Consider the following 54,093-nt stretch of genomic DNA (forward strand, 5'->3'; position numbering starts at 1 on the left):
GCGAGCCGCCGATCCCGGGGGCTGAGGGCTGCACGTTGGAGAACCGGCTCTTCCGGGAGGCCTGGCCCGAATTCCGCCGGGCGGGCGTGGAGGTGTGCGGGGTCAGTACTCAACTCCCGCACGAACAAGCGGAGTTCGCCCGCGTCGAGGAGATCCCGTTCCCTCTCCTGTCCGACGCCCATCATCAACTCGCCGCCGCCCTGCGCCTGCCGACGTTCCGCGCGGCGGGCCGGCTGCGGCACAAGCGCCTGATCCTGATCATCGACGCCGAACGGACCGTACGGCACACGCTGTTCCCGATCGACGACATCCCGCACGCCGTCAAGGAGAGCCTGCGGCTGGCAGCGGACTGCGCCAGGTGACGTCCGCTACGCGAACCCCCCATTGCTCAGCAGGAGTTGGCCGTTGATCCACTGGCCCTCCGGTGAGCAGAGGAAGTCGACGAGGTGGGCGGTGTCCTGTGGAGTGCCGAGACGGTTGAGCGGTGTCTGGCGCAGGATCTGCGCCCGCCCCTCCTCGTTCATCCAACCGGTGTCCACCGGGCCCGGGTTGATGATATTGGCGGTGATCCCGAGGTGGGCGAACTCGTGGGCGGCGGCCAGGGTGATGCGGTCCAGGGCGCCCTTGCTCGCGCCGTAGGGGAGGTTGTTCACGGTGTGGTCGCTGGTGAGCGCGATGATCCGGCCGCTGCCCGGAGCGGCGGCGAACCGTCGGCCGTACTCGCGGATCAGCAGCCAGGTGGCGCGCGCGTTGACCGCGAAGTGCCGGTCGAAGCTCTCTACGGTGGTGTCGAGCAGACCGGAGTCGACGGACTCGCAGTGGCACATCACCAAGGCGGTGACGCCGCCCGGCCCGCGTCCGACCTCGTCGAAGACACGGGCCGGAGCGTCCGGGTCGGACAGGTCCGCTTCGACAGCGGTGGTCGCGGCGCCGTGTTCCTTCAGCGCCTCGGTGATGGCCCAAGTCGCGCCGGACTCGACACCCCAGGACATGCGCTCGTCGTAGGGAGTCCAGTAGGTGAAGGCGATGTCCCACCCCGAGGCCGCCAGGCGGCGGGCGATGCCCGCACCGATGCCGACGGTGCGCCCCACTCCGGTGACGAGCGCGAGGGGGCGGGCGGACGGGTGATCGGTGCTCGTCGTCATGATCCGAGATCGTTCATGACGGACCCGGCATCGGCAACTGCCTTTACGCGGAGGCCTGTTGGCGGAGTGGGAGTGGCTGTGACGACGGCCGCCAGGTCCGCGCCCGCCTGGAGGAGTCCCACGGTCCGTACGGCGATCCGGTCGAGGCGTTCGCGCAGGATGCGCCGGGCCTCTCCCCGGCCGTCGAGCCGGTGCAGGGAGCCCATGATCTCCCGTACCGCGGGGACGCTGTGGCCGGTGGCGCGCAGGGCCGTGACGATGCGGGCCGCCCTGATGGCCGACAGGTCATAGCGACGGGCTTGCCGTGAGGTCACGCGTTCGGGGGTGACGAGCCCTTCCTGCTCCCAGAACCGCAGAGTCGAGGGACGCACGCCAAGGGCTCTGGAGAGTTCGGTGATCGTCATCGCGTCACCGTCCCGCTCCAAGTCCGATCCGTTCGCCTCGTCCTGGATCGCGCGCAACGCCTGCTGGGCGCGCAGGGTCTCCTCGCGCTCCCGCGCCAGCCCCACATGGACCTCGTTGATCACGGAGGCCGCCTCCACGAGCGTCTGCGTCCGCAGCTCCGCGAGCATCCGCCGGGCGGAGACCGGGCCCACGGCGCCCGCGAGCCCTCGATAGGCGCGCAGAGCCCGCACATGCGAAGGCGTGTAGGAGCGGTAACCGTTGTCCGACCGGGTGGCCGGCGGAATGACTCCCAACCGCTCCAGATCGCGCACCTGTTGCAGCGAGTACCCCGACTCGCGTGCCACCTCGGCGGTCCTGAGCGTTCCCCGCCGCGCACCACTCACCGGCCCGCCCATCTCCCAACCCCACATAAGCACTTGAAGATGATGCTTGAACCATGAGTATGGAACAGATCATCGCAGCCGTACGAGAATTCCCCGGCGCCCTCGTGCTCGCACCGGAGCCGGGCGGCGCCTTCCCCGAACTCGCCTGGGGAGACGCGTTCTTCTACTACGCCCCCGACGGCCGACTGCCGCAGACCACCCAGCCGTACGGCACCGTCGTCACCAAGAACCTCCCGGGCGACACCGCGTCCGACCTCGACCCTCCGGGCCGGTGGCGCGTCAACATCCATGTCGGCCGTACGGCGCTCAACGGACTCACCGGCGAGGAGCCACATGACCACGCCGTCGCCGACACGGTGCTGCCGCACCCGGTGTACGGAGCCCAGGGCTGGGTCTGCGTCGTCAACCCCGGTCGGAGAACGACGGACACGGTCCTACGGCTGCTGCATGGCGCCCATGACAACGCCTGCTCCCGGTTTGCGCGTCGTCATGACCAGGGCGGCGAGGGCTGAACGGCCAATCGCCAGCGTTTAGTAAAATGAACGATGCGTTCAACATTCTTCCCAAGTTCGGTATAGTGAACGCATGGTTCATTCAACCGTGGCTCCTCGGGATTGCGCGCAGATCAGCGCCTACCTCGACGACACGTACTTGGAGCAGGTCGATACGACGGTCATAGCGGTCGGCGAGAGGGGCGGGGCGCCCTGGGGCGCCGTAGAGGACTGTCTGTTTCATCCGCAGGGTGGGGGACAGCCCGCCGACCGGGGATGGCTGGAGGATCGGGAGATCGTCCCGGTCCGGGACCACGACTCGGGGCTGGTCGTGGCGACGGCGGCCGTGGGCGGCGGGCTTCCTTCCCTTGCGGTGGGGGAGCGGGTGCGGGCCCGGATCGATCTTGAGGCTCGGATGCTGCACGCCGCGCTGCACACCGCCGGACACCTCGTCGAGGCGGTCGGGCGGGCGCAGGGATGGGAGATGGCCGGCAGCATCCACTTTCCCGGGCAGGCCCGGATCGAGTTCCGGGCGCCGGATGGGGACGCGCGGCTGGGCGATCCGGACGGGCGGGAGGAGGTGACCGCCCTGCTTCGGGACAGGGTGGCGGCTGCTGTCGCCGACGACCTGCCGGTGTCCGCGCGGTATCTGCCCGACGGGCGGCGCGTGGTGCACCTCGACGCGCTGCACTCCGCGCCGTGCGGGGGCACGCATGTGCGCAGCCTCGGGGACCTCGCCGAGCTGGTGCTGCCGACGCTGAAGGTCAAGAAGGGCCGTATCCGCGTGTCCTACTCCGCGACCCACCGGAGCCCGCGATGACGCCGCCGCCGGCCGGCCGGCGGCCGGTGAGCAGTACCGCCGCCGCGGTCGGCGCGAAGATCCGGCTGCGCCGCCAGCAGCGTGGGATGAGCGCCGCGGAGATGGCCCGGCGGGCCGGTCTGAGCAAGGCCACGCTGTCGCAGCTGGAGGCCGGCAACGGCAATCCGACGATCGACACCCTGGACGCGATCGCGATCGCCCTGCGTATCCCGATCGCCGACCTCCTGGCGCGGGACGCCGACACCGGGCCGGTGTTCCGGCCGGCCACGGACGTCGAACCGGGCGAGGTCTCAAGGGAGTTGCTGCGCCGGATCAGTAGCGGCAACAGCCTGGAGATCTGGCGGCTGCGCATTCCGCCGGAGACGGAGCTGGCCGGGGTGCCGCACGCCACCGGGACGATCGAGCACCTGCTCATCGCCACTGGGTACGTCACCGCCGGTCCCGTCGACGCCCCGCAGGACCTGGGCCCCGGCGACATGCTTGCGTTCGCCGGAGACGCCCCGCACTTCTACCGCACCGGCGCGGACGAGGTCGACATCACCGTCGTCTTCGCCTCCCCCATCAGCACCTGAGACCGAGGAAACCCCCGCTCATGAGCGCCATCGCCACCACGCCCTCCAGCCGTGCCTTCATCAGCGACAACATGGCCGGAGCCTCGCCGGAGATAGCCACGGCCGTCGCCGACGCGGCGGCCGGACAGGTGCTGCCGTACGGCAACGACCCCTTCACCGAGCGGGCCTGCCGCAGGCTCGGCGAGATCTTCGAGCGGGACGTCGACGTCTTCCCGGTCTCCACCGGCTCCGCCGCCAACGGTCTGAGCCTCGCCGCCCTCACCCCGCCGTGGGGCAGCGTGCTCTCGCACCCGGAGAGTCACATCAACACCGACGAGTGCGGGGCGCCGGAGTTCTTCACCGACGGCGCCAAACTCGTCGGTGTCCCCGGCCCCGACAGCAAGATCGACCCCGACGCGCTGGCGACGGCGGTGCGGCGCCGGGCCGGTGACGTCCACAGCGTGCAGCCGTCCGTGGTGAGCATCAGCCAGGCCACCGAGAGCGGGAGCGTCTACACGCTGGAGGAGATCCGCCGGCTGTCCGGCATCGCCAAGGACGCCGGACTGCGCGTCCACATGGACGGCGCGCGCTTCGCCAACGCGCTGGACCAACTCGGCGCCACCGCGGCCGAGATGACCTGGAAGGCCGGTGTCGACGTGCTGTCCTTCGGCGCCACGAAGAACGGCGCGATGACCGCCGACGCCATCGTCTCCTTCGACCCCGCGCTCGCCGCCGAGCTCGCCTTCCGCGCCAAGCGCGCGGGCCAACTCACCTCCAAGATGCGGTTCCAGACGGCCCAGCTCGACGCATACCTCACCGACGGGCTGTGGCTGCGCAACGCCCGCCGGGCCAACGAGATGGCCGCCCGCCTCGGCGACGGCCTCAAGTCCATCGCCGGCGCGGGCCTGTTGGCCACCCCGCAGGCCAACATCCTCTTCTGCCGCCTGCCCCAGCACGTCACCGAAGGACTCCTCGCCGAGGGCTACGCCTTCTACCACGACCGCTGGGAGCCAGGCATCGTCCGGTTCGTCACCGCCTTCTCGCACAGCGCCGACGACATCGACCAGCTCCTCGAGGCGGTCCGCCGCCACACCCGCTGATCCACGGCGGCGGGACCGATGAACTCCGCTGCCTTCAGGGCGACTTGTCAGGCGGTGACGAGTGGCTGGAGCGGCGGTGCGAGTGCCGGCAGGACGGTGTGCAGGTTCCGGGTGACCTCGGTCAGGTCGGCGATGAACATGCCGGCGAGTTCGGCGGTGAACCCGGTGCGCACCACCAGCCGTAGAACGGAGACGTCCTGGCACGGGGCGGGGAAGCTGTACGCGGGCAGGTGCCAGCCGCGGGCCCGCATGCCGTGGGAGACGTCGAACACCGTGAAGCGCTCCGTGCCGGGGGCCAACCGGAAGGCGAACGCCGGGAGTTCGGAGCCGTCCGTGATCAACTCGTAGGGGGCGATGGAGCGGATGCGGGCGGCGAGGGCGCGGGCGGTGGTCCGGCTCTGGGACGCCAGGTCCCGCAGTCCTTCGAAGCCGTAGCGGAGGAAGCTGTAGTACTGCGCGACGACATGCGCCCCCGGCCGGGAGAAGTTGAGCGTGAAGCTGGGGGAGCTGCCGCCGAGGTAGTCGACCTCGAACACCAGGTCGTCCGGGAGGGCTTCGGCGTCGCGCCACAACGCCCAGCCCAGGCCGGGGAAGACGTGCCCGTACTTGTGTCCCGAGGTGTTGATGGAGGCGACCCGTTCGAGCTGGAAGTCCCACATGAGGTCCGGGTCGAGGAACGGGGCGACCATGGCGCCGGACGCGCCGTCGACATGCACGGGGATGTCGGTGCCGGTGGCGGCCTGGTATCCGTCCAGGGCCATGCAGATGTCCGCGACGGGCTCGTAGGAACCGTCGAACGTGGAGCCGAGGATCGCCACGACACCGATGGTGTTGTCGTCGCAGTACGCGGTGAGCGCGTCGGCGGTGAGGTGATAGCGGTCCGGCTCCATCGGGACGTAACGCGGCTCCACCTCGAAGTAGTTGGCGAACTTCTTCCAGCACACCTGCACGTTCGCGCCCATGACCAGGTTCGGGCGCGCGGTGTCCTTGCCCTGGGCGCGCCTGCGCTCCTGCCAGCGGCGCTTGAGTGCGAGTCCGCCGAGCATCGCGGCCTCGCTGGAACCGGTGGTCGAGCAGCCTCGGACCTGCTCCGGGCGCGGTGCGTGCCAGAGCCGGGCGAGCATCCGTACGCAGCGCTCCTCCATGGCGGTGATCTGCGGGTACTCGGCGCGGTCCGCGAGGTTCTTCTCGGCGGTCTCCGCCATCAACTCCCTTGCCTGCGGCTCCATCCACGTCGTCACGAAGGTGGCGAGATTGAGGCGTGCGTTGCCGTCGAGCATCAGCTCGTCGCGTACGCGGCGGCAGATCAGGTCGGGCGAGGACGACGTCTCGGGCAGTTCGTCGACCGGCAGCAGAAGGTCGGCGACGGCCGCTTGTCCGGCGCGGCGGGAGACGGTCCGGGTGTCGAACCCGGCTTCGGGCATGACGGCGGTATGCGGGATGGGCATGAGTGTGGGAATGCCTTTCTGGTGGTCCGTGCGGCCCCGTGCATTCCGACGCTAGATCGCCGAGCGGTGCGACGTATGTGCCGATTACACCGATCCAGTGATCGATTTGCGCACTGATGAACTGGATTTTCCCTTGTACATACTGGATGCCTCATTTTCCTGACCGCGGGCCCGGTGCCTGCGTACCGCGTCGCGGTTGGCGCAGAGTTGGGAGCAGTAGCGCTGCCGCCCCGTGCGGGAGGTGTCGGCGAAGACCTTGTCGCACTCGGTCACGGCACAGCGCCGGAGGCGGTGCATTCCGCGTCCCGCGAGATGCAGTGCCGTACCCACCGCGATCAGGGAGAACAGCACATCGCCGAGCGGCTTCCGCTCGTCCCGGTAGTGGAGGTGCCAGCCGCTGCCCGCGTGGTCGGTCATCCGTGGATAGGCGGCGGCCTCCTCCAGCATCCGGTTGACCAGCGCCGCGCGCTCGTGCTCGTCGGCCGCGTCGACGACCTTCTCCCACGACTCCAGCGCGTACCGGGCGCGGTCGAGGTCCTGGGCGGTGGTCGGCCGCTCCAGCACCAGACCGGCACTGCGGCAGCGGTCCGCGAGTTCCCCGGCGTCGGCAGGGGGCCGGTTGACCAGATCCGCGGCCAGGTCCACGGCATCCTCGCCGTAAGGGTTGAGGTGCATAAGACCATTACAGCAGTCTGATCGCCATGCGACAACGCGACGAAAGAGACCCGTCCCGGGTGCGGCAGGCCGTGGAGTACGACCTCGTGGAGCTCGTACGGCTACGGGCGCTGCTCTTCGAGGACTTGGGCGGCGACTTCTTCAACCCCGCGTCGGCGGACGGCGATTGGCTGGACGCGCTGGCCGTCGTGCTCAAGGAACAGCTGACGGCGGACACCGTGCGCATCCTCGTCGTGGACGGCGACGACGGCACCCTCGCCGCCTGCGGCATCGGCACCGTCGAGCAGCGGCTGCCCGGACCGCATCTGCGCAACGGCCGGATCGGGCAGGTACTCGGCGTGGTCACCGACCCCGCCCACCGGCGACGCGGGCACAGCCGCTCCATCATGCGAGGCCTGCTCGACTGGTTCCGGGACAGCGGCGTCTCCCGGGTCGACCTGCACGCCTCCGCCGAGGGCGAACCGCTGTACCGCGACCTCGGTTTCACCGAACATCCCGATCCCTCCTTGTACTGGCGTCCGTGAGCGGCCGGGACAACACCACTCGCTACCGGGCAGACGCCACGCGCTACCGGTGGACCGTCCTCGCCGTCGCCACCTTCACCCAGGCCGCGTCGGGCTTCTTCGTGCAGGGCATCGGGGCCATGGGCATCGTCCTGCGCCAGGAACTGGGCCTGACCGCAGCGCAGTTGGGCCTGCTGATCTCGGCGGCCCAACTCGCCCCGCTGCTAGGACTCACGGTCGCCGGGGAGTTGCTGGACCGCTATGACGAGCGCTGGGTCGTAGGAGCGGGCGCGTGCGTGGTCGGCCTGGCGCTCGGCACGGGAAGCCTGGCGCCCGGATACGCCTCGCTGCTGTGCGTGTTGCTGGTCGTCGGCGCGGGATACAGCACGGTGCAGCCCGGCGGGAGCAAGTCGGTGGCGTCCTGGTTCGACGCGTCGCAGCGGGGCTTCGCGATGGGCGTCCGCCAGGCGGGCCTGCCACTGGGCGCGGCGCTCGCCTCGGCCGCACTCCCCGTACTCGCCGACGCCTACGGCTGGCGGACGGCGCTCCTGGCCGGCGGACTGGTGGCACTGCTGGGAGCCGCCGCCTTCGTAGGCTTCTACCGTCGGCCGCCCGGCCAAATAGCCCTCCAGGTAAGGGAGTTGAACGCCACCTCCTCACCGACGACACCCGCTGCCCGTCTACGTCTGCTCCGGGAACCGTCCATGGCGAGGATCATGCTCTCCGGGGCGAGCCTGATCTCGGTGCAGTGCGGCGTCGGCATCCTGACCGTGCTCTACCTGCACGACGTGGCGTTCGTCGGGGCGGGTTCGGCGGCCCTGGCCCTGGTCGTGGTCCAGATCGCGGGCGTCGCGGGACGTGTCGTCCTCGCCGCCCGGAGCGACCGCGGCACAGCCGGGCGCTACGCCACCGTCCGCCTCTGCATGGTCGCCGTCGTCGCGGCGATGGCCGTACTGCTGACCCCGCCGGGCCGGTCAACTGCCGTGGCCTGCTGTGCACTTGTCTGGCTCGGGTTCTTCGGATTCGGCTGGTACGGCCCATGGGTCGCCGATGTGACCGAGTCGGCGCCGCCGGGCCGGACGGGGTTCGCCCTGGGCCTGGCGATGTCCGTCAACCAGGTCGCCATCGTCGTCGTACCGCCCGCGCTCGGTCTCCTGACGGACCTCACCGGCGGCTTCACGGCGGCCTGGGGCCTGCTGATCGTGATGGTCCTCGCGGCCCTGGCGGTCTCGGCGCGCTCGGAGCGTGGCCGTCGGCCGAATCGCCTCGCGTCGGACCACGACGCCAACTGCCCAGACACTGGAGCCACTTCATGGCCAAGCTGATCCCCGACGGCAGACCGCAGCGAGTGCTCGTCGCCTCGAACCTCATCTACACGATGGGCAGCGGCCTCTATCTGACGGCCGGAGTCCTGTACTTCACCCAGGCGGTACGGCTGCCGGCGGAGCAGGTGGGGCTCGGCCTCGGCATCGCCGGGCTCGTCGCACCGGCCGTGGGAATCGCGGTCGGTCATCTCGCCGACGTGCGAGGCGCCCGCGGTGTCTATGTGACCACGCTGCTGGTGCAGGCGCTGGCCACCGCCGGGTTCGTACTGGCCGACGGCTTCTGGTCGTTCGTCCTCGTGATCGGCCTGGCCGCCGCGGCGAAGGCGGCCGGACTCGCCGCACGGACCCCGCTCATCAAGCACTACGGAGGAGACAGGCCGCAGGAGTTCCGCGCCCTGCTGCGTGCCGTCACCAACGTCGGGATCTCCGTCGGCGCGGTGGCCGCCGGCTGGATCGTCCAGGTGGGCACGCTGAACGCCTATCGCTGCATGGTCGTCGGCAACGCGATCGCGTTCGCCTGCTCGGCGGTGACCCTGCTCCTGCTGCCGTCCGTCGCGCCCGGACCCGTGACGGACGGCCCCCGATGGCGCGCCCTGCGGGACCGTCCCTACCTCTTGCTGACCGTTCTCGACGGCGTGATGGCCATCCAGTTCAAGGTGCTCACCGTGGCCCTTCCGCTCTGGCTGATCGGCGCCACCACCGCGCCGCACTGGCTCATCGCGGGCACGATGCTCACCGGCACGGTCATCGTCGTCGCCTTTCAGGTACGGGCGGGCCGCGGTGTCGACTCTCCCGTGGCCGGTGGACGTGCCTACCGTCGGGCGGGCGTGGCCTTCCTCGTCGCCTGCGCGCTGATCTCGCTCGCGGCGGGGACTCCGGCATGGGCCGCCACGGCGCTGCTCATCACGGCCGTGGTCGTCCACACGGTCGGCGAACTGTGGCACGCGGCAGCCGGCTTCGAGGTGTCCTTCGCGCTCGCCCCGCGCCACGCCACCGGCCAGTACCTCGGGGTGTTCGGCCTGGGGGCGGGCCTGGCGGAGGCGTTCGGCCCGGGGCTGCTCATCGCGCTGTGCATCACCTGGGGCCGCCCCGGCTGGTACGTCGTGGGCGCACTGTTCCTGCTCACCGGCCTGGCGGCACCTCCCGCAGTCCGCCTGGCACTACGACACCAGCACGCCCAACAAGCTCATACCGAGCGCTTGTTGCTCCGACGCCGCGCGGCGATCGTGTCGGCGACCGGGACCACGATCCAGCAGAGATAGGCCCAGTGGGTGAGGAACGAGACCGGGATCGACACCAGGAAGCCCACCGCCACCATGCCGATCCCGCGGATCGTCCGGGAGAACAGGTCGGGCGGGGTGCCGTCGCGGTAGAGCTCGTCGCGACGGACTTCGTTGACCATCAGTATGAAGAGGAGACAGGCCGCGAACTGCACGACGGCGTAGAAGACGAACCGGGCCTGGAACGCTCCGTGCCCGCCGATCACGTCGGTCGCGAACGGGGTGATCACCAGCATGAGCAGCCAGTACATGGTGAAGGACGTCAACTTGCCGTTCGACGCCGTGACATACCGGAACACCCGGTGGTGGGAGCGCCAGTGCGCGGCGATCACCACGAAGCTGATCATGAACGCGAGATAGCTCTCCCGGTGGTCCGAAGCCGAGTGCCACAGCTCGGAGTTGGTCGAGCCCTCCGGCACCGGCAGCTCCAGGGCCAGCAAGGTGAGCGCGATGGCGACCACCGCGTCCCCGAAGAACGTGAGGCGCTCCGCGGAGACCGCCCGGATCTCCATGTCCTCGCCCTCCGAGGGCAGTTCTTGATCAGTCGAGACGTTCATGGCAGCAGAGGATGCCACAAGACGATGACCGTCTCGGACGCGCGTGATACCCCGGGGTGGACCCGGGGGAGTGGTACTGCTGGTCCTACCCGGACGGCTGGTGGTCGGCGTGCCGGAAAGAGGATCATCGAACCGACCGAGTCATCCCCGTGATCGCGCGGCACAGGACGCAGAACGGACACCGTCATGACCCTGGCCTACCTCGCACAGCCCGAGCAGCAGCAGAGACTGGAATGGCTCGACGGCGGTGAGTTCGCCGTACTCCTGGACGCGGCGGCCACCGGCGGGCAGTTGACCGTGGGGCGGTTCTCCGTCGCCAAGGGCGAGGCGCCGCCGTACCACATGCACACTCGTGAGGACGAGGTCTTCATGCTGATCAAGGGCAGTGCGCTGCTGTGGTGCGACGACGAGGAGATGGAGCTGTCGGAGGGCGGAATCGTCTTCCTTCCGCGCAACGTCCCGCACGGCTACCGGATCACCTCCGACACGGCGGATCTCCTCATGATCTGCACACCCGGCGGCATCGAGGGCATGTTCCGTCACGCGGGACGCGACCTGAAGACCCCGCGCCCCGAGGGCTTCGAGATCTCCCGGGACGTCATGGCGGAGGCCGCCGACAAGTACGGCCAGATCATCGTCGGCCCGCCGCGCTGACCTGCGGGTCCCCTCACAGCTCTTCCACCCGAACCACGAAAGGCACAGCCATGTCCCGGGAACAGCGCCAGGCCCTCGACGAACTGCTGCGGCACGGTCCACTCGACCTCGGCGGCGACGTCGCCGAACAGCGCGCCGTCTTCAGCGAGTTGATGGCGTCCATCCCGCTGCCGCCCGACGTCTCGACCACGGTGGGCGAACTGGGCGGCGTACCGGTCGTCACCGTCGAGACCCCCGCGAGCGACCCGGCGACCGTGGTCCTCTACCTGCACGGCGGCGCCTACGTCATCGGCTCGGCGGCAGACGCCGTAGGTCTGGCCGCCGAGATCGTACGGCGCACCGACGCGCGCGCCGTCTGCGTCGACTACCGGCTGGCCCCCGAACACCCCTTCCCCGCAGCCGTCGACGACGCGCTGGCCGTCTACCGGGCCCTCCTCGACGACGGGCTGCCCAGCTCCGCGATCGCCTTCGTCGGCGAGTCCGCGGGCGGCGGTCTCGTCGCAGCGACCCTGGTCGCCGCCAAGGACGCGGGGCTGCCCCGGCCCGCGTCGGCCGCGGTGTTCTCCCCGTGGGCCGACCTCAGCGTGTCCGGCGCGAGCGTGGTGAGCAAGGCGGCCGTCGATCCCGCGCTGACCCCGGAGGGCCTGCGCAGGCGAGCCCGCGACTACCTCCGCGACACGGACCCCACCACGCCCTACGCCAGCCCCGTCTTCGCGGACCTGACCGGTCTGCCGCCGCTGCTCGTCCAGGTCGGCTCGCACGAGATCCTGCTGGACGACGCCGTACGACTGGCCGCGCGCGCCGCCGAGTGCGACGTACGGGTCGATCTGCAGGTCTGGTCCCAAGTACCGCACGTCTTCCAGGGGTTCGCGGTGATGCTCGACGAGGGAGCCCAAGCGCTCGACGCGGCCGCCGCGTTCACGCGGGCCCACTGGACGGACGTCACCGAAGGCGCCGAGGCGCCCGAAGCCGTCGGGTAAAGAATCCGTAGTGCGGAGGCCGAAGCTTCGTGTGCCGTACAGCGTGTCGACGACGATGTCGTACATGGCTACGACGAACCACTTCGGCATCGCTCTGCGGGGGTGGCGAGAGCGCGTGTCACCTCAGGACAGCGGGCTGGAGCCGGACGGGGAGCGGCGCATCCCCGGACTGCGCCGGGAGGAACTGGCCCGGCTGGCGGGCCTGTCGGTCGACTACGTGGTCCGGCTCGAGCAGGGCCGCGCCCGCAACCCCTCGGCCCAGGTGGTCACCGCGCTGGCCAGAGCACTGCGCCTCGAACCGTCCGAACGCGACCATCTGTTCCGCTGCGCCCACCTCGCGCCGCCCGCGACCGGGAACGTGTCCAGGCACATGCCCGCGCGGGTGCACCGGCTCGTGGGGCAGTTGGCCGACAACCCCACCGCGGTGTTCGCCGCCGACTGGACCCTCATCGGCTGGAACGACATGTGGTCGGCCGCGATCGGCGATCCCCGCACCTACGGCTGGGACGAGCACAACCTGGTCGCCGGGATGTTCCGGCCGGGCGGCGGAACCGGACGGGAGCCGATCGCGGGCTGGCCCGTGCGGTCCTGGGCGGGCGACGAGGTCGAGGAGGAGGATCTCGTCGCCGATCTGCGGGTCACGGCCGCCGCCCATCCCCATGACGCACGGCTCGTCGCCTTCGTCGACCGCATGCTGCGGGACAACCCGCGCTTCGCCCGCCTGTGGTCCAACGGCACGGCCCGCACCCACGTCGGCGACCGAAAGACCGTAGAACACCCCCGAGTTGGGGACATCGACCTCGACCTCGATGTCGTGATGGCCGCCGGAACCGACCTCAGGATCGTCACGTACACGGCGGCGGCCGGGACGAACGACGCGGAGAAGCTGGGCGACCTGCGCGCGGCCCGCCCCCAGCCGGCCCGGGTCCCGTGAAGGGCGTGGTACGTCAGTCCTCGTCCGTGCGCGACAGCGCGTCGGTGATCAGACGGGTCGCGGAGTCGGGGTCCTCCGTGATGCGGTTGATGTGTTCCGCGAGCAGGAAGGCGGTGGCCTCCAGCGGAGTCATCTCCTCCTTGGTCCAGTCACCGTACTGCTCGCGCCACAGATTGGGGCTCAGCCCGAGGCCCGCCGCGACGACCAGGCCCGCCATGGTGGGGACGGCCTCGGGCGGCACGCTCCGGGGCATCATGCGCAGCGTGCCCACGAGGGTGGGCACCACGTACTCGATGACGTCCTTGCCCTGACTCTCGTGCGCCTTCCGCAGCCACGTCATGAAGATGTAGATGAGCGTGCACGTGCCGTCCACGACGTCGTCGACTCCCTCCGGACCCAGCGACGCGATGAACTGTTCCATCAGCGCCTGCTGTTCGGGATCGGATCCCGTCCTGCCGTCGTGGACGGTCTTGAGCCGGGAGTCGACGATCATGAGCGCCGCACCCACGTCACCGACGGGAGCGTGCTGGGGGTCGAGGGGCGAAGACACGGGAATCCTCCTCGGTTGGCCGCGACCGGCAGCGCGTCGTGTCCGTGCGTATCCGTAGCGTATTCGGCCGAGGCGGCGCCGGACGGCGGTTTGCCATCTTCTACGGTTGTGATGCGGGCGTTTACGGTTGTGATGCGGGCGCTCCGGGCCAGGCGCGCAGCAGGGCGTCCAGCGCGTCGAGGATCTCGGTCCAACTCGCCTGTGCGTCGGGGGCGCTGTGGTCGAAGCCGCCGGCGGTCTCCAGGCCGACGAAGCCGCTGAAGACGCTGCCCAGGAGCCGTACCGCGTGCGTCTGGTGCGGTTCGGCCAGGTCGTAGCCGCGCAGGATGGCCCGGGTCATCTGCGCGTGTCGTACGCCCGCGCTGGCGGCGGCCGTCTCCGCGTCGAGCCGGAAACGGGCCGCGACGAAACGCCCCGGATGCTTGAGGGCGTAGTCGCGGTAGGCGTTCGCGAAGGCGGTCAGGGCGTCCTTGCCGGCCCGTCCGGCGACCGCGGCGGAGACCTGGTCGGCCAGCTCCTCCAGGGCGAGCAGGGCGATCCTGGTCTTGAGGTCGTGGGCGTTCCTCACATGCGAGTACAGGCTCGCGGTCTTGACGCCGAAACGCCGGGCGAGCTCGGCGGGGGTCGCCTGCTCGAAGCCGATCTCGTCGGCCAGGTCCGCGCCCGCCCGGACCAGGCGATCCGTGGTCAGTCCCACCCGTCCGGTGCCTGTCATGGCCGTCCTCCGCGTCGATTCGCACTCTGTGGCTTCGAAGATTATGCATTTGCCTAACTCGATTAGGCAAATTAGCGTGTCTGTTATGAAGCCGCTGACCGAGCAAGAGATCCGCACCGCGTTCGTGAACTGCACCAAGGGCGAGGCCAAGCGCCTGTCCGTCCCCCGCGACCTGGCCGAACGATCCTGGGACGACCTGGACTTCCTGGGCTGGCGAGATCCCCAGGCCCCCGACCGGGCCTACGTCGTGACCGAGCTGGACGGCCGCCCGGTCGGCGTCCAGCTGCGCACGTCCGGCGCCGGCTCCTGGCAGCAGCGCCGCAGTATGTGCTCGGTCTGCCTGACCACCCACACCGGAGGCGTCTCCCTGATGGTCGCGCCGAGGTCCGGGAAGGCCGGACAGCAGGGCAACTCCGTCGGCGTCTACATGTGCAGCGACCTCGCCTGCTCCCTCTACGTACGCGGCAAGAAGGAAACGGGCGTCGGCGCACGCCTCCAGGAATCCCTCACCTTGGAGGAGAAGATCCGCCGGACCGTGACGAACCTCGCCACGTTCATCGCGAGAGTGGGCGCGTGACGAGCAGCGCCCGCTCGAACGTGGAGCGATGCGCTGTGGCGTACGCGTGCTCCCGCTCGGACCACTCGATCCGGGAAGCGATCAACTCGGCGTCATAGGCATGGAGTTCAAGGCGCTGTCGCCACCAACTCGCGTTGCGGGTCTGCCGGTCGAGCATCGCGTCGACCAACTCCCCACGGGCAGGGGCTTCGAGACCGTAGGCATCCGCGAGGATCCGCACCTGGGCCGCCTGCGCCGAGGCGGGCGGCGCGGTGGCGCGGGAGGAGACGCACCAGGTCCAGGCCGCGTATCCGACGTCTTCGAGGGGATCGCCGGGCGCTGCGGTGTCGAAGTCGATGAAGGCGTAGGGCAGACCGTCGCGGAACACGGCATTGTTCGGGCCGGGGTCGTGGTGGCAGACGACGGGGCACGCCCCGGCCATCGCACAGCCACGGGTCGCGTCGTGCAGGGACCGGAGCAGCACACCGGCGGCCGCGACCTGTACGTCGGTCCAGCACCGGAACTTGGCAGGCACCTGGCCCGGCAGATAGCTGAACGTGTCACGTCCGGCCACGTCGAGGCCGAGGTGACGTGGGGCACCGGCGAAACCGCGCCGTTCGAGATGGCGGAGAAGCCGCGCCACGAAGGGCGACGCCTCCGTGGCCGGTCGGCGCACCGTGTCGCCGACACGCACCACGCCGGGAGTCACGCGCCCGCCGCGCAGGGGTACTTCGCCGTCCTGTTCCCGCATCTACGACCGCTCCGTTCATCGTGTCGGGGGCGCGGCCGGGGTTCGGGTTCGGGCGCCTCCGACCTGCTCGTCCCCGTTTGTTAGGCTCCCCTAGCCTCCCGCGGGGGAAGTCCGGTGAGAATCCGGCGCTGACCCGCAACGGTGTGCGCGGCGACCCCGTGGTCGTCGCGTGAGCCCGATCGCCCGTGGGTGGTGCGACCCGTTGACTGCTCGCCGTGGACTGCGAGAGGGGATCCGAGCGGCCGGCACGGTCGTACGGGCTGCCTCCTCGATCGAGGCTCACCAGGCGGCCCCAGGTGAAGGACCGCCGATCGTGCGCCGACCTCCGAGCTCCGGCTCGGCCCGAACACCCCAGCCGCTGTTGATAGTTGGGCTGCTGCTTCTGCTCTGCGTCTCCCTCGTGTGCGGTGTCGCACTGGGGGCGGCCGGCATCGGAGCGGCGGACGTGTTCCGCTTCCTGTGGGCCGGAGTCAGCGGCGGGACCGTGCATGCCGACGACGCCGCCGACTACACCATCGTCTGGGAGATCAGGCTGCCGAGGGTCGTCCTCGCGGCCGTCGTCGGGGCCGGGCTCTCGGCCGTCGGCGTGGCCGTCCAGGCCATGGTCCGCAACGCGCTCGCCGACCCGTTCGTCCTCGGCATCTCCTCCGGCGCGGCGGTCGGCGCCAACGCCGTCATCCTGCTGGGCGCGTTCGCCGGCCTCGGCGTCTGGGCGCTCTCCGCGTCCGCGTTCGCCTCGGCGCTCGCGGCCATGGTCCTCGTGTACGCCGTGGCCCGCTCGCCGCACGGCCTCACCCCGCTGCGGCTGATCCTGACCGGGACCGCGCTGGCCTACGGCTTCGAAGCCGTCACCACCGTGATGGTGTTCGGCGCGGCCCGTGGCGAGGCGGCCCGCTCGGCGATGATGTGGCTGCTCGGGAGCCTGGGCGGCGCGACCTGGGCGCAGGTTCCGCTGGCCGCCGTCACCGTGGCGGCCGGTTGGGCGTGGCTGCGGTGGCGGGCGGAACCGCTCAACGCCCTCGCGATGGGGGACGAGACCTCCGCCGCGCTCGGCGTCCAACCCGCCCGACTGCGCAGGGAGTTGTTCCTCGTCACCGCGGCCGTGACCGGAACGGTGGTGGCGGTCAGCGGAGCCATCGGCTTCGTCGGACTCATGGTTCCGCACCTCGTACGGATGCTCGTCGGCGCCGACCACCGCAGGGTCCTCGCGGTCGCACCCCTCGCCGGCGCGGTGCTGCTGGTGTGGGCCGACGTGCTGTCCCGGCTGCTGCTGGCGCCCGCCGAACTGCCGGTCGGCGTCATCACCGCCGTCGTGGGAGTGCCCGCCTTCCTGCTGCTGATGCGGCGCGGCGGCTATGCGTTCGGGGGGCGTTGATGCGGCTCGACATCGAGGGGCTGTCGGTCGACGCGGGCGCGGTGCGGCTGGTCGACGACATCAAGCTCGCCGTGGACTCCGGGACCTTCGTCGGGCTCGTCGGCCCCAACGGCAGTGGAAAATCAACCCTGTTGAGGTGCGTGTACCGGGCGCTGCGGCCGGCCGGCGGCACGGTCCGGCTCGACGGGGACGACGTACACGCGATGGAACCACGGGCCGCCGCCCGGGTGGTGGCCGCGCTGCCGCAGGAATCGTCGGCCGAGTTCGACTTCACCGTCACCGAAGTGGTCGCCATGGGCCGCCTGCCGCATGGGGACCGGACCGCCGCGTCGGACCGGGAGATCTGCGCCGAGGCCATGGAACGCACCGGTGTCGCCCACCTCGCCGACCGCGGGTTCCTCGCCCTGTCGGGCGGTGAGAGGCAGCGTGTCCTGATCGCCCGCGCACTCGCCCAGCGCCCACGCGTCCTCGTCCTCGACGAACCCACCAACCACCTCGACATCGCCCACCAGTTGGACGTGCTGTCCCTGGTCCGCCACAGCGGCCTGACCGTCCTGGCGGCCCTGCACGACCTCAACCTCGCCGCCGCGCACTGCGACCTGTTGTACGTGATCGCGAACGGCCGGATCGTCGCGTCCGGCGCACCGCACGACGTACTCCAACCCGCCCTGCTCGCCGAGGTGTTCGGAGTCCGCGCGCACCCGGTACGGCACCCGGAGACCGGCGCCGTCCAGTTCCTGTTCGACCTGCTCCCGCCCACTGCCTAAGGACCTTCATGCGCAAGCTGCTTGCCGCCGCCCTCTGTCTCGCCGCGACCGTCACCGGCTGCGGTGCGAGCGTCGAGTCGACCGCGGACACTCGCTCCACCGAGGCGGTCACCCTCACCAACTGCGGTCAGAAAGTGACGTACAAGACCGTCCCGAAGCGAGTCGTCACCAACGACGTCGGCATCACCGAGCTGATGTTCGCCCTCGGACTGGAGAACCGCATGGCCGGGTTCGCCATGCCCGACGACAAGGGCGATCTGACCGACGTGCCCTGGAAGGACGGCTACCAGAAGGTCAAATGGCTCTCCAAGGACCAACTCACCAAGGAGAACGTCCTCGACGCCCGCGCCGACCTCGTCTTCGCCGGCTGGAACTACGGCTTCCGCGACGACAGCGGCTTCACCCCCGACGCCCTGAAGAAGCTCGGCATCCCCTCGTACATCCTCACCGAGTCCTGCCGCAACGGCCGCACCGACACCTCACGCGGCATCATGCCGCCCCTCGACGCCCTCTACACCGACCTCACCAACCTCGGAAAACTCTTCGGCGTCGAGAAGCGCGCGACCACCCTGATCGCCGACTTCAAGAAGCAAATAGCCACCGTCCACAGCAAGGCCCCCACCAAGAGCCCCACGGTCTTCCTCTACGACAGCGGCCAGGACGCCCCGTTCACCTCGGGCCGCTACGCCGCCCCCGACCAGATCATCAGCGAGGCCGGCGGGGCCAACGTCATGCACGACGTCAACGACTCCTGGACCACGGTCGGTTGGGAAACCGTCGTGAAGCGCGACCCCGATGTCATCGTGATCTGCGACTACGGCGACGTGAGCGCGGAACAGAAGAAGAAGTTCCTCCTCTCCTACGCCCCACTCCGCAACGTCTCCGCCGTCAAGCACCGCCGTATCTTCGTCCTCGACTACGTCGACCTCGTCGAAAGCCCCCGCAACCCGTCGGCCATCGCCCGCCTCGGCGCGTATCTCCGCACGGTGGCGGCGGGGCAGGAGGCTTCGCAGTGACACCTCCCAGTGGGACCGACGGCGACGCCGACTCCGATCAGCGGGTGGGGAAGGAAGCCAGATCGAGCTCCCACTGATCGGCCGCGTCGAGCAGCGCGGCTGTATCCACCTGTATTTCCACGAAGTACTGGTAGATGTCCGGTCTGGCGTCGCCCTGCCGCCAGGAGGGCAGGGCTTCCAGGGACAGATGAACGCGGATCAGCGCCCCGGCCTTGCCGCGTTCGGCGAGGCTGAACGCCAACACCGGTTCGGTGAACCAGGTGTCCGGGGACACATAGCCTTCGGCATCGAGTCGGGTCGCGTCCACCGTCCCCGTGGCCGCCCCGCGCAGCCAAGCGGTGACCTCGTGGGCCTCGTCGTTCAGCAGAGCGGGGTCGGCAAAGGACCAACTGCCCTCGGCCGTCGTCACTTTGGCGCCGATCACCAGCCAGTTGTCGTCGTACCGGTTACCGCGAGCCGTGGGGAACTGATAGCGCAGGGGCCGGAGTTCGATACTGGTCGCATGATCACTGAGGTGCACTGCCACAGGATGCCAGGTGGCCTTCCGGCGGTGTACCCAGGTTTTCACCTCCCGGACCTGGTCGTAGCGCCCGAGAAAGCGGAACGCGCCGCCTCTGGCCTGGTACAGGAACGCCGTGTTCTCCGGGTCCATCGTGTGGGTGGCGCCCTGGACGAGACGGATCGGCTTGGCCACGCCGTCGTACGCCTCGGCGAGCCATCGGGTCTGCTCAACTCGGGGTGTGCAGAGGGCGGTTCGGAGTCGACGCGGGCTCACCTGGCGAGTTCGGTCGGCTCGTCCAGTTGTGTGAGCTTCCGTGGATTGCGCACCACGTAGATCCTGGTGACCCGGCCGTCCTCCACCACGAGACTGATCGCTGACGGCTCACCGTCGACGTCCATGCGGCCCGCGGGTTCGCCGTTGAGCCACATGGGCGTGGTGTCGAAGGCGGCCACCAGGGTGTTCGCGCGGGCGAGGATCGGTGCGACCAGCTCGACCCCGTGGATCGGGGCGAGCGCGGCCGGGACGATCCCGCCGCCGTCGGTCACCAGCACCACGTCCGGTGCCATGACCTCCATCAACTCCCGCAGATGGCCGGTCCGCAAGGCATGCAGGAACCGTTCCACCACGGCGGCCTGCTCCGACCGGCTCACCTTCACCCGCGGCCGCCGGGCCGCCACATGCTCCCGCGCCCGCCGGGCGACCTGCCGCACCGTCGCCGCGGACTTCCCGACGACCTCCGCGATCTCGCCGTACGACAGCTCGAACACCTCGCGCAGCACGAACACCGCGCGCTCGGTGGGCCCGAGGGTCTCCAGCACGGTCAGCATCGCGATCGACACACTCTCCGCGAGCTCGACGTCATCGGCGACATCGGGGCTGGTGAGCAACGGTTCCGGCAGCCACTCGCCCACGTACTCCTCGCGCCGGCGTGACAGGGTGCGCAGCCGGTTGAGCGCCTGGCGGGTGACGATCCGGATCAGGTACGACCGCGGGTCCCGCACCTGCGACCGGTCGGCGTCGGCCCACCGCAGCCAGGACTCCTGCAGCACGTCCTCCGCGTCGGCGGCCGAGCCGAGCATCTCGTAGGCGACGGTGAACAGGAGGCCGCGGTGGGTGACGAAGGGGTCCTCGGTCATGCCGGCATCTTCCCCGACCACGGGGCCAGGGGGATCTCGCAGGCGTCGGAGTAGCCCTGCGAGGTGATGCCGTGGGCGGTGTTGCATCGCGCGGCCATGTTGGCGAAGCCGATGAACACGGTGAGTTCGACCAGCGCGGCGGGGCCGAGCTGCTCCAGCAGGCGCTGCGACAGCTCGTCCGTGACGGTGGTCGGCGTGGTCGTCATGGCCTCCGCGTACTCCATCACGTCCCGCTCCAGCGGCGAGAACACGTCCGCCTGCCGCCAGCGCGGCACCTGGCTGGCCTTCGTCAGGTCCAGGTTCTGGTTCAGCGCGAAGAAGTAGTTGACGTCGAGGCACCAACCGCACCCGACCCGCGCCGCCACGGCCATGTGCGCGAACGTCTTCAGCCCCGCGTCCGCCGCGTCCCACGTGCTCACCTTCGCGGTGAACTCCTGGTTCGCCGCGGCCAGTTCGGGATGGTTCCACAGCACTTCGACGGGCTCGGGCACGGCCCCGAGCTGCTTGATCATGCTCTCCCGAAGCTCGACGGGAAGCTCGGCCTTCGGAACGCGAATCGTCACGGTGTCCTCCTGCTACGTGTGCCGGTCCGGGCCAGTACGTGTGTCTGCCCGGCGGTTCGGCATGAAGACACCGGCGGACGCGAGGATGTGACATCGGGACGCCGGACGGCCGCACCCTCGCCACCGGCGGGGAGGGTGCGGCCGTCCAGCTTGCATGTACGTGGAACAGGGCCGGTCCTAGCAGGCCGTCACCCGGAGGTTCCCGTCGCGGCGGCGAGGTCGTCGGCGTCGGCGCGGGCGAGTACGGCGTCCACGACGGCGTACTCGGCCTGGTCCAGTACGTAGAGGACCAGGGCTATCGCGTCGGCGGCGTCCTGCTCGGCGTCGTCGGCGCGGCGTTCGGCCTTCTTGAGGTCGCGTTCGGCCTTGTGCTCGGCGCTCGCCGCGCGGCGGTCGGCGAAGTGCTTCTCCACCGAGTCGTGCACATCGCTCAGCCGGCCCTGTGCCTGGGCCTTGGCATCGTCGGTCTTGGTTCCCACGGCGTCCAGGGACGCCTTGAGGCTGGTCTTCGTGGTCTCCAGCTGCGCGCGGTTCTTCGCCCGGGCGGCCGTCGCGGTGTCCTCGACCTTCTTCGTCCGGTCCGCCAACTTGCTGAGCTGGTCCGAGAGCTTGTCCATGGTGATCCCTGTCTCGAGAGGTTGATTCGCCGGGTGTCGGATGCCGCGCGGCGCGGGTGCGTCGGCGTCCTGCCTGCCGCTACGCCGCTCTGTGCCGCAGGTGGAGTGAGAGGACGATGCCCGAGGTCCCGTACATGAGGCTGAACAGGCCGAACACGGTCGCCAGAGAGACCGCGCCGACGTCCGGCCGCACGAACAGCGCGAACGCCAGCGCGATCGACACCAGCCCGGTCAGCATGAACATCGCGCGTTCCCCGGCGGACTCGCCTTCCTGAGAGGCCATGCCGATCTCGACAGCGCCGGTGACCAGCGCCCACGCGGCGACCCAGAGGGTGAGTGCGAGTGCCGTGATGCCGGGCCACAGAATCGCGGCGGCTCCGCCCACGGCGGACAGCAGGGCCAGCAGCAGCCAGCCGAAGACCGGCCCCGCCCGGTTGCCGCTGAACGCCCGCACGGCGTCGTTCGCCGCGGCGAAGAAGGCGTAGAAGGCGAACAGATAGACGAACGCGCCCACGGTGATGCCGGGCCACACCAGCGAAACCACTCCGAACACAACCACGAGAATGCCGCGCCACAGCAGCGCGTTGGGTGAGCCGAGCATGGTGATCACTTCCCTTCTGGCCCGTGGGCATGGGCCGGTTGCCGCATTCCCAGGCCCGAGGCTAGGGCTGGGCGGTTCGCGGCCCATCCGTCATGTGACTGCACAGGTGCAGCAATCGGGGTGCTTAGGCGTGCGGTGGTACAGGTGTCGAGGCGCCCTGCCCCCTCCCGCGGATCGCGACTCGCGGCGCTCACCCTGGGTACTCACCGGCTCATGCGGATGAGTGTGGTGGATGTGGGGTCGAACACGGTTCGGCTCGTGGTGGCGGATGTCGGGGACGGTGTGCCGTTGCCGGTGCACACGGCCAAGTGGAAGCTGCGGCTCTCCGAGCGCGTCGGGCCGCACGGAGAGATCCCCGAGGAGGCCGTACGCCATCTCGTGAAGGCGGTGTCGGCCGCCGAGGAGACCGCCCGGCACTGGGGAGCGGCCGGGCCCCTCGCCTTCGCGACGGCGGTCGTCCGCGGCGCGCCCAACCGGCTCGATGTGCTGCGCTCGGTGCATGCGGAGACCGGGATACGACTGTCCACGCTGCCGGGGGAGTTGGAGGGCGAGCTCACGTTTCTCGGCGCCCGGCGCTGGATGGGCTGGCGGGCCGGGCCGCTCGCCCTGTTCGACATCGGGGGAGGCTCCTTCGAGGTCGCGTTCGGACGCGGCCGGCTGCCGGACTTCGTGGCGTCCCTCCCGCTCGGCGCCGGCCGGCTCACCCGGGACTTCCTGCCCGGCCAGGACCGGCCGCCCGAGCAGACGGTCAAGGCGATGCGGCGCGAGGTACGGCACCAACTGCGGGACGTGGCCGCACGGATCCGCTGGGAAGGGCCGCGGACCACGGTGGTGACATCCCGCACCTTTCAGCAACTGGCCCGACTCTGCGGTGCCGCGCCCGGTCGCCAAGGTCCTTTCGTGGAACGGAGGTTGGTGCGGTCGGAGCTGCGCGTGGGCCTCGACCGGCTGGCCGCCCTCGAGGCGTCCGAACGGGCCCTCCTCCCCGGTGTCTCGGCACCACGGGCCGCGCAGAGCCTGGCCGGCGCCGTGGTCGGGCACACGGTGATGAAGCTGACGGGCATCAAGACCGTCACCGTCTGCCCCTGGGGCATCCGCGAGGGAATCCTGCTGCGGTACATCGAGGACGGCGGTTCGTGGTGGACCGAGCTGACCCGCCGTAGCGCCGACGCGGAACCGGTGGGACGGGCCGCCCGGCGCATCGCGCCGGGTCCGGAACCGACGACCGCCGGCGGGTGACGGTCTACGGCCCGAACTCCGTTCGCCCGACTGCCACTTGGCGCCGATCCGCGTACGGTTCGGCGACGAAGGAGGCGGTTCCGCACCGATTCCCGGCGGCCCGTCGTACCCTCAACAGCGCTGGACGCGGGACGCGCTGGACCGTTCCGCTCCCGGCCCCGCCGACCGCGTACGGGACCTTCCGGCGTACCGGTATGCTCTCGACTGTTGTCTGACGGCAACTAAGTTCTCGGGAGTCGGCGCGGTGGGGAGGGCAGGGCCATGGTGGTGCCACGGCCACGGGCCGACGACCTGCTGTCGGTGGGTGGCGAAGGGGTCGGACCGGAGACCTGGGTGGCCTGGCAGCCCTCCGTCCTGCTGGTCGAGGACGACGCGGGCGACGCGCTGCTGGTGGAGGAACTGGTCGCCGACAGCGCGCTGAAGATACGGCTGCAGTGGGTGCGGTCGATGGCCGAGGCCGCCGAGGCGCTCGCGGCCGACGTACCCGACTGCGTCCTGCTCGATCTGCATCTGCCGGACGCCCAGGGGCTGGAGGCGCTCTCCCGGGTACGGGCGGGCGCGGAGCGGGCCGCCGTCGTGGTTCTCACCGGACTCGCCGAGGAGGAGACCGGGCTCGCCGCAGTCGCCGCCGGCGCGCAGGACTACCTGGTCAAGGGCCGCGTCGAACCGGGCCTGTTCGGACGCGCGGTGCGCTACGCGATCCAGCGCAAGCAGGCCGAGCGGGCGGCCGTCGCCCTCCAGTCCAGCCGTATGCAGGCCCAGGAGAACGCCCGCCTCGAACGCGGACTGCTGCCCAGGCCCCTGCTGCGAGGCGAGGGCGTGGAAGCGGTGGCCCGCTACCGTCCCGGGCGCGCGCAGGCGCTGCTGGGCGGTGACTTCTACGACATCGTGCAGAGCGTCGACGGCACGGTCCACGCGGTGGTCGGTGACGTCTCCGGGCACGGCCCCGACGAAGCCGCCCTCGGTGTCGCGCTGCGGATCGCCTGGCGCACGCTGGTGCTCAGCGGTGTCACGGGCGCCGAACAGGTGGCCCGGCTGGAGGAACTCCTCGTCGCCGAGCGCATCCGCGGCGAGGTCTTCGCCACCCTCGTCTGTCTCACCGCCGCACCCGGCGAGCGCACGGCCCGCGTGGTGCGGGCCGGGCACCACGGACTGCTGATGCGGGACGCCGGCGGTGTGGACTGGGTGGAGGTGCCCGGCGGTCCGGCACTGGGCGTGCTGCCCGGCCTCGCGGACTGGCCGGTCGCGGAGCTTTCGGTGCCGGCGGGCGCGGCCGTGGTCCTCTTCACCGACGGACTTTTCGAGGGACACGTCGGCCGGGGCTCGGAGCGCCTGGGGGAGGACGGGCTGCTGCGACTCGCCCGGGAGCGGGCCGCGCTGGCCCCGGAGCCGTTCGTCGACGAACTGATCGCCCGTGCCGAGGCCCTGGCCGAGACCCGGGGCGGCCTGGCGGACGACGTGGCCGTGCTGCACCTGCACTGGACATGAGACAACTGCCCCGGACGTGATTCACCCCGCCAGAAACGAGCAGGTGGGACGAGAGGGTGCCGCAACGAGACGAACGGTGAGGGACATGGCGGGCGGAACAGGGATCGGGCGCCGGCTGACGGTTCAGGGATGGTTCTTCCTCGCGCTGTCGCTCATGGTGCTGCTCGTGGTCGTCGGCACCGCGATCGGCGCGAACCTGCTCAGCCGTACCGCCGACGTCACCGACGACCTGCTCCAGCGCGTACAGCCCGCCCAGACCGAGGCGTACCGGCTGCAGGCCGCCCTGGTCAACCAGGAGACCGGCATCCGCGGCTACGCGATCGCCGCCGACAAGCAGTTCCTCGCCCCCTACACCACCGGCAAGCAGGACGAGGCCCACTCGGCGGCCAGGCTGCGCGAACAGCTCCGCGACCGGCCCCGACTGCTCGCCGATCTACGGGCGGTGGAGCGCGGGGCGGCCGAGTGGCGGCGGACCTACGCCGAACCCCTGGCCGCCGCCGTCACCCCCGGCCGCCCGCACGCCGTCGACCAGACCAACGTCGACAGCGGCAAGCACGACTTCGACCGGCTGCGCACCCTCTGGGCGACCCAGAACGCCGATCTCGCGCGGGCCGTGAAGGAGGGCCGCGCCCACCTCGCCCACCAGCGGACGGTGCGCGACACCGTGCTGAGCGGCATGGTCGCCGCCTTTCTGCTCACCGGCGTCGCCCTCGCCGTACTCGTACGAAGGCTGGTGACCCGGCCCCTGGAGGCGCTGAGCACGGCGTCGGAACGGGTCGCGGCGGGCGACTTCGCGCACCGCATCACCGGGGACGGGCCCGCCGACCTCACCGCGGTGGCCGGAGCCGTCGAGGGCATGCGCAGACGGATCGTCGCCGCACTCGACGCCTCCCGCGAGAAGGAGGAGGTACTCGGCCGCCAGGCCGAGGAGTTGGACGCCCAGGCCGTCGAACTGCGCCGGTCCAATGCCGAGTTGGAGCAATTTGCCTACGTCGCCTCGCACGATCTGCAGGAACCGCTGCGCAAGGTCGCCTCGTTCTGCCAACTGCTGGAGAAGCGGTACGGGGACAAACTGGACGAACGCGGGCTCCAGTACGTCGACTTCGCCGTCGACGGCGCCAAACGCATGCAGGTGCTCATCAACGACCTGCTCACCTTCTCCCGCGTCGGGCGCCTCGACGACACCCGGGAGAAGGTCGGTCTCGACCAGGCGCTGGACAAGGCGCTGCGGAACCTCGCGGCGGCCGTCGAGGAGTCGGAGGCCCGGATCGACCTGCCCGAGACCCTGCCCGAGACCGTCGGCGATCCGACGCTGCTCACCATGCTCTGGCAGAACCTCGTGGGCAACGCCCTCAAGTTCCGCCACCCGGACCGCGCCCCCCAGGTCTCCGTCACCTGCGAACCCGACCCGGAGACCTCCGGCATGTGGCGCCTGTGCGTCACCGACAACGGCATCGGCATCCCCGAGGAGTTCACCGACAAGGTCTTCGTCATCTTCCAGCGGCTGCACAGCCGCGACGCCTACGGCGGCACCGGCATCGGACTCGCCCTGTGCAAGAAGATCGTCGAACACCACGGCGGCCGGATCTGGATCGACAGCACGGTCGGCGAGGGCACCCGCTTCTGCTTCACACTCCCGTTCGCAGAGGAGGCCGAAGAAGCCGCAGTAGCTGCGGAAACCACTGAAACCCCTGAAGTCACCGACGACCAGAAGGCCCTGACATGACCCTCCCCGACGCGACCCCGATCGACGTCCTCCTCGTCGAGGACGATCCGGGCGACGAACTGATGACCCGGGAAGCCTTCGAGGACAACAAGATCGGCAACACCCTCCACGTCGTCCGGGACGGCGAGGAGGCCCTCGACTTCCTCTACCGGCGCGGCGCGCACACCGGTGCCCCGCAGCCCGACCTCATCCTGCTCGACCTCAACCTGCCGAAGTACGACGGCCGTCAGGTCCTGGAGAAGATCAAGTCCGACCCGGAGCTGGTGCACATCCCCGTCGTCGTCCTGACCACCTCCTCGGCCGAGGAGGACATCCTCCGCAGCTACAAGCTGCACGCCAACGCCTATGTCACCAAGCCGGTCGACCTGGACCAGTTCATCGCCGCGGTCCGGCAGATCGACGACTTCTTCGTGCAGGTGGTCCGCCTGCCCCACCGCCCCGGCTGAGACACCGGGATCCGCGTCACCACACCCGACTTCCTTGAGGTGTCGAACTCGTGGCAACGCACCAGGAGGCCGACGGCACGGACCCCGTCGCCGATGCCGTGGACGGCCTGACCGAACTGTGGACCACGGCGGCGGAAGACGCGTCGGTACGTCTCTCGCCGTATCAACTGCGCGCCCTGCACGCCCTGGAGGCCGCGCCGGGCGCGAACCTGACCATGCTGGCGGACCGGCTCGACGCCGGCCTGCCCACGGTGAGCCGGCTCTGCGACCGGCTCGAGGCGGCCGGGCTGCTGGTCAGGGACGCGGTACCCCACAACCGCCGGGAGGTACGGCTGAGTCTCACCGCGCACGGACGGGACGTCCTCGCGGAGGTCGCCGTACTCAGGTCCCGGGCGCTGGCAGCGGTCGTGGACGCGATGGAGCCGGACGACCGCGCGGGGCTGGAGCGCGGCCTGCGGGCATTCGCCGCCGCACGGCGGAACCGGCCGCCCGGCGACGGCAGTTGATCACGGCGTTGCGGGCTCGCGTCCGTGCCAGTCGAGGCAGACCACGGCCGCGTCGGCGGTCAGGTCCGTGCTGCCGAAGTGGTCGGCCAGGCTCGCCACCACCGAGCGCGCGGCCTCCTGCGGAGCCTGCGCCGGTACCGCGTCGAGGGCTCGGCGCAGCGCCTGTTCGCCGAACGGGATGCCCTGCGGTGAACGGGTCCCGTGGACGCCGGTACTCACCGCCACGAGCCGGTCTCCCGGTCGTACGGAGAAGATCTGCTCCTCGTACGCGGTCTCCTCGAACATGCCGAGCGGGAGCTGTGCCTCCATCTCGATCTGCCGCACGGCGTGGCCGCGCCTGCGGTACAGGCGGGGCGAGCCGGCGTCGACCGCCTGGACCGTGCCGGTCGCGAGGTCGAAGCGGAGCAGCAGGGTGGAGGCGTAGACCTTGCCGCCGAACTGGGCGTAGACCGCCTGGTCGGCCAGCCGGGCCTGGTCCGCGAGGCCGAGGCCGGCGCGGCGGGCGTTGCGCAGGGCGCCGACCGCGACACCGGTCAGCAGGGAGGCGTCGATGCCGCGGCCCATGCCGTCGGTCACCGTCATGGTGAGGTGACCGCCGTCGGCGCTCCAGTCGAAGTTGTCGCCGCCGACGGTGTACGCCGGCTCCAAATGGGCGCCGATCTCGAACTCCGGACGTCCGCAGCCCCGTCCCGGCAGGAGCTGCCACTGCAGCTCGGCGGCCAGCGTGAGGCGTCGGCTGCGGCGGGCCAGGAGGTAGAGGTCGGTGTCGCGTTCCGCCGCGGCGATCTCGTGGCCCAGGGCGGTGGCGAACTCGGCGAGTCCGCGCACCCCGGCCGGACCGGCGCCGGGGGAGGGGAGGCGGGCGGAGAGGACGCCGAGGCGGTCGCCGCGCACCGAGACGGGCACATGCACGGCGGCGGTCCCGTCGGCAGCCGCTTCGACGACCGGCGTCTGCTCCGTGAACGCCCTCCCGGCCGGGCCGCCTCGGGCGGACAGCGGTTCGTCGGCGCCCGGGAGCGGGTCGACCGGGCGCAGCACCCGCAGGCCGTAGTCGGCGAGGAGAAGGACGACCTCGCGGGCTCCGGCGCGGTCACCGAGCAGCCGGCGGGCTGTCGCCACCAGAGCGTCGGACGGAGCCGACCGCAACTCGCTCTCGAAGGAAGGGAGCGGCTCAGAGGTGCTCACGGTGTTCACCCTTCCGGCTCAGGGTCTTCACACTAGCGCCGCACCGGTGAGAGGGGGACACAGCGGACACACCTCACCGTCCGCGCCAGTCCAGGCACACCACCAGGGCGTCGTCGTCGGGGGTCGGTGTGCCGCGGTGGCCGGTCAGTTCGCGCAGTACGGCTCTGGGGACGTCGGCGGCGGGCAGCAGTCTCGTGTGCTGGATCGCCCGTGCCAGCGCCGCGTCCCCGTACGCCTCACCCTTGGGCGAGGCGACGGCGTGCACCCCGTCGCTGACGAAGAGGATCCGGTCCCCGGGCTCGATCGCGAAGTCCTGCTCGACGTAGTCGGTCTCCTCGAACATGCCGAGCGGCAACTGCTCGTCGAAGACGATCCGTTCCACCACCCCGTCGCGCAGCCGCAGCGTCTGCGGCGATCCGGCGTCCACCACCCGGGCCCGCCCGGTGGTGAGTTCGAAGTCGAACATCAACACGGACATATGGCTACGGCCCCGGTAGTGGGCGTACACCGCCTGGTCCGCGAGGGCCGCCTGGTCGGCGAGGGGGATGCCCGCCCGGCGCGCGTTGCGCAGGGCGTTGACCGTCAGGTTCGTCAGCAGGGAGGCCTCGATGCCCTCGCCCATGCCGTTCGAGACGTAGAGCGCGAGACGGTCGGCCGTGGCGGACCAGTCGAAGTTGTCGCCGTGGATCGCGTAGGCGGGCTCCAGTTGAGCCCCGAGTTCGAACTCCGGGCGGGAGCACGAGCGGCCGGGCAGCAGCTGCCACTGCATCTCCGCCGCCAGCGTGAGCCGGTCCTTGCGCCGGGCCCGCAGATACAGGTCCGTGTCGCGCTCGGCCACCAGCACCTCGTGCCCCAACACCTCGGCCAGCTCGGCCAGTTCGGGCAGACACTCGCGTACGTGGTCGCCGCCGGGCAGCGTCACCGAGAGCACGCCGAGGCGGTCCCCGCGCACACTGACCGGAAGGTGGAGGCACACGCTGCCGTCCCCGAAGTTCCCCTCCACGAAAGGCTCCTGGGCTCCGAAGGCACGGCCCGCAGGGGTGTTGTGCACGGAGACCGGCGGCAGGGTGTGCGGCAGATCGGTGACGCGCTGCAGCACGGTCAGGCCGTAGTCGGCCACCAGCAGGTCCACGGAGTCCGCCGCGTACCGCCGGACCAGTTCCCGGCCGACCACGTCGGGGAGCTCATGGGGCGCCGCCGTCCGCAGCGCCCGCTCGACAGCAATGAGTCTGTTCACGATCGCAGATATGCCAATCTCTCCCTCGAAGAATGCCTCGCACGTGCCTAGTACGCTGGAACCCGTCCCTGTGCCTGCGAGAGTGTGACCGTGACGTCCATCCACCCCCGCCCCGAACCCGCCGAGGTCGCACGCGTCACCTCTACGGCCGCGGAACTGCTGGAAGTCCTGTGGGGGCGCGCCTCGACCGCGCCCGCGTCCGCCTCGCAGCTACGAGTCCTGTTCATCCTGGAACACCACGAGGGCATCAACCTGCGCACCCTCGCCGACCACCTCGCCTCGACCCCGCCGTCGACAAGCCGCCTCTGCGACCGGTTGCAGGCCGCCGGGTTCGTCGACCGCGAGGTGAGCCCCACGGACCGGCGCGAGGTGCGCCTGTACCTGAGCGGTCCGGGGCGGGTCTTCCTGTCGGACCTGCGGGCCCGCCGGGAGCAGGCGTTGGGCGCGGTGCTGGCACAGATGCCGGCCGCCGGGCGCGACGCGCTGCTCACCGGTCTGGAGGCGTTCTGCGCGGTGGCGTCGGAGCGGATCCACGACCACGACGAGTCCGCCGACAGCCGCACCGCGTGACCGGGCCACCGGCTTCTTGATCTCCTCGGGCATGGTTCACCTCAGGTCGTCGGGCGCGGCGTACGGTTCCTTGCCTGCTCACGGGTGCCCGCGTCCGACGGAGCCAGACCTGTCGTCCCTGAGGCATACGTCACGCTGAGCGACGGCGACGCGATCAACCGCGGGCGAGGGCGAGGAGGAATTCGTTGGACAACTCGGCCGCCGCGAGCGAGCGTTGGCGGAATGCGGCAGGAGAAGATCTGGGACGCCGACGCGGCTCAGCGGTACGACACTCCCGGCACCGGCATGTTCGCGCCCGAGACGCTGGGGCCGGCCGTGGAGCGGCTCGCGCGACTCGCGGGGGACGGCGCGGCACTCGAGTTCGCCATCGGGACCGGCCGGGTCGCCGTGCCGCTCGCCGAGCGCGGAGTCCCCGTCACCGGCATCGAGCTGTCACGGCCGATGGTGGAGCGGCTGCGGACCAAGGCGGACGAGGCGACGATCCCCGTGACCATCGGCGACATGGCGACGACGGTCGTCCCCGGGACGTACAGCCTCGTCTACCTCGTCTACAACACCATCTCGAACCTGCTCACCCAGGCCGAGCAGGTCGAGTGCTTCCGCAACGCCGCCCGCCATCTCGCACCGGGCGGCCGGTTCGTGATCGAGCTCTGGGTGCCCGAGTTGCGCAAGCTGCCGCCCGGCCAGCAGGCAACCGTCTGGCGGACCGACCCCGACTACATCGCCCTGGACACCTACGACGTCCTCAACCAGCGTGCCGTGTCGCACCACTTCCGGATCGACGGGGCCGGCCGGGCGCGGCTCGCACTCAGCCCGCACCGCTACATCTGGCCGGCCGAACTCGACCTCATGGCCCAACTGGCGGGCTTCGAACTCGAGTCGAGACACGCGGACTGGGACGGGACCGAGTTCACCGCCGAGTCGCCTTCTCATGTCTCCGTCTACCGGGTCCCGGCCACGACGTGAGCGTCCGACTCACGTGCGGAGCGGGCCGCCGCCGGTGACGTCCGTGTCGGGACCGTCCGTCAGCGCGATGCGCGCGGTGATGCGCTTGCCCACCGGTTCGCGCTGTGCCTCGAAGCCGCGCGAGACGGCCCGTACGATCTCCAGACCGTGCTGGCCCACCCGTTGGGCGTCGGCGGCACGGGCGACCGGCAGCACCGGGTCGGAGTCCCACACCTCCACCTCGACCAGGGCGTCGACGATCCGCAGATCCATCAGCACCGGGCCGGGCGCGTACTTGCGGGCGTTGGTGACCAGTTCGCTGACCACCAACTGCGTGAGATCCATTGCACGGGCCGACACCGGGAGTCCGTACTCGGTCCGTGCCCGGACGAGGAACATCGCGGCCAACTGCCGGGCCTCGGCGATGCAGGAGCCGTCCCCGTCCAGTGCCACGGTGGACCGTATGGGCCGAGCCCGGGCCCTGGCCTGCGGCGCCGTGCCGTCGTCCTCCGAAGAGTCTGGTTCCATCCGGATCGTTTCACCGCCTTCTGCGTGCCCCGCGCATACCCCGTGAGGCACCACCCACTCCGTCAATTTCTGTCGGCTCCACAGGACGGGGCATCAACCGTACGATGCGGGGCAGCACTTCGGATGAAATCCTGATCCGCAGCGCTCGCCGACTCGTGTATGAGGACAGATGGTGGATACCGAACAGCCGGGCCAGTCAGGGCAGTTGACGGTCAGGACCGATGTCGTCGACGGCATCGTCGTCGTGGCCCTGGCCGGAGAGATCGACCACCAGACGGCCGCTCCGCTGAGGGAGGCGCTGGACCTGCCGGACGGGGTCGCACCGCATGTCGTCCTCGACCTGCGCCAGGTGACCTTCATGGACTCCAGCGGCATCAACATCCTCCTCGCCGTCCACCAGACGCTCGCCCAGGCGAACGGCTGGCTGCGACTGGCGGGGACCACCCCCTCCGTGCAGCGCGTCATCCAGCTCGTCGGCATCGACGGAGTCGTCGACTGCTACCCGACTGTCCAACAGGCCCTCGCCCACTGACCGTTGGGGTAGCGCAGCACGCTCTCCGCAGGTCGGGACCGGAAAATGGTTGTCCTGTCGACGGGGCGCGGTGATAGACATTCGGCGTGACGAAGACTCTCGAATTCGCGGACCTGCTGCGGCTGATCGACGAACGGTCGACGGCGTTCCGGGCCGCGGTCGCCGCCGCGCCCAGCCTCGACGCGCAGGTGCCGACCTGCCCCGAGTGGACCCTGTTCGACCTGGTGCAGCACCTGGGCACCGTGCACCGCCGCTGGGCCGCCATCGTCGCCGCCGGGCCCGCCGACAGCCGGGCGAACCCCGCCCCCTCGGAAGTGCCCCGGGAGCGTGAGGCCCTGCTCGCCTGGTCGGCCGAGTCCACGCGGCAACTGCTGGGCACACTGCGGGAGTTCGGCCCGGATCGCGGCTGCTGGACATGGTGGGGCGACGGGCAGTCCCCGCAGACCTCCGGTGCCGTCGCCCGGCACCAGGTCCAGGAGGCCACGGTGCACACCTACGACGCCCAGCTCACCGCCGGCGACCCGCAGCCGCTGCCCGAGGAGGCGGCGCTGGACGGTGTCGAGGAGTTCGTGTTCACCTGCAACGCGACGACGAGCCCCTGGCCGCACGACCCCGCCACCGTCGACTACCACGCCACCGAGGGCCGGTCCTGGCGCCTCGAACTCTCCGCCGCCGGCGCGCGGGCCACGCCCATTCCCGCGTCCGCGCCGATTCCCGCCGACACCGCCTACGCCTCCGCCCGGGCCACGGCCGGAGAACTGGTCCTCTTCATGTACGGCCGTACCTACGTCGAACCCCTGAAGATCGACGGCGAGCAGCGACTCTTCGACCAGCTCATCGCCTGGGACCCGTCGGCGTAGGGGAACACCGGCTGTGCCCCGCGGCGACCGGATCTGCTCGGCTAGGGTGACCCCGGAGGTGGTCAAGTGGCCGACAGTACGCGGGAGTTGAGCCAGGCGCCGGAGTCCACGACGGTGGTGGTGATCGGCGCCGGCCCGGCCGGCATGACCGTCGCGAACCTGTTGCAGCGCAGCGGCGTCGACTGCGTCGTCCTCGAACGCCGGACCCGCGAGTACGTGGCGCAGCGCCAGCGGGCCGGCATCGTCGAGACCCGCGCGGTGCGCATGTTCGACTCCTGGGGGCTGGCCGACCGGGTCCTGGGCGGTGTCCCGCACCAGGGCATCCTGGAACTCCGCGTCGACGGCGAACCCCATCTCGTGTCGGACTACGACGGCTCCGAGGGACCGACCGCCCGCCTCTGCCCCCAGCAGATGCTGGTCCAGAAACTCACCGCCGAGTACCTCGTGAACGGCGGCGACCTGCGCTTCGAGGCCGCCGACGTCACCCTGCACGACGTGACCGGCGACCGCCCCACCGTCCGCTACCGCACCGCGGACGGTGAACTCCGCACCCTCACCTGCGAGTTCGTCGCGGGCTGCGACGGCGACCACGGCATCAGCCGCACCTCCGTCCCCGACGGGACCCTCACGCCGTACGCCTTCGACCACGGCATCGGCTGGCTGACGGTCCTCGCCGACGCCCCGCCGCCGGCCCACCCACTCCTGGCCGTCAGCCCTCAGGGCTTCGCCGCGCACTTCCCGCGCGGCCCCTACACCAGCCGCTACTACCTCCAGTGCCCGCCCGACGACCACCCCGACGCCTGGCCCGACGACCGGGTCTGGGACGCCCTGCGCACCCGGCTCGGCGATCCGGCCCTCGTCTCCGGCCCGATCACCGACCGCGAGATCTTCCGGCTCCGCAGCCTGGTCCACGACCCGATGCAGTACGGCCGTCTCTACCTCGTCGGCGACGCGGCGCACATCGTCTCGCCGATGGGCGGCAAGGGCATGAACCTCGCGCTCTACGACGCCGATCTCTTCGCCCGGGCCGTACGGGACTCCGTCCACGACCAGGACGACACGGCCCTGCGCACCTACTCGGAGCGCTGTCTGCGCCGCGTCTGGAACGACCAGGAGTTCTCGCACTGGATGACCGGCATGCTCCACGACGCCGGAGACGCCACCAACTCCGGCCCCTTCCGCCGCGGCCTGGCCCGCGCCCGACTCGACCGGCTCTTCACAGCCCCCGGCGCGGCCCGCGCCTTCTCCGAACTCATGACAGGGCTGGAATTCGGAGAAAGCGCGGGGCCACCGCGCTGAGATCAGCTACGGCGCAGCTGCCGTACGAAGAACCTCACCGCGCTGTCCGCCTCGAACCTCGGCAGCTCCTTGTGCGCGCCCGAGTTGACGTGCAGTGACTTCTCCCGCGAGGCGAAGGCGTCGAACAGCGCGAGACCGGACGGGCGCGGGATGTGCTCGTCGTCCCACTGAAGGGCGAACTCGATCGGTACCGTGATGCGCCGCGCAGTCTCGGCGAGGGCGTCGTCGTACCAGAAGAGGCCGAACACCGCGGCGGTGATGCGGGGTTCGGCCGCCGTCAGCGGGATGCCGATCGCGGTGCCCATGTTCAGGCCGTAGTAGCCGACGGGCCCTTCGGCGCCGATCTCCGGCAGTTCCTGGAGGGCGTCCAGGGCCGCCCGCCACTCCGGTACGGCACGCTCCGCGAGGTGGCCGTTGTAGCGGACGACGATCTCGCCGACCGGTTCGCCGGCCGCCATCGCCTTCTGCATCGCGGCGATCTCCCGCTCGTCGTGCGCGGTCCGCGGTCGGCCGCCGTGGCCCGGCGCGTCGATGACGGCGACATGGAAGCCGCCGTCGGCCACGAGGAGTTGGGCGCGGCCTGTCATGGCGGGGGACTTCCTGTGGTTGCCGCCGCCGTGCCCCATCAGCACGAGGGGCGCGCGATCGCCACCGGTCTCCGGCGACCAGAGGGCGCCGGTGATCTCACCCATGGTGAAGTCGTGCTGGACGACACCGTCGGACGTGGTCTCCGCGGTGAAGTAGAAGTGCTTGGAATCAGTGGAATTCATGGCTTGTCGCCTTTCGGGAGTGCCTTGTCGTGAGGCGCTCCCGGCGACACCTATGTCACTGGCCCAACCGTGAAGAAGAGGGGGAGCACCCACCTGCGTACTGCGTTCATGGGTCTCACCTCCTCGCGTGTCGTCACGGCCTACGGCAAGTTAGCAGCCGCCTCGTCCGCGCGGCCAACGTATTTTGCCGAGCCGTTGCCGCATGCACATACATCTAATGTTCTTGACATCTTCCGGGACCGACGACGAAGGTTGAGGCGATCGCTCCCGGACGGGTGGAGGCCCCATGTGCGCACATGACGCCGCGCCTCGCGGTGCCGTCCCGGGCGCGCGGCTGATCATTCGCCGGCATGTCGACTACTGCCGTACCGCCTCCGCCGTCTGTCCTTCCGTACGCCTCTGACCCACGTCGGCCCCACGGGCCGTCCGTCTCGACGCGTTCTCGGAAGGAACACCCATGTCCGGCTCCGCTCTGCGGCTCGCCCTCGAAATCGACGGCGACGGCGCCCATCCCGTGGCCTGGCGCCGCGCCGCCCACTCGCCCGACCACCTGCTGAGCCCGCGCCGGGTGGCCCGAGTCGCCGCCGACGCGGAGAACGCCGGGTTCACCCTGCTCACCCTGGAGGACGGCGCGCTCCCGCCCGGCACCGGCCCGGACGCGGTCGGCCGGATCGGCGCGGTGGAGCGGGCCGCGTTCATCGCCGCGTCGACGAGTGTCGTCGGTGTGGCGCCGGTCGTGCCGCTCACCTATGCCGAACCGTTCCATGTCTCCAGCCAGTTGGCGTCCCTGGACCACATCTCGGTCGGGCGTGCCGGGTGGGTGGTGAGCGAGGAGACGCGCGCCGAGGCCGCCACCGTGTGGGGGCGCCCGCTCGTCGACGGGGCCACGGCCCGCGCCCGCGAGTCCCGGGACGGCGTCGAGGTCGTCCGCGCGCTGTGGGACTCCTGGGAGGACGACGCGGTCATCCGCTCCGTCGCCACCAGCCGCTACCTCGACCGCGAGCGGCTGCACTACGTCGACTTCACCGGCGACACCTACACGGTCAAGGGCCCGGCGATCGTGCCGCGCCCGCCGCAGGGCCAGCTCGTCGTGTTCGGCCTGCCCGACCGCGTGCCCGCCGGGCAGCTCGACGTCGCCCTCGTCGAGGGCCGCGACCTCGCCGCCGTCACCTCGGGCGCGGCCGGCGCCGGAACGCCGCGTACCTTCGCCGAGATCGAGGTCGCCCTCGACACCGCCCACGCGACGGCCGAGGAACGCGTTGCCGACCTCGAACGCCACGCTCCCTGGCCCGACCTGGGACGGCTGCGCCACATCGGCTCGGCCGCCGGACTCGCCCTGCTGCTGGGGGAGTTGAGGGGAGTGGTGGACGGAGTGCGGCTGCACCCGCTGGTGCTCGACGAGGACCTCCCCGAACTCTCCCGGCTGGTCCTGCCCCACCTCTTCGAACGACGGCACGCCCTACGGCCCCTGCCCGCCGCGACCTTGCGCACTCACCTGGGCCTGGACCGGCCCGCGAACCGGTACGCCGCCGCGGCCGTCCAGGAGGAAGCCCGATGACCCGCACCGACCCCCTCGACGTCCCCCGCCCGGACGCCCAGCTCCACCTCGGCGTCTTCTTCCAGGGCGTCAACCACTGGACGATCTGGTCCGACCCGGCCAGCGGTTCCCAGATCGACCCCGCCAACTTCCGGCGCGTCGCCCGGACCGCCGAACGCGGCCTGTTCGACGCGTTCTTCCTGGGGGAGGGGCTGCGGCTGCGCGAGGTCGACGGACAGATCCACGACCTCGACGTCGCCGGACGGCCCGACGCCATCACCCAACTCGCCGCGCTGGCAGCCGTGACCGACCGGATCGGCCTGGTCAGCACCTCCAACACCACCTTCAACGAACCAGCCGACCTCGCCCGCCGCCTCTCCGGCCTCGACCTGCTCTCCGAGGGCCGCGCCGGCTGGAACGTGGTGACCACCGACAACGCCTGGACCGGCGCCAACTTCCGCCGCGGCGGCTATCTCGACCACGCGGACCGCTACCGGCGCGCCGAGGAGTTCCTCACCGTCGCCCGCGCCCTCTGGGACGCCTGGACGGACGCGGCAGTCTCCGACTCGGCCGCCGCCCCGGCCTGGGCGGCACCCGGCGCCGTACGCCAAGTCCGCCACCAGGGACCGCAGTTCGACGTCGACCTCGCACCCACGCTGCCGCGCAGCGCCCAGGGACACCCGGTGATCTTCCAGGCCGGGGACTCCGGCGAGGGCCGCGACTTCGCCGCCCGCAACGCCGACGTCATCTTCTCCGCGCACGGCAACGACTTCGACGACGCGCTCGCCTTCGCCGACGACCTGCGGGCCCGACTGCGGGCCGCAGGACGCCCCGAGGACGACCTGCGCATCCTCCCGGGCACCGAGATCATCATCGGCGCCACGGAGGAGGAGGCACTGGAGAAGAAGCGCTGGATCCGTCTCCAACAGGTCACCCCTGCAACGGCGTTGGGCATCGCCGGACTCCTGTGGGGCATCGACCTCTCCGGCCGTGACGCCGATGGGCCGCTGCCCAAGGAGGACCCGGTCGTCGCCGAGAACGACGGCTCCTTCGGCGCACGGCGGATCGCCGACCCGCGCCAAGTCGTCGCCGAATGGCGGGAGAAGGCCGACGCGAACCGCTGGTCGCTGCGCGAGACCGTCATCGCGCTCGGCCCCCAGCGTGGCCATGTCGGCACCCCGGAGGGACTGGCGGACAAGTTCGCCCACTACGTCCGGCACGGCGCCGTCGACGGCTTCAACGTCACGCCGTACCTGATCCCCGACGGCCTGGACGACATCGTCGACCTGCTCGTCCCCGCACTCCAGGAACGCGGCGTCTACCGCACCGAGTACACCGGCACGACCCTGCGCGAACACCTCGGCCTGCGGGAACCGCTCACCCACCGCACCGCCACGGACCGCCGGCAGGCGGGCTGACCCACGGCCGCGGCGGCCACCGTCCCCCCTGTGCACGGTGGCCACCGCGTGCCGTCGCTCCAACCCTCGCCGCGCGGGAAGCACGGGGCAATGAATTCGAAAGCGTTCTAAATGACCCCGGCGGGGGTCGGTCACCGATCCAGCAGGCGCAGGCCCAGGGGCGTCGCCGAGTGCCGTACGAACTGGCCCTCCCGGTGACTGGCGATCAGACCTCCGTCGCGCAGCACACCGAGCTGGTAACTGGCGCTGGGCAGCGCGATGTTGGCCGCCGAGGCCACCTCGGACGTGGTCCGTGCGCCATGGCGGGCCAGATGCGCCAGCACGACCGTCCGGGTACGGCCGAGCAGTCGCTCCAGCCCGTCCCTGCTCTCCCGGACGATCTCCAGGGGCTGTTTGGCGACCGGGTAGACGAGCACCGGCCCGAGCGTGGGGTCCGCGAGGGCGGTGGGTCTGCGCCAGCAGAAGTAGGACGGGACGAGCAGCAGGCCCCGCCCCTCCAGATGCAGTTCGCGGTCGACGGGATAGTCCACCTCCAGCACCGGGGCGTGCCAACGGGCGTGCGGGCGCAGGCTGTTGAGGAGGGCTGAGGTGCCGCCGTCGAGGAGTGCGCGGGCGCGCAGTTCGACATCGTCGCCGACGGCTGCCTGCACACGGGGCCAGTACGGTTCGAGCAGGGTCCCGCAGGACACTTCCAGGGCCCGCGTCAACGCCCCCAGGGCCTTGGTCCCCGGCCGGTCGAGCGTGGAGACCCACGACGGCAGCGGACGCGACTCGGCGAGCCGCGACAGCTCACGGCTCAACCGGGCGCGGGAGGTGGCCCGTACCTCGTCGAGACCACCGGCCAGACCGCTGCCCGTGACGGACGGCGTGAGGAAGTCGGGGATGTAGCCCACCGGAGGAATCAGCGTCCGCAACGGCGACAGGGCCCGCCCGGCCCGCGGGTCCTCGGCCAGCCGGTCGCGCACCGAGCGGCGCCAGTGCCCGAATTCGAGCGCCCCCTGTCGGCTGTCCAACCGGCAGACACCGCACACGAGTTCCCACAGCGCATGAGGCTGGCGGGCGACCCGGATGCTCTGCAGATCCCGCGAGGTGAAGTGAATTCGGAGCATGCGACCTCATTCCCGCGCGTGGTCAGTGCGCGTGATCGGTGGGGGGTCACGGCCGCAAAAAAACCGGCGCGCCACTCATGGGGACGACTGAGAGGCGCGCTTGGTTGTGGGGCCGGGCCTCAGATCCCACCCCGCTCACGCGGAATCTTCTGCCCCGCTTCGACGGCCACCGGCAGGCGGTTCTCCGCCGGTGGCAGGGGGCAGGTCGCCAGGTCCGTATAGGCGCAGGGGAGGTTGGCCGCGCGGTTGAAGTCCAGGACGACCGTGCCGTCGGCGGCGGGCGGGGCGAGCGAGAGGGCCCGGTTGGCGGCGTAGGTCGTCACCCCCGAGGTGGCGTCCGTGAAAAGGGCCAGCAGCCCGCCCGGTCCACGCCCGGGGAACACGGTCAGCGCCAGCGGGTGCCCGTCCAGCTCGAAATCGACCCGGCCCGGCGCGTCGTACACATGCTCCAGGCCCTCGACCGCCGCGCCCACGGTCGTCGGGCGCGGAGTCTCGAAGTCCGTGTACCGTCCCCGCACCACCCAGCGGGGATCCGGCGCGTAGGCGGGGGTACCGGCGAAGGCGGTGCGCAGCGGCGCGTCCGGGTGCCGGGGCCGCACGATGTCGTACCCGCCGCGCCTGGCCACCTCGATCACGGCGTCACCCCAGACCGCGTCGACACCGCCCCGCTCGGGCAGCACGCCGAAGCGGTGCTCACCCCGCACGGGAGTTCCCCCTACGACGAGTTCCTCACCCTCGTCGAGGGCTACGGCGACCCCGTCGGCGTCGGTCCACCAGGCACCCGGCGCGTCCGGGAACCGCTGCGGCCGGTCGTCGAGCCAGTGCAGTCCGGTGATCGCCAGGAACCCGTGCGGGGCGGCGAGCCGCTCCTCCTGACCGCGGTACCACTCCAGCCATTCCTGGGTGAAGGCCTGCAGATCCGTCGCAGTGAGGTCAACGGTCACGATCACTCCTTCGTCGCACGAGGCCCGGCCTCGAAACGGGGTCGTACCAGTGCCAACCCCGGCCACCCGGCGGCGGATTCCGGCCGCGTATGACAGCTTTGTGTACAGATCTCCGCACGCCTCAGCCGAAGGAGAGACGGTCATGAGCACGTTCCCCACCGCGCGAGACGTCAGGACCACACCCGAAGGACTGCTCTGGGAACCGAGCCGACGCTGGGTCCGCGGCCTCAAGGGCGATGTCACCGTCGTGGACAGCAGGCACCCCGTCCTCGTCTGGGAACCGGGAGTCCCGGTACCGCTCTACGCCTTCCCGCACCACGAGGTCCGCGAGGACCTGCTCCGCCCCGCGAAGAACCCCCCGACCGGGACGCACACGGGTTCACGCGTCTTCTACGACCTCGAAGCCGACGGCCTGCTCGTGGAGAACGCGGCCTGGACCTTCCCCGCGCAGGACCTGGCCGGACACATCGCGTTCGAGTGGTTCCGGCGGGTCGGGCGCGGCCTCGACCACTGGTACGAGGAGGAGGAAGAGATCTTCATCCACCCCCGAGACCCGCACAAACGGGTGGACGCCCTCCCCAGCAGCCGTCACGTCCGGGTCGGGATCGACGGCACGGTCGTCGCGGACACCCACCGTCCGGTCCTCCTCTTCGAGACCGGCCTGCCGACCCGCTACTACATCCCGCGCGAGGACGTCCGCCTGGACCTCTTCGAACCGACCGACCACAGCACCGGGTGCCCCTACAAGGGGACCGCCATGTACTGGTCGTGGCGCGGCGAGTCCGACGGCCCGGGCGTCCCGCCGAACATCGTCTGGAGCTATCCGCAGCCGCTGCCCGCGGTCGGCGCCGTCAAGGACCTCCTCGCCTTCTACAACGAGGCGGTCGACATCACGGTGGACGGCGAAACCCAGGAACGCCCCGTCACCCCCTTCACCGAGACACTTTCGGGGCGGCCGTCGACCTGAACCTGTGTGTGATTGAAGCCTTGTTGGAGCCAGTAGCAGTGAAACGCGGTCCACCGGGCAGCCGACCCCGATGGAGAGTCAGAAGACAGAAGAGAAGAAACGGGCAGAGAACGAACACGCGCCGAAACGCAAGGTCCTCGATCTGACCGCCGTGCAGGTGGTCGCGAGTGCGCTTGCCACCGTGGTGGGCGCGGTGCTGGCGTCCTTGCTGGGGGTGACCGGGACGATCATCGGCGCCGCCGTGGTCAGCACCAGCGCGACCACCGGCGCGGCGGTCTTCCAGCACGCGTTCCGACGGACGGGCGAGGGGATCCGCCGGCGGGTGCCGGCGGTGGCGATGGCCCTGACGCCTAGTGAGGAACGCGCGATCCAACGCGCCGACGCCCGGGCCGCGTTCGCGTTACCCGACGACACCCCGGCCGGTGATCGGACGCCGGCCACCACACCCTCCGCGGACGAGTCGGTGACCACCTATCGGAGCGGCTCCTTCTGGAAGTCCATCGGCTGGAAGAAGCACCTGCTGGCGACAGGCCTGGTGTTCGCCCTGGGGATGGTCACGGTCACCGCGGGCGAGCTGATCATGGGCAAGCCGATAGCCGCCGCGGTGCGGGGCGAATCGGGCAACGGCACGTCGATGGGCGGCGGTTCGGCCGGGACGCCCGCACCCGCACACAGCCCCACACCCACACCGCTCGGGTCCAGCGGCGCCGGCTCACGGACGGGCGGCTCGGCCTCGCCGTCCGCGAGCGCGGAGCCGGACACGAGCTCCAGTACCGACACGGGCGCCAATCAGAGCGCCGGTTCCAGCCCCGAGACCTCGGCGTCGACCGTGCCGTCCGCGAGCGGCGGCGCCGTCAACACCCCTGACGCCACCGCCCGTTGAGCCTCCGCTCCGGATGGGCGGAGGCTGTCGTACGACAGTGGTTGGCCCTACTCGGATGTCCGGTTCGCCGCGGCCATCGCGCGCTCGTCGGGGCGGTCGGGAAGGGCGAGCTGCCTGCTGAACCTCCGTGCGGTGAGGAGCGCGAGCAGGGCCGTGAGGGCCGCCAGTGCGGCGAGGGCGGCCAGCAGGCCCGCCAGCCAGGGCGGCGCGGCCGTGATCCGCAGCGCCTGGGACAGCCGCGTGGAGTGGAACCGTCCGTCGAACAGCTGGATCGCCGCCAACGCGGCCGGCACCACCATGGACAGGGCCAGTACGGGCAGCCCGCCGTGGAGAACCAGCGCCGGTGCCAGCAGGACGCACAGGATAGAGACCCCGAGCGCGAAACCGTAGGCGGCACCGGAGGCCCCGTCCCGGTGCAACGGGAAGTAGGACAGCCCGCACAGGACAAGCGCCGCCGCCGCGAACAACCGCGGCCAGACCGGGAGTTCGGCGCGCCGCGGCGCCGTACGCGGAGGCCGTGGACGGCGTCGGCGAGCCGGACGGTCGCCCGGCTGCTCCGGCTCGTGTGTGTCCGTCGGGACTCGTCCGGTCGGCTCCGACTCGGCAGCGGCCGGATCGGCGGACTGATCCGCCGCCGGTCCCGAGGCCCGGACGGGCGCGTCCTGCTCCTCGGCCAGGCGGCCGATCAACTGGGCGAGTTCCTCGACGGGCCGGCCCGCTGCGGCCCGTACCGCCTCCTCGCCGCAGTGCGGCTCCAGCGGAGCCCGGTGCAGCAGGGTCATCAGCCGGGTGACCTCCTCCACGGGCCGGGACTCGGCCGCCGCGCGGATCGTCTCGTCGGCGGAGTCGGGATGGCGCGGTGGCCGCGTCAGCAGCGTCACCAGGCGCGTCACATCCTCCACGGACCGGTCCACACCGATCGCCCGCAGTGCGTCGACGGTGGCCTGCGCGTACTTCGGTGACTGCTCCAGCAACGTGATGAGCTGGAGGACCTCTTCCAACGGCCGGTCGGTGACAGCGGCGTGCACCAGGCTGTGCAGCGCGAGCGGGTGGGCCGCGCTGTCGTGGGATATCTCGGGTTGGTCCGGGCTGGGCGGGAAAGAGCGGGTGGTCATGCTCGGCTCCATGAAGAGGCTGATGCTGCTATCGCCCCCCGAAGCGCGATGAACCAGCTGATCCTGTCCAGTAGTAAGCGCCCCCCGCCCGCGCCGCCACGCGATTGCGCCACCCGTGTGACGCCCGCAGGCCGCTCATCCGGGTACGGGCCTGATTGACGGTCCGGAGAACCGCGCCGTACGCTCCCCCTGTAGTGATGGCATAAGGAAGCTGGTGGAATTCCAGCACGGTCGCGCCACTGTGAGCCCGCCACCGGAGGTGGTGGGCGAGTCAGACACTGAACCGTCACTCGCCCGTACACGCAAGGGACGCACGATCCCGAAGGAGGGCTCACCTTGAGCAGCATTTCCACATCCCGTCCGGTGTCCACGCCGGTCGTCCTGCCGATCTCGAAGTCGATCGTCTGGCTGGTCGGCACCGCGCTGATCGCGCTGGCCGTCTACTACTTCGTCGGTGTCGACCAGGGCGCCGTGTCGGTGTTCGGAAACGACATGCACGTCCACGAGTTCGTCCACGACGCCCGCCACTTCCTCGGCTTCCCCTGCCACTGACCCTCCGCCGGCACCCGGACGTACGGACAACTCGACATGGAAAAGAAGCTCATACTGCGCGGCATCCTCGCCGGCGCAGTCGCGGGGCTGCTCGCCTTCGTGTTCGCGCGCATATTCGCCGAACCACAGATCGCGAAGGCCATCGACTACGAGAGCGGCCGTGACGCCGCCCAGAACGCCCTGGACAAGGCGGCGGGCATGCCCGTCGAGGGCCACGAACACGAACTGTTCAGCCGCACCATCCAGGCCAACGTCGGCATAGGCGCCGGCATGATCCTCTTCGGCATGGCGATGGGCGCCCTGTTCGCCGTCGCCTACGCCGTCTGCCTGGGCCGCACCGGCGGTCTGCGGCCGCGCAGCCTGGCGCTTCTCGTCGCCGGCGGCGGCTTCCTCGGCATGTACCTGGTGCCGTTCCTCAAGTACCCGGCCAACCCGCCCGCGATCGGCCACGAGGAGACCATCCAGCAGCGCAGCGCTCTGTACCTGATCATGGTCGTGTGCTCCGTCGCCTTCCTCGCGGGCGCCGTCTATCTCGGCAAGCGCCTCCAGGCCCGCTTCGGCAACTGGAACGCGACGCTTCTCGCCGGTGCCGCGTTCGTCGTCGCGATCGGGATCGTCATGCTGCTCCTGCCGCAGTTCGGCCATCTCTCGTACAACAAGGCCAACTTCGGCAACCAGGCCACCGAGACGCCACTGCCGCTGAAGGACGCGAAGGGCACCATCGTCTACCCGGGCTTCCCGGCCGACGTGCTCTTCAACTTCCGCTTCTACTCCGTCGCCGCGCAGCTCGTCCTCTGGACGGCCCTCGGCCTGATCTTCGCCCCACTCGCCGAACGCCTCCTCCAGCCCGTGCGCCCGGACTCCACCACCCCGTCGAAGGAGCCGGACCCCGTCCCCGCCTGACCAACTCGCCGTTCGTGGAACCTGCGTCTGTGACCCACGTCATGGACAGGCATCGGAACTCGGCCCTCCGCCCCGCCGACTACTGGAGCGGTAGGGCTTCGACCGCCCTGCTTGGCAGGACGGTTCGATGCGATCAGGAAGGCCGGGCATGGCCGAGTTCCCACAGTCTTTCCCTCTCGTGGGTGTGACGCCCCGCAGACTGCCGATGCCGCCGCCCGCGTTGTGCGGCTTCCTGCTGCTGCTCGCGCTGATGTTCTCGGTGTCGTACGCCGTCGGATCGGCCGCCGGACCGGTGGCGCCCGGCATGCACGGCACCGGGAACACCGGGACAGGCGGCGGGGGAGACGGCGGCACTGGTGAGAGCGGCGGCGGCATGCAGGACATGCCCGGGACGCACGGGACCGGTGAGTGATGGCCGGCGAACCGATGACGAGCCTGATGGTCACGACCGACATCACCGTCGGCGGAATGACCTGCGCGGCCTGCGTCCGCAGGGTGGAGAAGAAGCTCGCCACGCTGGAGGGCGTCACCGCGACGGTGAACCTGGCCACCGGGCTCGCCCGGGTCAGCCATCCGGAGAGCGTCCCGGCGGAGGAACTCGTCGCCGCGGTCGAGCAGGCCGGATACCAGGCCGCCCTTCCCGCGCCGCCCGCCCGCGAGGAGGAGGGGGCGGCGGACGCGGACACTTCGGACGCCGCCGCCCGGCAGGAACGCGAACGGCTCCTCGTCACCGCGCTGCTCGCCGTGCCGGTCCTGGTGCTCTCGATGGTGCCGGCCCTGCAGTTCCGCAACTGGCAGTGGCTGTGCTTCGCGCTGGCCGCCCCGGTCGCGGTGTGGAGTGCCTGGCCGTTCCACACCCGTGCGGTACGGGGGTTGCGGCACTCCGCGGCCACCATGGACACGCTCGTCTCGCTGGGCGTCGTGGCTTCCTTCTCCTGGTCGGTGTACGCGCTGTTCCTCGGGGGAGCGGGCGATCCCGGGATGCGGATGCCGTTCAGTCTGCTGCCGTCCGCCTCCGACGGGACGGCGCACGTCTATCTCGAAGCGGCGGTCAGCGTCCCGCTGTTCGTGCTGACCGGGCGGTTCCTGGAGGCGCGCGCACGGAGCGGCACCGGCGCGGCCCTGCGCTCGCTGGCGGAGCTGGCCGCCAAGGAGGTGTCCGTCCGTGACGAGCACGGTGAGCGCGCCGTCCCCATCGAACAACTGCGGGTCGGGCAGGACTTCGTCGTGCGGCCGGGTGAGCGGGTCGCCACCGACGGGTGTGTGACGGAGGGCAGTTCCGCCGTCGACCTGTCGCTGGTCACCGGCGAGAGCGAGCCCGTCGAGGTGAGCCCCGGTTCGGCGCTGGTCGGCGGGGCCGTCAACGTCGGCGGACTGCTGCTGGTGCGAGCCACGGCTGTCGGCGAGGACACTCAACTCGCCCGGATCACCAGGCTGGTGACCGACGCGCAGGCGGGCAAGGCCAAGGCGCAGCGGCTGGCCGACGCCGTGGCCGGAGTCTTCGTACCCGTCGTGCTGAGCATCGCGGTGACCGTCCTCGGCTTCTGGCTCGGCGCCGGGGCCGACCCACAGGCGGCGCTCACCGCCTGCGTGGCCGTCCTCGTGGTGGCCTGCCCGTGCGCACTGGGCCTGGCCACGCCGACGGCACTGATGGCGGCCACCGGGCGCGGGGCCCAACTGGGCGTGCTGGTAAGCGGTCCGCAGACACTGGAGGCACTCCAGCACGTGGACACGGTGGTGCTGGACAAGACCGGCACCCTGACCACCGGCCACATGAGTGTCGCCCACGTCACCACCCTGCCCGGCGAGTTGGGGCAGGACGCGGTGCTGCGGCTGGCCGGTGCGGTGGAACAGGGGTCAGAGCATCCCCTCGGTAGGGCGATCACCGCCTACGCGCGCCGCTCGGCAGGAGACGAACCCCCGCCCCCGGTGCGGGAGTTCATGGCCACACCGGGGCAGGGCGTCAAGGGCCTGGTGGAGGGCCGTACGGTCGAAGTCGTCGTGCCCGACGGCGAGTTGCCGCAGGTGCTGGCCGAGGCCCTGGCGGCGGCCGAGGACGCCGCGCACACGCCCGTCCTCGTGCGTGTCGACGGCCGCGCCGAAGCGCTGATCGCCCTCGGCGACCTTGTACGTCCCGGTGGTTACCGTGCCGTGGACCAGCTGCGGCGCCTCGGCATCCGCCCGGTACTCGCGACCGGGGACCGCAAGGCGCCCGCACAGGCGGTGGCCGACGCCCTGGGCATCGAGGACGTGCACGCCCGCTGCTCACCCGAGGAAAAGGCAGCTCTGGTACGGCAGTTGCAGGAGGAGGGGCACCGGGTCGCGGTCGTCGGTGACGGTGTGAACGACGCCGCCGCGCTCGCCGGCGCCGACCTGGGCATCGCCATGGGCACCGGCACGGACGTGGCCATCGGGGCCGCGGATCTGACGCTGGTGCGCGGGGACATCGAGGCGCTCGCCGACGCCGTACGGCTGGCCCGGCGCACCCTCGGCACGATCCGCGTCAACCTGGTGTGGGCCTTCGGCTACAACGTCGTCACCGTCCCACTGGCGATGGTCGGACTGCTCAACCCCATGGTCGCCGCCGCCGCGATGTCCGCCAGCTCTGTGCTGGTGGTGTGCAACAGCCTGCGGCTGCGCGCCTGGCAGCCCGCTCGCGCACGAGGACGTGATGCCCGATGAGGCGGATCCTGGCCAGGGTGTCGTCGACGCTCGGCGACCGGAGGAAGCTGCGGGACACCGCGCTCGCCGCCCTGGTGCCCGTCGCCGCGTGCAGCGTGGCCCTGGCGGGTCTGACCGCGTGGACGGGCACGGGCAGGGCCGGAACCCCGGCGCGTCTACGCGTCACCGACGGACGCCTCCTGCTGCCGTCCGCCGGTGCCGACGAGACGTCGGCGTTCTTCCGCGTCGCCAACGAGGGTGGTTCCGCCGACCGCCTGATACGGGTCACCTCACCCCGCGCCCCCGGTGGCATCGCTCTCTCCGAGCACCGTATGACCGAAGGGAACGCGGCCTACGACACCGAGATCGGCTCCGTCGACATCGCGGCGGGCGACAGCCTCGCCATGTCGCCGACCGGGGTCGGCCTGACGGTCTCCGCGACCTCGGGTCAGTGGCGTTCCGGCGACCTCGTGCCCTTCACCTTCGAGTTCCGGCGCAGCGGGCGGGTCACGGTGCTCGCCGTGGTCGTGCGGCCCGACAGCGTCTCGCTCCAGTAGTCGTCCGGAACAGTCATCGAGTTCCCCGTGCTGTCATGTGACATGAGTCACTGCATCTGTGGTGAGTCGAAGCCCCGGTGTGCGCCCGTACCCCCTGATGACGATCAGACGTCGGGTGCAAAGATGGGCGCGCTATGACTGTCGGAGGGTGGTGCCGCACGCTGCGGGCGGGTGTGTTCGCCGCCGTCTGCGTGCTGCTCGCCGCCCTCGGCCACGTGATGATGTCCGGCGCTTTCGTCCCCTGGTGGACCATGGGCGCCGGTGCCGCCGCGACCGGCTCGACCGGCTGGTTCCTGGCCGGCCGTGAGCGCGGGCGCGGACTGATCGTCACGGTCGTGGTCGCCGCCCAGACGGTGCTTCACGAGACGTTCTCCCTGGGCCAGAACCTGATGCCCGGGAGTGGTACCACGTCGTCCGACATGGGCGGCACGGCCATGAGTTCCTCGGACTCCATGGCATCCATGTCCATGGACGCCATGGACATGAGCGGCATGGCCCACATGGCGCGCGGCTCGGCCGGCATGGGGTCTGCGCACACCATGACGGGCGGCGCCTCGTTCGGCATGCTCGCCGCCCACCTCCTCGCCGCCGTCCTGTGCGGGCTGTGGCTGGCGTACGGCGAACGCGCCGTCTTCCGCGTCCTGCGGGCGGCGGCGGCACGGCTGGCCGAACCCCTGCGGATGCTGCTGGCGCTGCCGGTTCCGGCCCGCCGCCCGTCCGCGCGCAGACGCCGCACCCTCGCGTACCGGTCGTCCCTGGCCCGCTTCCTTCTCTGCTACTCCCTCACCTCCCGGGGACCGCCCACGGGCCCCGCTGTCGTCTGAGACAGCCGGATCCACCGGGGGCTCACCCGCACCTCGTCGTACCGCGTTCCGACGCGGAACTTCCCAGCGCCGCACGCCACTTCGTGCGACTGACGAGCGCGAGACGAGCCCCGGGCATCGCCGTACGTCTCGCGTACGGCCGCACCCCATGTGCCGGAGAGCCGTACCCCCATCGCGGGACGTCGGCCCCGGACGACCCGAGAAGGACACCACGTGATCACTTCTGTGCTGCCCGCTCCCCGCCGGGCGGACCGTGCCGCGGCGGACGCCTCCGCCACCGCCTGGGCTCTGGCCGCCCGCAACGGCGACCCCCACGCGACCGAGCACTTCGTCCGCGCGCTCCACGGCGACGTACTGCGCTACGTCGTCCATCTCAGCGGCGACCCCCAGACCGCGCACGACCTGACCCAGGACACGTTCGTACGAGCCCTCGACAGCCTGCCGGGTTTCGAGGGCCGTGCCTCGGCCCGCACCTGGCTGCTGTCCATCGCCCGTCGCGCGGTGGCCGACAGTTTCCGGCGGGCGGCCGCCCGACCGCGTCTGGCCGACGCCCACGACTGGCAACTGGCCCTGGAACGCGACCAGCCCCGCGACCTGCCGGGTTTCGAGGACGGCATCGCGCTGCTCGACCTGCTGGAGACGCTGCCCGACGAGCGCCGTGAGGCGTTCGTGCTGACCCAGGTGGTCGGTCTGCCGTACGACGAGGCGGCGCGCTTCATCGGCTGCCCCGTCGGCACGATCCGCTCCAGGGTCGCCCGGGCGAGGACCACCTTGGAACGCCTGCTGCGCGAAGCCGAGACCGAGGCCGCCGTCCAGGCGGCGTGACGTGAGGGCCGGCGCCTCCTGGTGGGCGCCGGCCCTCCAACTCCCCGTCACTGAAGAAGAGTTGACGGAAATTCTCGGGAACTCACCCGCTCTCGCTCCCGACTACTAGTGCGACGGCTCGATCCCGCGCCCGGTCGCTGCACCAGTCAGGAGGTCCGCGTGACGCCAGAGATAGAGGAAGCCTTCGCGGCGATCAGAGCCGTGCACGGCGCGGACGCGATCACCCGCGTCGAGCGGATGCTGGAGCCCGGTGGAGGCGGACCGCGGCACGCGCTCCAGAAGGGCGCCAAGTGGGTCCTGCCGGGACTGTCCGCGACCCCGTGGCACGACCCCTACGCCTATCCCGAACTGCTTCCGGTGGTCGAAGCGCTGGAATCGGCCCACCCGGCCGTCAAAGAAGAACTGAACTCCGCCTGGAGTTCCAGACGTGAAGCGTTCTCCGACTACGAGCACTACCTGACCCGGCAGAAGAACTGGCAGGCCCTGTACCTCTACCGGAACGGAAACCTGGTCGAGGAATCGGCCGCCATCGCGCCCACCGCATACAAGGTGCTCAAAGAGTTCGCCGTCGACACCGAGACCATCTGCCCGCTACTGGAATCCCATTTCTCCACCCTGCTGCCCGGGGCTTCCATCGCCCCGCACTGCGACCTGTGGAACTTCAGCATCAACCTGCACCTCGCCGTCGACATCCCGGACGGATGCGACATCACCGTGGCAGGTCGGACACGGAGCTGGCGGGAAGGCCGCTGCCTGCTCTTCGACTACTCCTTCGAGCACGAGGCGCGCAATGCCGGGAACCGGCCGCGGACCTGCCTGCTGATCGACCTGTGGCATCCGGAAACGACCCTTCCCGAACGGCAGGCGCTGGTTGCTCTCATGACGGAGATAAGGCGCCTGATGGGGGAGCAGTGAATTCCTGACATCGGCCGCAAAAACGAACCGACAGTTCTCCATTCACTTCCGAGGAGGGATCGACTGATGCACGCCCGGCTGTCCCTGCTCGTGCTGGCGTTGGCCCAGCTGGTCATCGCGCTCGACTACAACATCGTCTACGTGGCCCTTCCCGAAATAGGTACGGGCCTCGGCTTTTCCGCGCACGATCTGCAATGGGTGGTGAGCGCCTACGTCGTGACGACGGGCGGCTTCCTCCTGCTGGGCGGCCGGGCGGCGGACCTGCTCGGGCGCCGCCGGACGTTCGTCGTAGCGGCACTGATCTACGCGGGCGCATCCCTGCTGGGAGGGCTCGCGGAATCCCCCGGAGTACTGGTCGCCGTCCGGGCGCTCCAGGGCATCGGCGGATCACTGCTGTTCCCGGCCACCCTCTCCCTGATCAACACGATCTACGAGGAAGGGCCCGCCCGGAACCGCGCCCTGGCGGTGTGGGGCGCGGCGGGGGCAGGCGGCCTGTGCTTCGGATCCCTGCTCGGCGGTGTGCTCGTCGAGGCGTTCGGCTGGCCGTCGGTGTTCTTCGCGAACGTGCCCGTCGCGGTGGGCATCGCCTGGGCGGGACGGACACTGTTCCCCGCTGACGGTCCGCGTACGGCCACCCGGCGGTTCGACGTGACGGGCGCGCTGGCCGCGACCGGCGGCATCACGCTCCTGGTCTTCCTGCTGGTGCACGCCCCCGAAGCGGGCTGGACCAGCACACCGGCCCTGGTGAGCGGCGGTCTCTCGTTCACCCTGCTGGCCTGCTTCGCCGTCGTCGAGACCCGATCGCGCGACCCGCTCGTCCCCGCCCGGCTGTTCGCCCACCGCGGCCTGGTCGCCGCGATGGCCGTCACCGCGCTCTACAGCGCCACCTTCAGCTCACTGCCGTACTTCCTGACCCTCTACTTCCAGACCGTGCGCGGCTACAGCGCGTTCGCGACCGGCCTCGCCTTCCTCGTCCCGGCCGTGGTGACCGCGATCGGCACCCAGGTCGGCGAGCGCGGGGTGGCACGGATCGGCGTGCGCCGCATGCTGGTCGCCGGCATGGCCCTGGGAGCGGCCGGAGCCGTCGCGCTCGGACTCGCCCTCACCGGCGAGGGCTCGTACCCGCTGCTGCTGCCCGGGATCGTGCTGCTGGGTCTCGGCCAGGGCGCCGCGTGGACCGGCATGTGGATCGTCGCCGCGTCGGGGGTCGCGCCGGAGGACCAGGGCGTGGCGTCGGGCCTGGCCTCCACCAGCCTTCAGGTGGGCGGCGCGGTGGGCCTCGCGCTGCTCGTGGCGCTCGCGGGCGGTGCGGGTCAAAGTCCCCCGGGCGAAGCCCTGTTGAGCGGGATCCGGATCGCCGTGTTCGCCATAGCGGCCGGTATCGGTGGCGGCGCGCTGCTGACCCTCGCACTGCGCAGAGCGGCCCCGGCCGGATAGGCCGAGTCCGCACCCCGACCTCTCCGGGCCCGACGGCCCGTCATCCCCGTACCGCACCGCACCCTCAGGAGAACCGCTGTGCCCGTACACACCTCCAGTACGTTCGCTCCCGCCGCCGTCCTGTGCGGAGTGGCCGGCTGGGTGCCGCCCCGCGTCGTCACCAACGACGAACTCGCCGCACGGCTGGACACCGACGACACCTGGATCCGCACCCGCACCGGGATCCGCCGTCGCCACATCGCCGGGCCCGGCCAGGCCACGTCCGATCTGGCCGTCGAAGCCGGGCAACTGGCTCTGCGCAACGCCGGGTTCGACGCAGTCGGCACCGACCCGGTCGATGCGGTGATCGTCACCACGACCACCCCCGACCGCCCCTGCCCGGCCACCGCACCCGCGGTCGCCGCGCGACTCGGCCTGCGGCAGGCGGCGGCCTTCGACGTCGGCGCGGTGTGCACCGGATTCGTCTACGGCCTCGCCACGGCCGCCGGGTTGATCGCCTCCGGTGTGGCGGCGCGGGTCCTGCTGATCGGCGCCGACACGTACTCCAGCATCGTGGACCCGTTGGACCGGGCCAACGCGATCATCTTCGGGGACGGCGCCGGAGCCGTCGTCCTGCGCGCCGGGGACAGCGACGAACCGGGAGCCGTCGGCCACTTCGACCTCGGCAGCGACGGCACGCACGAGGACCTGATCATGGTCGCTGCCGGGGGTTCCCGCCGCCGCTCCGAGGGCGGCCAACTCGCCCGGGCCGAACGGCACTTCGCGATGCGCGGCAACGAGGTCTACCGGCACGCGGTGACCCGTATGGCAGCCTCTGCCCGCGCCACCCTGAGCGGCGCCGGCCGGAAGATCGACGACGTCGACCACTTCGTGCCCCACCAGGCTAACCTGCGCATCCTGCACTCGGTCGCCGACGACCTCGGCCTGCCCCGGGAACGCTGCGTCGCCAACGTCGACGCCGTGGGCAACACCGGTGCCGCCTCCATCCCGCTCGCCCTCGCCGACGCCGCCGCCCGGCGCGTGATCCGCCCCGGCGACCGGCTCCTCCTCACCGCCTTCGGCGGCGGACTCACCTGGGGTTCCTGCCTGTTGACCTGGCCCGAACTGCCGCCGCCCACCCGCCCCTACGACCCCATCGTCCCGTACGACACAGGAGTTGACGCCCCGTCATGAGAGCTGCCCCCTATGACCAGTTGGTCGAGATCCTCGCGAGACTCCACGACACCCCGCCCGACCGGTTCACGCCCGAGGCGACCTTCGCGGACCTCGACGTCGACTCGCTGACGATGGTCGAGATCAGCATCCGCATCGAGCGCGATCTCGGCGTCACCGTCCACGACAGCGAACTGCGGCCCACCCTCACCCTCGCGGGCACGGCGGAGCTGATCGCCGCCAGACAGGCCGCCTGAACACCCCCACTTCCTCCGCCTACCCGAAAGGCACCTCACGTGAAGATCACCGACCAGCCGGGCACGTTCCTCGGCGCGAGCGTCGAGGGCTTCGACCACGCCACCGCCTCCGACGCCGACGTCGAGACGCTCAAGCAGACCGTCTACACGAAGAAGATCGCGGTCCTGAAGGGCCAGGACCTGACCCCCGAGCAGTTCCTGGCGCTCGGCACGCGCCTCGGCCGCCCCGAGACGTACTACGAGCCCATGTACCAGCACCCGGAGGTCCCGGAGATATTCGTCTCCTCCAACGTCCCGGAGAACGGG

Annotated in this window: 61 protein-coding genes and 1 riboswitch (1 of these 62 cut by a window edge); of the genes, 41 read left to right on the plus strand and 20 right to left on the minus strand. The window is 70.9% G+C overall.

The window, feature by feature from the left end; genetic code table 11:
* Positions 1-362, plus strand: partial view of a winged helix-turn-helix transcriptional regulator gene (locus SSP08S_RS41805; protein ID WP_026179289.1) — the 3' portion only. The gene continues 502 nt to the left of window position 1, outside the view; 362 of the gene's 864 nt are visible here — the last part of the coding sequence; its start codon lies off the left edge, out of view; its stop codon occupies positions 360-362.
* A gap of 6 nt (positions 363-368) precedes the next feature.
* On the opposite strand, the gene SSP08S_RS41810 is transcribed toward SSP08S_RS41805, so the two are convergent.
* Together SSP08S_RS41810 and SSP08S_RS41815 are read right to left on the minus strand one after the other, a co-directional pair.
* Positions 369-1,145 carry an SDR family oxidoreductase gene (locus SSP08S_RS41810; RefSeq protein ID WP_019073615.1) on the minus strand — a complete coding sequence of 259 codons (777 nt, stop codon included), beginning with the start codon at positions 1,143-1,145 and terminating at the stop codon, positions 369-371.
* Entirely contained in the window at positions 1,142-1,945 is an 804-nt protein-coding gene (locus SSP08S_RS41815; RefSeq protein WP_078532700.1) for a MerR family transcriptional regulator, read from the minus strand. Before SSP08S_RS41815 ends, SSP08S_RS41810 begins: the two co-directional genes overlap by 4 nt.
* A gap of 47 nt (positions 1,946-1,992) precedes the next feature.
* On the opposite strand from SSP08S_RS41815, the gene SSP08S_RS41820 reads away from it, so the two are divergent.
* From SSP08S_RS41820 to SSP08S_RS41835, 4 genes are all read left to right on the plus strand, one after another.
* Complete coding sequence (locus tag SSP08S_RS41820) at positions 1,993-2,445, plus strand: DUF6194 family protein (protein ID WP_019073617.1); 453 nt, start codon at positions 1,993-1,995, stop codon at positions 2,443-2,445.
* Positions 2,446-2,518: 73 nt separating this feature from the next.
* Positions 2,519-3,244: an alanyl-tRNA editing protein gene (locus SSP08S_RS41825; RefSeq protein WP_019073618.1), complete on the plus strand. Its 726-nt coding sequence runs from the start codon at positions 2,519-2,521 to the stop codon at positions 3,242-3,244.
* A complete protein-coding gene (locus tag SSP08S_RS41830; RefSeq protein WP_019073619.1) occupies positions 3,241-3,816 on the plus strand; it encodes a helix-turn-helix domain-containing protein in 576 nt (191 codons plus the stop codon). Before SSP08S_RS41825 ends, SSP08S_RS41830 begins: the two co-directional genes overlap by 4 nt.
* Before the next feature lie 20 nt (positions 3,817-3,836).
* The gene (locus SSP08S_RS41835) at positions 3,837-4,895 is read left to right on the plus strand and encodes a threonine aldolase family protein (RefSeq protein ID WP_019073620.1); all 1,059 of its coding nucleotides are present in this window, start codon (positions 3,837-3,839) and stop codon (positions 4,893-4,895) included.
* Between the two features lie 47 nt (positions 4,896-4,942).
* Here SSP08S_RS41835 and gad read toward each other — a convergent pair whose 3' ends face one another.
* The gene (gene gad / locus SSP08S_RS41840) at positions 4,943-6,343 is read right to left on the minus strand and encodes a glutamate decarboxylase (protein WP_019073621.1); all 1,401 of its coding nucleotides are present in this window, start codon (positions 6,341-6,343) and stop codon (positions 4,943-4,945) included.
* A gap of 84 nt (positions 6,344-6,427) precedes the next feature.
* Positions 6,428-7,018: a CGNR zinc finger domain-containing protein gene (locus SSP08S_RS41845; RefSeq protein ID WP_019073622.1), complete on the minus strand. Its 591-nt coding sequence runs from the start codon at positions 7,016-7,018 to the stop codon at positions 6,428-6,430.
* A gap of 26 nt (positions 7,019-7,044) precedes the next feature.
* Between SSP08S_RS41845 and SSP08S_RS41850 the strand changes: the two genes are divergently transcribed.
* The 3 genes from SSP08S_RS41850 to SSP08S_RS41860 are packed head-to-tail and all read left to right on the plus strand — an operon-like array spanning position 7,045 to position 10,108.
* Complete coding sequence (locus SSP08S_RS41850) at positions 7,045-7,542, plus strand: GNAT family N-acetyltransferase (protein WP_026179291.1); 498 nt, start codon at positions 7,045-7,047, stop codon at positions 7,540-7,542.
* Complete coding sequence (locus SSP08S_RS56915) at positions 7,539-8,846, plus strand: MFS transporter (RefSeq protein ID WP_019073624.1); 1,308 nt, start codon at positions 7,539-7,541, stop codon at positions 8,844-8,846. The genes SSP08S_RS41850 and SSP08S_RS56915 overlap by 4 nt, the downstream gene beginning before the upstream one ends.
* Positions 8,834-10,108 carry an MFS transporter gene (locus tag SSP08S_RS41860; RefSeq protein ID WP_019073625.1) on the plus strand — a complete coding sequence of 425 codons (1,275 nt, stop codon included), beginning with the start codon at positions 8,834-8,836 and terminating at the stop codon, positions 10,106-10,108. The genes SSP08S_RS56915 and SSP08S_RS41860 overlap by 13 nt, the downstream gene beginning before the upstream one ends.
* Here SSP08S_RS41860 and SSP08S_RS41865 read toward each other — a convergent pair.
* Positions 10,033-10,683, minus strand: a complete 651-nt coding sequence (locus SSP08S_RS41865; RefSeq protein WP_026179292.1) for a TMEM175 family protein — start codon at positions 10,681-10,683, stop codon at positions 10,033-10,035. The genes SSP08S_RS41860 and SSP08S_RS41865 overlap by 76 nt on opposite strands.
* A 186-nt stretch (positions 10,684-10,869) precedes the next feature.
* Here SSP08S_RS41865 and SSP08S_RS41870 point away from each other — a divergent pair, with 186 nt between their 5' ends.
* The 3 genes from SSP08S_RS41870 to SSP08S_RS41880 all read left to right on the plus strand — a co-directional run bounded on the left by SSP08S_RS41870 (position 10,870) and on the right by SSP08S_RS41880 (position 13,251).
* The gene (locus tag SSP08S_RS41870) at positions 10,870-11,337 is read left to right on the plus strand and encodes a cupin domain-containing protein (protein WP_019073627.1); all 468 of its coding nucleotides are present in this window, start codon (positions 10,870-10,872) and stop codon (positions 11,335-11,337) included.
* A gap of 50 nt (positions 11,338-11,387) precedes the next feature.
* A complete protein-coding gene (locus SSP08S_RS56920) occupies positions 11,388-12,317 on the plus strand; it encodes an alpha/beta hydrolase (RefSeq protein ID WP_019073628.1) in 930 nt (309 codons plus the stop codon).
* A 64-nt stretch (positions 12,318-12,381) separates the two neighbouring features.
* Positions 12,382-13,251: a helix-turn-helix transcriptional regulator gene (locus tag SSP08S_RS41880; RefSeq protein ID WP_043260174.1), complete on the plus strand. Its 870-nt coding sequence runs from the start codon at positions 12,382-12,384 to the stop codon at positions 13,249-13,251.
* Positions 13,252-13,264: 13 nt separating this feature from the next.
* Here SSP08S_RS41880 and SSP08S_RS41885 read toward each other — a convergent pair whose 3' ends face one another.
* Together SSP08S_RS41885 and SSP08S_RS41890 are read right to left on the minus strand one after the other, a co-directional pair.
* A complete protein-coding gene (locus SSP08S_RS41885) occupies positions 13,265-13,801 on the minus strand; it encodes a hypothetical protein (RefSeq protein ID WP_019073630.1) in 537 nt (178 codons plus the stop codon).
* A gap of 121 nt (positions 13,802-13,922) precedes the next feature.
* Positions 13,923-14,516, minus strand: coding sequence for a TetR/AcrR family transcriptional regulator (locus SSP08S_RS41890; protein WP_019073631.1), 594 nt, complete (start codon positions 14,514-14,516; stop codon positions 13,923-13,925).
* A gap of 85 nt (positions 14,517-14,601) precedes the next feature.
* On the opposite strand from SSP08S_RS41890, the gene SSP08S_RS41895 reads away from it, so the two are divergent.
* Positions 14,602-15,093: an FBP domain-containing protein gene (locus SSP08S_RS41895; protein ID WP_019073632.1), complete on the plus strand. Its 492-nt coding sequence runs from the start codon at positions 14,602-14,604 to the stop codon at positions 15,091-15,093.
* Here SSP08S_RS41895 and SSP08S_RS41900 read toward each other — a convergent pair.
* The gene (locus SSP08S_RS41900) at positions 15,071-15,823 is read right to left on the minus strand and encodes a phosphotransferase (protein WP_019073633.1); all 753 of its coding nucleotides are present in this window, start codon (positions 15,821-15,823) and stop codon (positions 15,071-15,073) included. The genes SSP08S_RS41895 and SSP08S_RS41900 overlap by 23 nt on opposite strands.
* 313 nt (positions 15,824-16,136) lie before the next feature.
* Between SSP08S_RS41900 and SSP08S_RS41905 the strand changes: the two genes are divergently transcribed.
* From SSP08S_RS41905 to SSP08S_RS41915, 3 genes are read left to right on the plus strand one after another with little or no spacing between them, the layout of a single operon-like run.
* Positions 16,137-17,198: a FecCD family ABC transporter permease gene (locus tag SSP08S_RS41905; RefSeq protein ID WP_026179293.1), complete on the plus strand. Its 1,062-nt coding sequence runs from the start codon at positions 16,137-16,139 to the stop codon at positions 17,196-17,198.
* Positions 17,198-17,965, plus strand: a complete 768-nt coding sequence (locus SSP08S_RS41910) for an ABC transporter ATP-binding protein (RefSeq protein WP_019073635.1) — start codon at positions 17,198-17,200, stop codon at positions 17,963-17,965. Before SSP08S_RS41905 ends, SSP08S_RS41910 begins: the two co-directional genes overlap by 1 nt.
* Before the next feature lie 8 nt (positions 17,966-17,973).
* Positions 17,974-18,981, plus strand: a complete 1,008-nt coding sequence (locus SSP08S_RS41915; protein ID WP_019073636.1) for an ABC transporter substrate-binding protein — start codon at positions 17,974-17,976, stop codon at positions 18,979-18,981.
* Between the two features lie 37 nt (positions 18,982-19,018).
* Here SSP08S_RS41915 and SSP08S_RS41920 read toward each other — a convergent pair whose 3' ends face one another.
* The 5 genes from SSP08S_RS41920 to SSP08S_RS41940 all read right to left on the minus strand — a co-directional run bounded on the left by SSP08S_RS41920 (position 19,019) and on the right by SSP08S_RS41940 (position 22,400).
* On the minus strand, positions 19,019-19,675 hold the full coding sequence (locus SSP08S_RS41920) for a WapI family immunity protein (protein WP_019073637.1): 657 nt from the start codon (positions 19,673-19,675) through the stop codon (positions 19,019-19,021).
* A gap of 77 nt (positions 19,676-19,752) precedes the next feature.
* Positions 19,753-20,619: an RNA polymerase sigma-70 factor gene (locus SSP08S_RS41925; RefSeq protein ID WP_019073638.1), complete on the minus strand. Its 867-nt coding sequence runs from the start codon at positions 20,617-20,619 to the stop codon at positions 19,753-19,755.
* Positions 20,616-21,182 carry a carboxymuconolactone decarboxylase family protein gene (locus SSP08S_RS41930; RefSeq protein WP_019073639.1) on the minus strand — a complete coding sequence of 189 codons (567 nt, stop codon included), beginning with the start codon at positions 21,180-21,182 and terminating at the stop codon, positions 20,616-20,618. The genes SSP08S_RS41925 and SSP08S_RS41930 overlap by 4 nt, the downstream gene beginning before the upstream one ends.
* A gap of 188 nt (positions 21,183-21,370) precedes the next feature.
* Positions 21,371-21,799, minus strand: coding sequence for a hypothetical protein (locus SSP08S_RS41935; protein ID WP_019073640.1), 429 nt, complete (start codon positions 21,797-21,799; stop codon positions 21,371-21,373).
* 79 nt (positions 21,800-21,878) lie between these two features.
* On the minus strand, positions 21,879-22,400 hold the full coding sequence (locus SSP08S_RS41940; RefSeq protein WP_043260167.1) for an HdeD family acid-resistance protein: 522 nt from the start codon (positions 22,398-22,400) through the stop codon (positions 21,879-21,881).
* A 213-nt stretch (positions 22,401-22,613) separates the two neighbouring features.
* Between SSP08S_RS41940 and SSP08S_RS41945 the strand changes: the two genes are divergently transcribed.
* The 5 genes from SSP08S_RS41945 to SSP08S_RS41965 all read left to right on the plus strand — a co-directional run bounded on the left by SSP08S_RS41945 (position 22,614) and on the right by SSP08S_RS41965 (position 27,805).
* Positions 22,614-23,639, plus strand: coding sequence for a Ppx/GppA family phosphatase (locus tag SSP08S_RS41945; protein WP_026179295.1), 1,026 nt, complete (start codon positions 22,614-22,616; stop codon positions 23,637-23,639).
* 261 nt (positions 23,640-23,900) lie between these two features.
* Positions 23,901-25,127, plus strand: coding sequence for a PP2C family protein-serine/threonine phosphatase (locus tag SSP08S_RS41950; protein WP_019073643.1), 1,227 nt, complete (start codon positions 23,901-23,903; stop codon positions 25,125-25,127).
* An 85-nt stretch (positions 25,128-25,212) separates the two neighbouring features.
* On the plus strand, positions 25,213-26,853 hold the full coding sequence (locus SSP08S_RS41955; protein ID WP_019073644.1) for a sensor histidine kinase: 1,641 nt from the start codon (positions 25,213-25,215) through the stop codon (positions 26,851-26,853).
* Positions 26,850-27,299, plus strand: coding sequence for a response regulator (locus tag SSP08S_RS41960; RefSeq protein WP_019073645.1), 450 nt, complete (start codon positions 26,850-26,852; stop codon positions 27,297-27,299). Before SSP08S_RS41955 ends, SSP08S_RS41960 begins: the two co-directional genes overlap by 4 nt.
* Positions 27,300-27,349: 50 nt before the next feature.
* Positions 27,350-27,805, plus strand: a complete 456-nt coding sequence (locus SSP08S_RS41965; protein WP_019073646.1) for a MarR family winged helix-turn-helix transcriptional regulator — start codon at positions 27,350-27,352, stop codon at positions 27,803-27,805.
* On the opposite strand, the gene SSP08S_RS41970 is transcribed toward SSP08S_RS41965, so the two are convergent.
* A complete protein-coding gene (locus SSP08S_RS41970; RefSeq protein WP_019073647.1) occupies positions 27,806-28,999 on the minus strand; it encodes a PP2C family protein-serine/threonine phosphatase in 1,194 nt (397 codons plus the stop codon).
* 64 nt (positions 29,000-29,063) lie between these two features.
* Positions 29,064-30,215, minus strand: a complete 1,152-nt coding sequence (locus SSP08S_RS41975; RefSeq protein ID WP_439654594.1) for a PP2C family protein-serine/threonine phosphatase — start codon at positions 30,213-30,215, stop codon at positions 29,064-29,066.
* A 96-nt stretch (positions 30,216-30,311) separates the two neighbouring features.
* Here SSP08S_RS41975 and SSP08S_RS41980 point away from each other — a divergent pair, with 96 nt between their 5' ends.
* On the plus strand, positions 30,312-30,797 hold the full coding sequence (locus SSP08S_RS41980) for a MarR family transcriptional regulator (RefSeq protein ID WP_019073649.1): 486 nt from the start codon (positions 30,312-30,314) through the stop codon (positions 30,795-30,797).
* A 222-nt stretch (positions 30,798-31,019) separates the two neighbouring features.
* On the plus strand, positions 31,020-31,763 hold the full coding sequence (locus SSP08S_RS41985; protein ID WP_019073650.1) for a class I SAM-dependent methyltransferase: 744 nt from the start codon (positions 31,020-31,022) through the stop codon (positions 31,761-31,763).
* Between the two features lie 9 nt (positions 31,764-31,772).
* Here the strand turns inward: SSP08S_RS41985 and SSP08S_RS41990 are convergent, their stop codons facing one another.
* On the minus strand, positions 31,773-32,270 hold the full coding sequence (locus tag SSP08S_RS41990; RefSeq protein WP_019073651.1) for an ATP-binding protein: 498 nt from the start codon (positions 32,268-32,270) through the stop codon (positions 31,773-31,775).
* 169 nt (positions 32,271-32,439) lie between these two features.
* Between SSP08S_RS41990 and SSP08S_RS56925 the strand changes: the two genes are divergently transcribed.
* The 3 genes from SSP08S_RS56925 to SSP08S_RS56930 all read left to right on the plus strand — a co-directional run bounded on the left by SSP08S_RS56925 (position 32,440) and on the right by SSP08S_RS56930 (position 34,961).
* Positions 32,440-32,802, plus strand: a complete 363-nt coding sequence (locus SSP08S_RS56925; protein ID WP_019073652.1) for an STAS domain-containing protein — start codon at positions 32,440-32,442, stop codon at positions 32,800-32,802.
* An 86-nt stretch (positions 32,803-32,888) separates the two neighbouring features.
* Positions 32,889-33,662 (plus strand): maleylpyruvate isomerase family mycothiol-dependent enzyme, encoded by a 774-nt coding sequence (locus SSP08S_RS42000; protein WP_019073653.1) that lies wholly within the window; start codon positions 32,889-32,891, stop codon positions 33,660-33,662.
* 66 nt (positions 33,663-33,728) lie between these two features.
* A complete protein-coding gene (locus tag SSP08S_RS56930) occupies positions 33,729-34,961 on the plus strand; it encodes a 4-hydroxybenzoate 3-monooxygenase (RefSeq protein ID WP_019073654.1) in 1,233 nt (410 codons plus the stop codon).
* Between the two features lie 2 nt (positions 34,962-34,963).
* Here SSP08S_RS56930 and SSP08S_RS42010 read toward each other — a convergent pair whose 3' ends face one another.
* Positions 34,964-35,731: an alpha/beta fold hydrolase gene (locus SSP08S_RS42010; RefSeq protein WP_019073655.1), complete on the minus strand. Its 768-nt coding sequence runs from the start codon at positions 35,729-35,731 to the stop codon at positions 34,964-34,966.
* A gap of 457 nt (positions 35,732-36,188) precedes the next feature.
* On the opposite strand from SSP08S_RS42010, the gene SSP08S_RS42015 reads away from it, so the two are divergent.
* Positions 36,189-37,289: an LLM class flavin-dependent oxidoreductase gene (locus SSP08S_RS42015; protein ID WP_019073656.1), complete on the plus strand. Its 1,101-nt coding sequence runs from the start codon at positions 36,189-36,191 to the stop codon at positions 37,287-37,289.
* Complete coding sequence (locus SSP08S_RS42020) at positions 37,286-38,686, plus strand: NtaA/DmoA family FMN-dependent monooxygenase (RefSeq protein WP_019073657.1); 1,401 nt, start codon at positions 37,286-37,288, stop codon at positions 38,684-38,686. Before SSP08S_RS42015 ends, SSP08S_RS42020 begins: the two co-directional genes overlap by 4 nt.
* 131 nt (positions 38,687-38,817) lie before the next feature.
* Here SSP08S_RS42020 and SSP08S_RS42025 read toward each other — a convergent pair whose 3' ends face one another.
* Both SSP08S_RS42025 and SSP08S_RS42030 read right to left on the minus strand, forming a co-directional pair.
* A complete protein-coding gene (locus SSP08S_RS42025; protein ID WP_019073658.1) occupies positions 38,818-39,795 on the minus strand; it encodes an ArsR/SmtB family transcription factor in 978 nt (325 codons plus the stop codon).
* A gap of 119 nt (positions 39,796-39,914) precedes the next feature.
* Positions 39,915-40,739 carry a DUF1684 domain-containing protein gene (locus SSP08S_RS42030; protein ID WP_019073659.1) on the minus strand — a complete coding sequence of 275 codons (825 nt, stop codon included), beginning with the start codon at positions 40,737-40,739 and terminating at the stop codon, positions 39,915-39,917.
* 142 nt (positions 40,740-40,881) lie between these two features.
* Between SSP08S_RS42030 and SSP08S_RS42035 the strand changes: the two genes are divergently transcribed.
* The gene (locus tag SSP08S_RS42035) at positions 40,882-41,706 is read left to right on the plus strand and encodes a DUF427 domain-containing protein (protein ID WP_019073660.1); all 825 of its coding nucleotides are present in this window, start codon (positions 40,882-40,884) and stop codon (positions 41,704-41,706) included.
* 70 nt (positions 41,707-41,776) lie between these two features.
* The gene (locus tag SSP08S_RS56935; protein WP_019073661.1) at positions 41,777-42,589 is read left to right on the plus strand and encodes a hypothetical protein; all 813 of its coding nucleotides are present in this window, start codon (positions 41,777-41,779) and stop codon (positions 42,587-42,589) included.
* 47 nt (positions 42,590-42,636) lie between these two features.
* On the opposite strand, the gene SSP08S_RS56940 is transcribed toward SSP08S_RS56935, so the two are convergent.
* Positions 42,637-43,704 carry a hypothetical protein gene (locus SSP08S_RS56940; protein WP_019073662.1) on the minus strand — a complete coding sequence of 356 codons (1,068 nt, stop codon included), beginning with the start codon at positions 43,702-43,704 and terminating at the stop codon, positions 42,637-42,639.
* Positions 43,705-43,846: 142 nt separating this feature from the next.
* Positions 43,847-44,006: riboswitch (cobalamin riboswitch) on the plus strand.
* Positions 44,007-44,040: 34 nt separating this feature from the next.
* Between SSP08S_RS56940 and SSP08S_RS42050 the strand changes: the two genes are divergently transcribed.
* From SSP08S_RS42050 to SSP08S_RS42105, 12 genes are all read left to right on the plus strand, one after another.
* Entirely contained in the window at positions 44,041-44,256 is a 216-nt protein-coding gene (locus SSP08S_RS42050; protein ID WP_043260168.1) for a CbtB domain-containing protein, read from the plus strand.
* A 36-nt stretch (positions 44,257-44,292) separates the two neighbouring features.
* Positions 44,293-45,159 (plus strand): CbtA family protein, encoded by an 867-nt coding sequence (locus tag SSP08S_RS42055; RefSeq protein WP_019073664.1) that lies wholly within the window; start codon positions 44,293-44,295, stop codon positions 45,157-45,159.
* Positions 45,160-45,307: 148 nt separating this feature from the next.
* Positions 45,308-45,571, plus strand: a complete 264-nt coding sequence (locus tag SSP08S_RS42060) for a hypothetical protein (protein ID WP_019073665.1) — start codon at positions 45,308-45,310, stop codon at positions 45,569-45,571.
* A complete protein-coding gene (locus tag SSP08S_RS42065) occupies positions 45,571-47,841 on the plus strand; it encodes a heavy metal translocating P-type ATPase (RefSeq protein WP_019073666.1) in 2,271 nt (756 codons plus the stop codon). Before SSP08S_RS42060 ends, SSP08S_RS42065 begins: the two co-directional genes overlap by 1 nt.
* Positions 47,838-48,377 (plus strand): copper chaperone PCu(A)C, encoded by a 540-nt coding sequence (locus SSP08S_RS42070; protein WP_019073667.1) that lies wholly within the window; start codon positions 47,838-47,840, stop codon positions 48,375-48,377. Before SSP08S_RS42065 ends, SSP08S_RS42070 begins: the two co-directional genes overlap by 4 nt.
* 134 nt (positions 48,378-48,511) lie before the next feature.
* Positions 48,512-49,201: a hypothetical protein gene (locus SSP08S_RS42075; protein ID WP_026179299.1), complete on the plus strand. Its 690-nt coding sequence runs from the start codon at positions 48,512-48,514 to the stop codon at positions 49,199-49,201.
* Positions 49,202-49,414: 213 nt separating this feature from the next.
* Positions 49,415-50,026 carry a sigma-70 family RNA polymerase sigma factor gene (locus tag SSP08S_RS42080; RefSeq protein WP_019073669.1) on the plus strand — a complete coding sequence of 204 codons (612 nt, stop codon included), beginning with the start codon at positions 49,415-49,417 and terminating at the stop codon, positions 50,024-50,026.
* Positions 50,027-50,185: 159 nt separating this feature from the next.
* A complete protein-coding gene (locus tag SSP08S_RS42085) occupies positions 50,186-50,941 on the plus strand; it encodes an aspartyl/asparaginyl beta-hydroxylase domain-containing protein (protein ID WP_019073670.1) in 756 nt (251 codons plus the stop codon).
* A 66-nt stretch (positions 50,942-51,007) separates the two neighbouring features.
* Positions 51,008-52,378 (plus strand): MFS transporter, encoded by a 1,371-nt coding sequence (locus SSP08S_RS42090; RefSeq protein WP_019073671.1) that lies wholly within the window; start codon positions 51,008-51,010, stop codon positions 52,376-52,378.
* Positions 52,379-52,456: 78 nt separating this feature from the next.
* The gene (locus SSP08S_RS42095) at positions 52,457-53,551 is read left to right on the plus strand and encodes a beta-ketoacyl-ACP synthase III (RefSeq protein ID WP_019073672.1); all 1,095 of its coding nucleotides are present in this window, start codon (positions 52,457-52,459) and stop codon (positions 53,549-53,551) included.
* Positions 53,548-53,787, plus strand: coding sequence for an acyl carrier protein (locus SSP08S_RS42100; RefSeq protein WP_026179300.1), 240 nt, complete (start codon positions 53,548-53,550; stop codon positions 53,785-53,787). Before SSP08S_RS42095 ends, SSP08S_RS42100 begins: the two co-directional genes overlap by 4 nt.
* A 39-nt stretch (positions 53,788-53,826) precedes the next feature.
* Positions 53,827-54,093 (plus strand): TauD/TfdA dioxygenase family protein (locus SSP08S_RS42105; protein ID WP_026179301.1); only part of this gene is annotated, 267 nt, incomplete at its 3' end.

Origin of the sequence: Streptomyces hokutonensis, assembly GCF_000376565.1 — a bacterium.
GTDB lineage: Bacteria > Actinomycetota > Actinomycetes > Streptomycetales > Streptomycetaceae > Streptomyces > Streptomyces hokutonensis.

Coding starts and splice junctions, on each gene's coding strand:
- SSP08S_RS56940 (WP_019073662.1), bottom strand. CDS start 43,704: ATGACCACCCGCTCTTTCCCGCCCAGCCCGGACCAACCCGAGATATCC.
- SSP08S_RS56920 (WP_019073628.1), top strand. CDS start 11,388: ATGTCCCGGGAACAGCGCCAGGCCCTCGACGAACTGCTGCGGCACGGT.
- SSP08S_RS41830 (WP_019073619.1), top strand. CDS start 3,241: ATGACGCCGCCGCCGGCCGGCCGGCGGCCGGTGAGCAGTACCGCCGCC.
- SSP08S_RS41880 (WP_043260174.1), top strand. CDS start 12,382: ATGGCTACGACGAACCACTTCGGCATCGCTCTGCGGGGGTGGCGAGAG.
- SSP08S_RS41915 (WP_019073636.1), top strand. CDS start 17,974: ATGCGCAAGCTGCTTGCCGCCGCCCTCTGTCTCGCCGCGACCGTCACC.
- SSP08S_RS42055 (WP_019073664.1), top strand. CDS start 44,293: ATGGAAAAGAAGCTCATACTGCGCGGCATCCTCGCCGGCGCAGTCGCG.
- SSP08S_RS42010 (WP_019073655.1), bottom strand. CDS start 35,731: ATGAATTCCACTGATTCCAAGCACTTCTACTTCACCGCGGAGACCACG.
- SSP08S_RS41845 (WP_019073622.1), bottom strand. CDS start 7,018: ATGCACCTCAACCCTTACGGCGAGGATGCCGTGGACCTGGCCGCGGAT.
- SSP08S_RS42065 (WP_019073666.1), top strand. CDS start 45,571: ATGGCCGGCGAACCGATGACGAGCCTGATGGTCACGACCGACATCACC.
- SSP08S_RS41835 (WP_019073620.1), top strand. CDS start 3,837: ATGAGCGCCATCGCCACCACGCCCTCCAGCCGTGCCTTCATCAGCGAC.
- SSP08S_RS56925 (WP_019073652.1), top strand. CDS start 32,440: ATGGTGGATACCGAACAGCCGGGCCAGTCAGGGCAGTTGACGGTCAGG.
- SSP08S_RS41910 (WP_019073635.1), top strand. CDS start 17,198: ATGCGGCTCGACATCGAGGGGCTGTCGGTCGACGCGGGCGCGGTGCGG.
- SSP08S_RS41870 (WP_019073627.1), top strand. CDS start 10,870: ATGACCCTGGCCTACCTCGCACAGCCCGAGCAGCAGCAGAGACTGGAA.
- SSP08S_RS41990 (WP_019073651.1), bottom strand. CDS start 32,270: ATGGAACCAGACTCTTCGGAGGACGACGGCACGGCGCCGCAGGCCAGG.
- SSP08S_RS41810 (WP_019073615.1), bottom strand. CDS start 1,145: ATGACGACGAGCACCGATCACCCGTCCGCCCGCCCCCTCGCGCTCGTC.
- SSP08S_RS41900 (WP_019073633.1), bottom strand. CDS start 15,823: ATGCGGGAACAGGACGGCGAAGTACCCCTGCGCGGCGGGCGCGTGACT.
- SSP08S_RS56935 (WP_019073661.1), top strand. CDS start 41,777: ATGGAGAGTCAGAAGACAGAAGAGAAGAAACGGGCAGAGAACGAACAC.
- SSP08S_RS41825 (WP_019073618.1), top strand. CDS start 2,519: ATGGTTCATTCAACCGTGGCTCCTCGGGATTGCGCGCAGATCAGCGCC.
- SSP08S_RS42025 (WP_019073658.1), bottom strand. CDS start 39,795: ATGCTCCGAATTCACTTCACCTCGCGGGATCTGCAGAGCATCCGGGTC.
- SSP08S_RS41940 (WP_043260167.1), bottom strand. CDS start 22,400: ATGCTCGGCTCACCCAACGCGCTGCTGTGGCGCGGCATTCTCGTGGTT.
- SSP08S_RS42090 (WP_019073671.1), top strand. CDS start 51,008: ATGCACGCCCGGCTGTCCCTGCTCGTGCTGGCGTTGGCCCAGCTGGTC.
- SSP08S_RS41950 (WP_019073643.1), top strand. CDS start 23,901: ATGGTGGTGCCACGGCCACGGGCCGACGACCTGCTGTCGGTGGGTGGC.
- SSP08S_RS41925 (WP_019073638.1), bottom strand. CDS start 20,619: ATGACCGAGGACCCCTTCGTCACCCACCGCGGCCTCCTGTTCACCGTC.
- SSP08S_RS41935 (WP_019073640.1), bottom strand. CDS start 21,799: ATGGACAAGCTCTCGGACCAGCTCAGCAAGTTGGCGGACCGGACGAAG.
- SSP08S_RS42015 (WP_019073656.1), top strand. CDS start 36,189: ATGTCCGGCTCCGCTCTGCGGCTCGCCCTCGAAATCGACGGCGACGGC.
- SSP08S_RS41955 (WP_019073644.1), top strand. CDS start 25,213: ATGGCGGGCGGAACAGGGATCGGGCGCCGGCTGACGGTTCAGGGATGG.
- SSP08S_RS42035 (WP_019073660.1), top strand. CDS start 40,882: ATGAGCACGTTCCCCACCGCGCGAGACGTCAGGACCACACCCGAAGGA.
- SSP08S_RS41850 (WP_026179291.1), top strand. CDS start 7,045: ATGCGACAACGCGACGAAAGAGACCCGTCCCGGGTGCGGCAGGCCGTG.
- SSP08S_RS41960 (WP_019073645.1), top strand. CDS start 26,850: ATGACCCTCCCCGACGCGACCCCGATCGACGTCCTCCTCGTCGAGGAC.
- SSP08S_RS41945 (WP_026179295.1), top strand. CDS start 22,614: ATGCGGATGAGTGTGGTGGATGTGGGGTCGAACACGGTTCGGCTCGTG.
- SSP08S_RS42020 (WP_019073657.1), top strand. CDS start 37,286: ATGACCCGCACCGACCCCCTCGACGTCCCCCGCCCGGACGCCCAGCTC.
- SSP08S_RS41860 (WP_019073625.1), top strand. CDS start 8,834: ATGGCCAAGCTGATCCCCGACGGCAGACCGCAGCGAGTGCTCGTCGCC.
- SSP08S_RS41820 (WP_019073617.1), top strand. CDS start 1,993: ATGGAACAGATCATCGCAGCCGTACGAGAATTCCCCGGCGCCCTCGTG.
- SSP08S_RS41815 (WP_078532700.1), bottom strand. CDS start 1,945: ATGGGCGGGCCGGTGAGTGGTGCGCGGCGGGGAACGCTCAGGACCGCC.
- SSP08S_RS42075 (WP_026179299.1), top strand. CDS start 48,512: ATGACTGTCGGAGGGTGGTGCCGCACGCTGCGGGCGGGTGTGTTCGCC.
- gad (WP_019073621.1), bottom strand. CDS start 6,343: ATGCCCATCCCGCATACCGCCGTCATGCCCGAAGCCGGGTTCGACACC.
- SSP08S_RS41865 (WP_026179292.1), bottom strand. CDS start 10,683: ATGAACGTCTCGACTGATCAAGAACTGCCCTCGGAGGGCGAGGACATG.
- SSP08S_RS41890 (WP_019073631.1), bottom strand. CDS start 14,516: ATGACAGGCACCGGACGGGTGGGACTGACCACGGATCGCCTGGTCCGG.
- SSP08S_RS42070 (WP_019073667.1), top strand. CDS start 47,838: ATGAGGCGGATCCTGGCCAGGGTGTCGTCGACGCTCGGCGACCGGAGG.
- SSP08S_RS41985 (WP_019073650.1), top strand. CDS start 31,020: ATGCGGCAGGAGAAGATCTGGGACGCCGACGCGGCTCAGCGGTACGAC.
- SSP08S_RS42060 (WP_019073665.1), top strand. CDS start 45,308: ATGGCCGAGTTCCCACAGTCTTTCCCTCTCGTGGGTGTGACGCCCCGC.
- SSP08S_RS42100 (WP_026179300.1), top strand. CDS start 53,548: ATGAGAGCTGCCCCCTATGACCAGTTGGTCGAGATCCTCGCGAGACTC.
- SSP08S_RS41895 (WP_019073632.1), top strand. CDS start 14,602: ATGAAGCCGCTGACCGAGCAAGAGATCCGCACCGCGTTCGTGAACTGC.